The 57,671-nt window shown below is 40.5% G+C and carries 46 protein-coding genes (2 of these 46 only partly in view); 19 read left to right on the top strand and 27 right to left on the bottom strand.

Annotated features, from left to right (window positions below; all coding sequences use genetic code 11):
* Positions 1 to 271, top strand: partial view of an SDR family oxidoreductase gene (locus OQ267_RS08435; protein WP_265835548.1) — the 3' end only. Its footprint begins 797 nt before the window's first position; the window shows 271 of its 1,068 coding nt (coding positions 798–1,068); its start codon lies beyond the left edge, outside the window; it ends in the stop codon at positions 269 to 271.
* A 100-nt stretch (positions 272 to 371) separates the two neighbouring features.
* Here the strand turns inward: OQ267_RS08435 and OQ267_RS08430 are convergent, their stop codons facing one another.
* The 11 genes from OQ267_RS08430 to OQ267_RS08380 all read right to left on the bottom strand — a co-directional run bounded on the left by OQ267_RS08430 (position 372) and on the right by OQ267_RS08380 (position 14,932).
* The gene (locus OQ267_RS08430; protein WP_265835547.1) at positions 372 to 1,364 is read right to left on the bottom strand and encodes a hypothetical protein; all 993 of its coding nucleotides are present in this window, start codon (positions 1,362 to 1,364) and stop codon (positions 372 to 374) included.
* 3 nt (positions 1,365 to 1,367) lie between these two features.
* Positions 1,368 to 2,765 (bottom strand): immunoglobulin domain-containing protein, encoded by a 1,398-nt coding sequence (locus OQ267_RS08425; RefSeq protein WP_265835546.1) that lies wholly within the window; start codon positions 2,763 to 2,765, stop codon positions 1,368 to 1,370.
* Between the two features lie 378 nt (positions 2,766 to 3,143).
* Entirely contained in the window at positions 3,144 to 3,920 is a 777-nt protein-coding gene (locus OQ267_RS08420) for a hypothetical protein (RefSeq protein ID WP_265835545.1), read from the bottom strand.
* Between the two features lie 8 nt (positions 3,921 to 3,928).
* Entirely contained in the window at positions 3,929 to 5,428 is a 1,500-nt protein-coding gene (locus OQ267_RS08415; RefSeq protein WP_265835544.1) for a hypothetical protein, read from the bottom strand.
* A gap of 6 nt (positions 5,429 to 5,434) precedes the next feature.
* The gene (locus OQ267_RS08410; protein ID WP_265835543.1) at positions 5,435 to 6,190 is read right to left on the bottom strand and encodes a hypothetical protein; all 756 of its coding nucleotides are present in this window, start codon (positions 6,188 to 6,190) and stop codon (positions 5,435 to 5,437) included.
* A 3-nt stretch (positions 6,191 to 6,193) separates the two neighbouring features.
* Positions 6,194 to 9,832 carry a hypothetical protein gene (locus tag OQ267_RS08405; protein ID WP_265835542.1) on the bottom strand — a complete coding sequence of 1,213 codons (3,639 nt, stop codon included), beginning with the start codon at positions 9,830 to 9,832 and terminating at the stop codon, positions 6,194 to 6,196.
* Positions 9,833 to 9,838: 6 nt separating this feature from the next.
* The gene (locus OQ267_RS08400; RefSeq protein WP_265835540.1) at positions 9,839 to 11,368 is read right to left on the bottom strand and encodes a tubulin-like doman-containing protein; all 1,530 of its coding nucleotides are present in this window, start codon (positions 11,366 to 11,368) and stop codon (positions 9,839 to 9,841) included.
* 9 nt (positions 11,369 to 11,377) lie between these two features.
* The gene (locus OQ267_RS08395) at positions 11,378 to 11,761 is read right to left on the bottom strand and encodes a hypothetical protein (protein WP_265835539.1); all 384 of its coding nucleotides are present in this window, start codon (positions 11,759 to 11,761) and stop codon (positions 11,378 to 11,380) included.
* Between the two features lie 5 nt (positions 11,762 to 11,766).
* Positions 11,767 to 13,116 carry a hypothetical protein gene (locus OQ267_RS08390; protein WP_265835538.1) on the bottom strand — a complete coding sequence of 450 codons (1,350 nt, stop codon included), beginning with the start codon at positions 13,114 to 13,116 and terminating at the stop codon, positions 11,767 to 11,769.
* 199 nt (positions 13,117 to 13,315) lie between these two features.
* Positions 13,316 to 14,380, bottom strand: coding sequence for a type I restriction endonuclease (locus tag OQ267_RS08385; RefSeq protein WP_088302117.1), 1,065 nt, complete (start codon positions 14,378 to 14,380; stop codon positions 13,316 to 13,318).
* A gap of 276 nt (positions 14,381 to 14,656) precedes the next feature.
* Complete coding sequence (locus tag OQ267_RS08380) at positions 14,657 to 14,932, bottom strand: hypothetical protein (protein WP_265835537.1); 276 nt, start codon at positions 14,930 to 14,932, stop codon at positions 14,657 to 14,659.
* A 238-nt stretch (positions 14,933 to 15,170) separates the two neighbouring features.
* Here OQ267_RS08380 and OQ267_RS08375 point away from each other — a divergent pair, with 238 nt between their 5' ends.
* Positions 15,171 to 15,527, top strand: a complete 357-nt coding sequence (locus OQ267_RS08375) for a response regulator transcription factor (RefSeq protein WP_088302116.1) — start codon at positions 15,171 to 15,173, stop codon at positions 15,525 to 15,527.
* A 173-nt stretch (positions 15,528 to 15,700) separates the two neighbouring features.
* Positions 15,701 to 16,810: an ATP-binding protein gene (locus OQ267_RS08370; RefSeq protein ID WP_088302115.1), complete on the top strand. Its 1,110-nt coding sequence runs from the start codon at positions 15,701 to 15,703 to the stop codon at positions 16,808 to 16,810.
* A 30-nt stretch (positions 16,811 to 16,840) separates the two neighbouring features.
* On the opposite strand, the gene OQ267_RS08365 is transcribed toward OQ267_RS08370, so the two are convergent.
* Positions 16,841 to 18,025 (bottom strand): GAF domain-containing sensor histidine kinase, encoded by a 1,185-nt coding sequence (locus OQ267_RS08365; protein ID WP_265835536.1) that lies wholly within the window; start codon positions 18,023 to 18,025, stop codon positions 16,841 to 16,843.
* Between the two features lie 161 nt (positions 18,026 to 18,186).
* Here OQ267_RS08365 and OQ267_RS08360 point away from each other — a divergent pair, with 161 nt between their 5' ends.
* Together OQ267_RS08360 and OQ267_RS08355 are read left to right on the top strand one after the other, a co-directional pair.
* Complete coding sequence (locus tag OQ267_RS08360; protein WP_253249051.1) at positions 18,187 to 18,774, top strand: Crp/Fnr family transcriptional regulator; 588 nt, start codon at positions 18,187 to 18,189, stop codon at positions 18,772 to 18,774.
* 53 nt (positions 18,775 to 18,827) lie between these two features.
* Positions 18,828 to 19,286, top strand: coding sequence for a hypothetical protein (locus OQ267_RS08355; RefSeq protein ID WP_265835535.1), 459 nt, complete (start codon positions 18,828 to 18,830; stop codon positions 19,284 to 19,286).
* Between the two features lie 145 nt (positions 19,287 to 19,431).
* Here OQ267_RS08355 and OQ267_RS08350 read toward each other — a convergent pair whose 3' ends face one another.
* From OQ267_RS08350 to OQ267_RS08325, 6 genes are all read right to left on the bottom strand, one after another.
* Positions 19,432 to 21,900 (bottom strand): PAS domain S-box protein, encoded by a 2,469-nt coding sequence (locus tag OQ267_RS08350; protein ID WP_265835534.1) that lies wholly within the window; start codon positions 21,898 to 21,900, stop codon positions 19,432 to 19,434.
* Between the two features lie 131 nt (positions 21,901 to 22,031).
* Positions 22,032 to 23,366, bottom strand: coding sequence for a sensor histidine kinase (locus tag OQ267_RS08345; protein WP_265835533.1), 1,335 nt, complete (start codon positions 23,364 to 23,366; stop codon positions 22,032 to 22,034).
* Positions 23,366 to 24,046 (bottom strand): response regulator transcription factor, encoded by a 681-nt coding sequence (locus tag OQ267_RS08340; RefSeq protein ID WP_265835531.1) that lies wholly within the window; start codon positions 24,044 to 24,046, stop codon positions 23,366 to 23,368. Before OQ267_RS08340 ends, OQ267_RS08345 begins: the two co-directional genes overlap by 1 nt.
* A gap of 59 nt (positions 24,047 to 24,105) precedes the next feature.
* On the bottom strand, positions 24,106 to 24,855 hold the full coding sequence (locus OQ267_RS08335) for a hypothetical protein (RefSeq protein WP_265835530.1): 750 nt from the start codon (positions 24,853 to 24,855) through the stop codon (positions 24,106 to 24,108).
* A 243-nt stretch (positions 24,856 to 25,098) separates the two neighbouring features.
* Positions 25,099 to 26,343: an arsenic transporter gene (locus OQ267_RS08330; RefSeq protein ID WP_088302106.1), complete on the bottom strand. Its 1,245-nt coding sequence runs from the start codon at positions 26,341 to 26,343 to the stop codon at positions 25,099 to 25,101.
* 115 nt (positions 26,344 to 26,458) lie between these two features.
* Positions 26,459 to 27,676 carry an MFS transporter gene (locus tag OQ267_RS08325; protein WP_265818617.1) on the bottom strand — a complete coding sequence of 406 codons (1,218 nt, stop codon included), beginning with the start codon at positions 27,674 to 27,676 and terminating at the stop codon, positions 26,459 to 26,461.
* 345 nt (positions 27,677 to 28,021) lie between these two features.
* On the opposite strand from OQ267_RS08325, the gene OQ267_RS08320 reads away from it, so the two are divergent.
* The 6 genes from OQ267_RS08320 (at position 28,022) to OQ267_RS08295 (ending at position 36,490) form a co-directional block, all read left to right on the top strand.
* Complete coding sequence (locus OQ267_RS08320) at positions 28,022 to 29,083, top strand: efflux RND transporter periplasmic adaptor subunit (RefSeq protein ID WP_265835529.1); 1,062 nt, start codon at positions 28,022 to 28,024, stop codon at positions 29,081 to 29,083.
* A 4-nt stretch (positions 29,084 to 29,087) separates the two neighbouring features.
* Positions 29,088 to 32,204, top strand: coding sequence for an efflux RND transporter permease subunit (locus OQ267_RS08315; RefSeq protein WP_265835528.1), 3,117 nt, complete (start codon positions 29,088 to 29,090; stop codon positions 32,202 to 32,204).
* Positions 32,197 to 33,543 carry a TolC family protein gene (locus OQ267_RS08310; protein WP_265835526.1) on the top strand — a complete coding sequence of 449 codons (1,347 nt, stop codon included), beginning with the start codon at positions 32,197 to 32,199 and terminating at the stop codon, positions 33,541 to 33,543. Before OQ267_RS08315 ends, OQ267_RS08310 begins: the two co-directional genes overlap by 8 nt.
* Before the next feature lie 40 nt (positions 33,544 to 33,583).
* Positions 33,584 to 34,630 (top strand): sensor histidine kinase, encoded by a 1,047-nt coding sequence (locus OQ267_RS08305; RefSeq protein WP_265835525.1) that lies wholly within the window; start codon positions 33,584 to 33,586, stop codon positions 34,628 to 34,630.
* Between the two features lie 10 nt (positions 34,631 to 34,640).
* Positions 34,641 to 35,414, top strand: coding sequence for a LytR/AlgR family response regulator transcription factor (locus OQ267_RS08300; RefSeq protein WP_265835524.1), 774 nt, complete (start codon positions 34,641 to 34,643; stop codon positions 35,412 to 35,414).
* 437 nt (positions 35,415 to 35,851) lie between these two features.
* Complete coding sequence (locus tag OQ267_RS08295) at positions 35,852 to 36,490, top strand: outer membrane beta-barrel protein (protein ID WP_265835523.1); 639 nt, start codon at positions 35,852 to 35,854, stop codon at positions 36,488 to 36,490.
* 138 nt (positions 36,491 to 36,628) lie between these two features.
* On the opposite strand, the gene OQ267_RS08290 is transcribed toward OQ267_RS08295, so the two are convergent.
* Both OQ267_RS08290 and OQ267_RS08285 read right to left on the bottom strand, forming a co-directional pair.
* Positions 36,629 to 39,001, bottom strand: coding sequence for a glycoside hydrolase family 3 N-terminal domain-containing protein (locus OQ267_RS08290; RefSeq protein ID WP_265835522.1), 2,373 nt, complete (start codon positions 38,999 to 39,001; stop codon positions 36,629 to 36,631).
* A 582-nt stretch (positions 39,002 to 39,583) separates the two neighbouring features.
* Positions 39,584 to 40,933, bottom strand: coding sequence for a glycoside hydrolase family 43 protein (locus OQ267_RS08285; RefSeq protein WP_265835521.1), 1,350 nt, complete (start codon positions 40,931 to 40,933; stop codon positions 39,584 to 39,586).
* A gap of 820 nt (positions 40,934 to 41,753) precedes the next feature.
* On the opposite strand from OQ267_RS08285, the gene OQ267_RS08280 reads away from it, so the two are divergent.
* Positions 41,754 to 42,773, top strand: coding sequence for a hypothetical protein (locus tag OQ267_RS08280; RefSeq protein WP_265835520.1), 1,020 nt, complete (start codon positions 41,754 to 41,756; stop codon positions 42,771 to 42,773).
* A gap of 272 nt (positions 42,774 to 43,045) precedes the next feature.
* Here the strand turns inward: OQ267_RS08280 and OQ267_RS08275 are convergent, their stop codons facing one another.
* Entirely contained in the window at positions 43,046 to 44,344 is a 1,299-nt protein-coding gene (locus OQ267_RS08275) for an esterase-like activity of phytase family protein (protein WP_088302095.1), read from the bottom strand.
* A gap of 165 nt (positions 44,345 to 44,509) precedes the next feature.
* Between OQ267_RS08275 and OQ267_RS08270 the strand changes: the two genes are divergently transcribed.
* The 4 genes from OQ267_RS08270 to OQ267_RS08255 all read left to right on the top strand — a co-directional run bounded on the left by OQ267_RS08270 (position 44,510) and on the right by OQ267_RS08255 (position 48,288).
* Positions 44,510 to 45,097, top strand: a complete 588-nt coding sequence (locus tag OQ267_RS08270) for a GDSL-type esterase/lipase family protein (RefSeq protein WP_265835519.1) — start codon at positions 44,510 to 44,512, stop codon at positions 45,095 to 45,097.
* A 66-nt stretch (positions 45,098 to 45,163) separates the two neighbouring features.
* The gene (locus OQ267_RS08265) at positions 45,164 to 45,892 is read left to right on the top strand and encodes an esterase family protein (RefSeq protein ID WP_265835518.1); all 729 of its coding nucleotides are present in this window, start codon (positions 45,164 to 45,166) and stop codon (positions 45,890 to 45,892) included.
* A 131-nt stretch (positions 45,893 to 46,023) separates the two neighbouring features.
* On the top strand, positions 46,024 to 47,442 hold the full coding sequence (locus tag OQ267_RS08260) for an inorganic phosphate transporter (protein WP_265818630.1): 1,419 nt from the start codon (positions 46,024 to 46,026) through the stop codon (positions 47,440 to 47,442).
* Positions 47,443 to 47,466: 24 nt separating this feature from the next.
* The gene (locus OQ267_RS08255) at positions 47,467 to 48,288 is read left to right on the top strand and encodes a universal stress protein (RefSeq protein WP_088302092.1); all 822 of its coding nucleotides are present in this window, start codon (positions 47,467 to 47,469) and stop codon (positions 48,286 to 48,288) included.
* A gap of 72 nt (positions 48,289 to 48,360) precedes the next feature.
* On the opposite strand, the gene OQ267_RS08250 is transcribed toward OQ267_RS08255, so the two are convergent.
* Together OQ267_RS08250 and OQ267_RS08245 are read right to left on the bottom strand one after the other, a co-directional pair.
* Complete coding sequence (locus tag OQ267_RS08250; protein WP_265835517.1) at positions 48,361 to 49,098, bottom strand: SDR family oxidoreductase; 738 nt, start codon at positions 49,096 to 49,098, stop codon at positions 48,361 to 48,363.
* A gap of 77 nt (positions 49,099 to 49,175) precedes the next feature.
* Complete coding sequence (locus OQ267_RS08245) at positions 49,176 to 49,745, bottom strand: Crp/Fnr family transcriptional regulator (protein ID WP_088302090.1); 570 nt, start codon at positions 49,743 to 49,745, stop codon at positions 49,176 to 49,178.
* A 169-nt stretch (positions 49,746 to 49,914) separates the two neighbouring features.
* On the opposite strand from OQ267_RS08245, the gene OQ267_RS08240 reads away from it, so the two are divergent.
* The 3 genes from OQ267_RS08240 (at position 49,915) to OQ267_RS08230 (ending at position 52,291) form a co-directional block, all read left to right on the top strand.
* Positions 49,915 to 50,517 carry a Crp/Fnr family transcriptional regulator gene (locus tag OQ267_RS08240; RefSeq protein WP_088302089.1) on the top strand — a complete coding sequence of 201 codons (603 nt, stop codon included), beginning with the start codon at positions 49,915 to 49,917 and terminating at the stop codon, positions 50,515 to 50,517.
* 90 nt (positions 50,518 to 50,607) lie between these two features.
* The gene (locus tag OQ267_RS08235; RefSeq protein WP_265835516.1) at positions 50,608 to 51,414 is read left to right on the top strand and encodes a sterol desaturase family protein; all 807 of its coding nucleotides are present in this window, start codon (positions 50,608 to 50,610) and stop codon (positions 51,412 to 51,414) included.
* Positions 51,415 to 51,607: 193 nt separating this feature from the next.
* The gene (locus OQ267_RS08230) at positions 51,608 to 52,291 is read left to right on the top strand and encodes a phosphatase PAP2 family protein (protein ID WP_265835515.1); all 684 of its coding nucleotides are present in this window, start codon (positions 51,608 to 51,610) and stop codon (positions 52,289 to 52,291) included.
* A gap of 38 nt (positions 52,292 to 52,329) precedes the next feature.
* Here the strand turns inward: OQ267_RS08230 and OQ267_RS08225 are convergent, their stop codons facing one another.
* From OQ267_RS08225 to OQ267_RS08210, 4 genes are all read right to left on the bottom strand, one after another.
* On the bottom strand, positions 52,330 to 52,764 hold the full coding sequence (locus tag OQ267_RS08225; protein WP_265818634.1) for a VOC family protein: 435 nt from the start codon (positions 52,762 to 52,764) through the stop codon (positions 52,330 to 52,332).
* A 242-nt stretch (positions 52,765 to 53,006) separates the two neighbouring features.
* Positions 53,007 to 55,451 carry a TIM-barrel domain-containing protein gene (locus tag OQ267_RS08220; RefSeq protein WP_265835514.1) on the bottom strand — a complete coding sequence of 815 codons (2,445 nt, stop codon included), beginning with the start codon at positions 55,449 to 55,451 and terminating at the stop codon, positions 53,007 to 53,009.
* 677 nt (positions 55,452 to 56,128) lie between these two features.
* Positions 56,129 to 56,632: an endonuclease V gene (locus tag OQ267_RS08215; protein ID WP_265835513.1), complete on the bottom strand. Its 504-nt coding sequence runs from the start codon at positions 56,630 to 56,632 to the stop codon at positions 56,129 to 56,131.
* Positions 56,633 to 57,595: 963 nt separating this feature from the next.
* A protein-coding gene (locus OQ267_RS08210; protein ID WP_265835512.1) for a hypothetical protein crosses the window boundary here: on the bottom strand, positions 57,596 to 57,671 show its 3' portion. It continues 461 nt past the right edge of the window; only the last 76 of its 537 coding nucleotides appear in the window; its start codon lies beyond the right edge, outside the window — the gene reads right to left on this strand; its stop codon occupies positions 57,596 to 57,598.

The raw sequence follows: 57,671 nt of genomic DNA, 5'->3' as shown, positions 1-57,671 counted from the left end.
CGGATTTAATGGCGAGATCCACCCGTTAGAGAAAGAAATGGCCAATGATAGGGAAAAATGGCAGGAAATTGCTCAAAAATACGGACTTAAAGAAGCTTTATTAAACAGATTGGCAAGTGCATGGCATACCGATCTAGACCTTGGCAGGCCAATTGAAGTGATGACCAATATGTCGAAAAGCAGAAAATTAGGGTTCAACGTATTTCAGGATACAGAAGAAACTTTTTATGAACTTTTTGACAGACTTCGTGAAGCGAGGTTAATTCCTTAATGATCAGTTACCAATTCAATATGTTTAACGTTACCAACGCTACAGGCAGATGGCTCAATAGCGTTGGTAACTTTAGCTAAATGCATAAACCTAATTGCTTTTACAAAGTTGTTCTGAATGACGTAACTGCCCCATAGGATGTGCCAGCTGAATTTACAGCATAAGCGCGAACGTAGTAAGTTGTGCTGCTAGTTAATCCGGTAAGCGTACTACCCGCAGCACCTATTCCGGAACCGTTATTGGTATAATTCGCATTTGAAACTGTAGGCACAGATGTACTTGCCGAATAGCATAAACCTTTTGATGTAATTGTACCTCCGCCATCTGCAGTTACTGATGCAGAAATACTTGCAGTATTTTTACCTATCATATTTATGGATACCACACTTACTGTAGCCAGTTTTACTGGAGTGGTGGTGATGAAAATAATTTGCTCGCCATAAGCCGTTCCAGCTTGGTTGGTGGCATATGCCCTGACATAATAGGTTGTGCCTGGATTAAGTGCGTAAATGTCTCCGGTAAATGTACCTGTTCCACTTCCAGAAGCTATTTTATTATTTGATGTGGTTGGAGAAGTACTGGTACTCCAGCATAAACCACGGGTACTCACAAATCCTCCGCCAGCTGAGATTACATTCCCACTTCCTAGCGCCCCAATTAGCGTAACATTACCAACGCTATTGGTTACAACTGTCGCCAATTGATAATTAATAGTTTTAAACTGGATATTTTCGCTATAAACAATCTCGTAACCGGTTTGAAAATAAGCCCTTAAATAATAATTTGTTCCAGGCATTAGCTCGGTAATTGTTTCAGATATTGATCCCGTTCCGCCACCAGTACTACGTTTTGTTGATGAAGTAGTTGGATTAATAATCGTTCCCCAGCAGATTCCCTTTTCGATCACCTCACCATTTTGACCGCCCTTAATATTTGTATTGATCATGACACTTACCTGTGTAACAGATGATGCAATTGGTTTAGCAACAGTGATCATACTACTTTTCCCGAGCGGTTCAACCATTCCTTTTTCACAGCCCGTTAATAAACCAATAGCGAGGGTGGTAACATAGATTATATTTTGTATTTTCATTATTTAAAGATTAAATCCAACCCCGATATTAAAATCAGTATACTTAAACTGTAAACTACTTGCTCCGCCCATCAGATTAAAAAAACCTAAACGAAGCATGAGTCCAAGCTCTAATTCTGCTCCCTTATAACTTTTGCCTGTATGTGATGCGTAGCTTTTGGCATAAGAACCATTATCGCCATATTGATATTGATTGATGCCCCATAGCAATGTTCGCATGCCATATCCACCGCCTAGGTAAGCTGAAACCTTATTTCCACCTAAAAAGATACCCGCCGTATAGGCCGATCTTTTATTAATGACTTCTCCATTGTAGCTATAATAACCGGCCACATTATAATCTGTTAAGTTGACATCATTGGTTTGAAATGCTGCAGCTGTATTAACTTTACTGCTTAGCTTTACGCTTGCAAACCAGCCTATCCGGCCTCCGCTACCAATGGTGATTTTATAGTTATCTGTTTTCCCTACATTAGAGGGTTCCGTAAAAACAACTCCTCCATTCACAATAAAACTTGTTTTCTCAGATCTATTAACTGGGTCTTGATAAGGCTTTTTGGTAACAGAGATGGTGCGGGAAATAAATTCTGTGTTATTGCAATCTCCTTCGGCCCTTACATAGAAAACCTCGTTTGCATATAATGATCCGGTTGAAAATATTGCTCCAGTACCTACTTGTTGTAATGCTGGTTTGTTGCCTTTGTACCAAACCCATTGCGCACCGGGCGCCAAGTAGCCACCTACAATTTTTAAAACACTTTCAGAACCATATCCAATGCTTTGAGTACCTTCTATACCATTAGGAATGTTAGATTTATTATTAACCACAATTTGAAAAGACTGACAAATGCTTTGATCATTGCCATTTTTGGCACGGACAAAATAAGTGGTTGTTCTTTCCGGCGAAACATTGATGGATGGTCCTTCACCAATTTTATTTCCGGTGCAACTTCCTGCATACCAAATCCATTTGGCCTGGCCAAACAGCTTGCCGCCACTTACGCTCAATGTAATATTTTGCTCGCCTTCGCATATGATGCTTCTCCCTAAAATGGCTTTTGCTGCCAGGCTTCCTTGTTTCACCCTGATCTCCGTTGAAATACAGGAGCTTGATTCAGGCGTTGATGCACGAACAAATATAGTAGTCATTCGATCAGGTGAGAGCTTAAGGCTTGTACCTTTTCCTAATAACGTTCCATCACATGCTCCCTCATACCACATCCAACTTGCCCCCGCCTCCAGGTATCCTCCTTTTAAAGTTAAAACGGTGGAGTCTCCACTTTGAATATCCTTTTTTCCATTAATCGAGATGGGCTCCATAGAGAATGCTGCCTTAGGTTGGTATGATCCGATGTCCGGTAAATCATCAGATACCCTTACATCATTAAAATAATTAGACATTTTCTTAAACGTAAAAGCATTTTCTTTTGGCGTAATAATGCCTGCTTTGGTTTTTTTGAGGATATGAAGGCTGTTAATCTGCGTTTTTAACTCATGCTCACAGTTAAAAAAGTCAAATCTCCAATTGATATAATAATCCTTTGTGGGTTTGATCCGGGTTATCCTGTACCTGAAATAAGATGAATCGTGCTGTGCCGTACAGCCATCAGGAGATAGCAGGTATTCTATTTCAATATGGATATTTTTATCAGCATATAGCGTGCCCTTTGGTTTCCATTGGTTTTAGTGTACCGGCAAATAAAACTAAAAAAAAGGTGAGCGGAATGTATTTAGACATGTATTATTGTTTATTATTTTTTCATTTTTATTTAAAGCCAATTAGTAAGTATCAATGGTAAGTGGCCCATTGCAAAGCGATCTGCTAAAAGGATCGCTGGATGATCTTGTGGCTACTGACTTAGCCTCATAATAATATTGGATTCCATTAGCCATGACCTTGCCGCCTGATCCGGAGAGGGCATATTGGCCAGGTTGTGGAATAAATATAGATTCCCAACGGCTCCATTCACCACCGTTTTCCTGGGTGGTACGGAAGAAAAGCCTCACACTATCTGATCTGACCGTAACACTAACCCCTGTTAGTTTTTCTTCACAGCTATTACGCTTTGGAAGATTTTGCTGCGCTTTCGGCAGAACTTTCTTGTTAAGCGGCTGTGATCGTTTTTTTGGTTGAGTCTGAGTTTTAGCATCAGCACTCAACTGACTTGAATCTACCAGCTGATTGTTATTTTCTTCTTTAGCTGAAAGGTCCTCTGGTCTGGGGCTCACCTGTCCATAGGGTCCGGATGCAAGTAAAAGTCCAAGAATTAAAAGCGTTAAAGGAATGCCTGCAAAAAGACTAATCTTTTTATCAAGCTTGAACTTTTTTGTAGCCACTACCGTTCCAAACACAGCGCCAATCAGCAATCCGAAAAAGCTCCATATAAATACCGGAGAATTTGCACCTAACAGACTAAAAGCATGATCGATCAATACAAAGGCATTATAAGCTACCGCACCGAAAAAATTATGGAAAATAAGTAAGAGCATACCTGCGATTATATATTTCCATGCATGTTTGTCTTTTTTACTTTCGGGTACGATAAATGGTCTCATTGGGGGTTTCATATTTGCTCTATTTTTTTAATTCTCGGCCATGCGAGTAACGGAACCAAAATGGCTATGATAAATATTAAGATGTAAACCAGGTGATTGGAGGGAACCTGCGCACTGATGTTATTCCAAACCAGCTGTGGCTTAAGCCAGCCATTTCCGCTATAAGCCCAGGAAATTAGTAACCTGATGATGCATAAAAAAATTGTTCCTAAGCCACCGTATCTTAACAGGCAAAGCATAAATGCCCGCATCGGGAATACGGTTTTAATAGCAAGCGGAATATGGATGGATTGGTAATCGGTTTGAATTTGAAGCGAAATTGTATATAAGTGATCTTTGATTAGCTTAGAAGGATCTACATTTAAATGAAAGGTAACAGACTCCTTTCCTCCCAGATCAGATAAAGTTAAATTTTTAGGAGAAATCCAGACTCCGGGAACATCCCGATCAAAGCCCACTGTTGCACGTACAAATCCTTTATTGTTCAGGCGAACTACAATTGGGTGAAAAAGTGGTTTGTTCTGAATATTAAGAAATGAGAGTTCTTCTGCAGCAACTGATAAATCCGGAATTTCCATGTCTGGTGCCAATGCTTCCAATAGTTTTTGCACCAGATTCCGGGAAAGCTCTTCACTCTTTTTTTCCGCTGCCCGAAGTTCTGTAGCGTACTTTTTAAACTTTGAAATGATTTCACCCATCCCTCTTCTTTCGAGCCAGATGGACAATAACCTATGATCAAAAGTAGCCAATAGTGGTAACCAAAAGTTAGCATCTCTTCTTGCTCTTGTTACTAAATCTCCTGGCTGTAAGAAGAGCTCGTTTTCTACATAGAAAGGATAATCCGGATCAATTGTATATACAAAATAAAGAAAATCACGAAATGATTCGCCTGCAGGTAATATATTAATGAGATCAATAAAACAACGATGGATCCAGATTTGCAGGTGCCCGGCAGCAAATTTATTGTAAATCTCACTAAAAAAGTCTTGACCTACCCAACCACGATCCAGAAGTTCTTTCACGGTAGAGAAAGACTCCTCTCCTACTTGAAATGGAAGGTTCGCATTTAACTGGTAACATATTTTAAGAAAACGTTTTTCGCTATTCTGCTCGCTGCCATGGAGTTCCATCATTTCCATGGCCAAATCAACGTTCTGATGACTAAGGTAGGTTACATTTTCTTTCAGAAACACGGCATCTTCCAGGTATTTCAGGGCTTTAACCCGGTTTTTATAGAGCACTTCACCAAGCTTTTCCAGGCTCCTTACTTCTATTCCAAAAATATGGATAGGTCTTACTACCCGGTCCTTTCCCTGCCGTTCATCCCTTAAAGCATCCCAGTTGATGCTCAAATGAATTTCCTGTAACAACGCACCAAACTGACGGTTATCTAAACCAAGTGTTTGTGCCTGTTTTTTTAAATGGCTTTGATCAGAATCAGTCAGGATGCCGATTTTTTCAACCAACAGGTTTCTGATGGTCTTTTTAAATGCGCTAAGTTCTTCCATTTTAACTTATCTGAATGAAATTCTTGCCTGTTCCTTAATTTCCCACTTTCCGCCAGATAAGGTTAATAAACCCGGTGATTCATTAATGATGTTGCCAGAGGGCAGTGTATCATAATGGCAGGTTGGTTCGAGAAAATAATCAGCATTGCTTAATGCATATTTTTGTGCTGCCGGATTGGCACTTACTTTAAAAGTGGCCTTATTGGGTGAAAGAATGGTAATCTCGAAAATGGTATCATTACCTTCCCTGGTTAATAATTCTGAAGCAGAAAAACCATCTGCCAGATCTGCATAACGGCTATAAAAGGTTTCCTGGATTTTTTGAGGTGCTTCTGGCTTATCCCAAATAAAGGTGTTGCCGGCAACTTCTTCTTCAGTTTGTTTTGATAAGGCTAAGCTCATTTCTTCTTTTAACTTATCAATTTCAAATTTGTCTTCCGCTCTCAAAGAATTGCTTTCTTTTAGCTCATTTCTCAGATTTTCAATTTCATGTCTAAGCTGATTTCTTTCTTCCCTGATGCGCTTCAAATCTTTTGAAAGTTTGCCGCTTTTTTTTTGATTATTATTGTTTTTGAATAGCATAATGATGAGTAGAAGAACGATTACAGCCAACGCTCCATAGCGCATATTTGTGCTATAAAACCATGAGCTATTGGTAGAGAGGGTTTCTGCATCGGTTGTACGCTCAGTAAGTGTGAGTGCCTGTAACTGATATACTAACATCAAGAAAAAGCCTGCAAGTAGTACTATTTTTTTACACATAAGTTAAGATGGATTGGATTGCGTGATCGATTTAGACAAACGGTAAAGGGTATCTTTAAATGCATAGAAGAACAGCGATTCAGGAAGCGGCTGCTCATGATCCAGCTTGTGCAGGTCTTTCAGCACTTTTCTATAGCTGTCATACACTAATCCTTCCCCATCAAATACACCGCCATTCCATTTCAGTTCATTATAAACTGTTTTGGCATTTGTAATCTTGAAATCGCTCAGAAAGTCTACAATCTTTTTATTGGCAAGCGTACGTTCTACAAATTCATTTACATTTTTCAACACACCAATGTTGACCATATTATCCAATTCAAGGGTATCACTGATGGTTGTAGTCATGGTATCTGCATGGCCCGTTTGCAAATCTCCGGTCAGTACAAATTCCTGGTATTTTTTACGCGGATAAGCTTCTGCTGCAGAAAAATCTGCATCTCTGGGAATTTCTACAAACTGATCCTGAAGATCAGCACCAAAGTATTCGATCGTACCATTGGCTGTAATTACCTTAGGGTCTTCGTTTACATGAACCTGAAATAAAGACGGTATGCTCTGGCTGCTGTAAGCTTCAAATAGCAATTTGGTGAAATTGTTAAGTTCTTTCTCACTTCCATTACAGAGTAATTTAAGGTATTGACTACCTTTACCCGTGAACGATAAATACTGAGGTAAAGGATATTTTTTAGTTTCAATGATCTGGCAAATGTGGTAGATAATGGCACTATAATGTAAATACAACACAATAGATAAATTCGGATTACCATTGGTGATGGATTCGCTAAAACCAAAGCTTTTATCGTACCTGAAAAGTAGGCTAATCAGATCATCAGAACTTAAATTGTTATCTCTCTGCGCATTCAGCAGATATTTATTATCCTTGGTTTCAATATTGTTTTCTTTTTGGAAGATTTGATAATTGCGGATAAACCCATTGTCCTTAAGGTTTCCTTTGTAGCCACTCCCCCAAATGTCGTTTCCGGCAAAGCGAAAAGAGCTGGCTAAATACTTATCGTATCGTTTAGCGGTAGATTCCATAAACATCATGATATCTGTTGTGCCCCCACCAATATCTACGTTCACTACATTTGCTCCGTCCTGAATGCCACTCCCATTTTTAGTTAGGAAGAAGTATGGTGCTACCGATTCCTTAATGGGCTCATCTATCGCATTAATCTTTTTCTGGTCAGCATTTGGAAATACAGATAGGTATGCTTCTTTTATAATTTTAGTAAGTTCGGTACGGGTTTTCCTGTCCATTGAAGATGGAATAGACCAAAGCACATCAAGTTGTTCGGGTTTGCAGAAATTTAGAATGGCTTTTGTTCGGATATGTAGCATAAGTTGCTTTAAAAACAGACTTACCCTGGCTTTATTGGCTATAATTTTACTTACCTCAAGGTTGTTTTCCAGAAGCCACTTTAAATTGGTGGTATATACGGCACTATTGTTTGTATTCTCTTCCCTTTCAATATTAAATCCGATATTGATGTGGCCAAAAAGCACAGCAGCTTGTTTATCCATATTATTGAATGTAGAAACTTCACAAGTGGCTGTTTTAAAAGGGAAAGAAACGGTTGAATGCCCTTTTGATTTGATCACCCTTGGCATGAACTCTCTATTCACGGTTAGTTGGAGTGCAGCAAGTTGCCCAAAGTGATCGTACCTGGTCCCTAAATCTGCCGATGCCAAAGGCTCATTAAGCATGACCATTTGTTGATCGGCCTCATCAATTTCAAAAGGTAATGGGAATGGTGAACTCTTTTCCTTGAAAGCGATGTGGGTATTGGAGGTACCAAAATCAATGGCGAAAGTGATGGCTTTATTTAGGTTCAGCTTATTAAATACTCTTCCTTCAAAGTTTGGAATGACGATCCCCGAGACTTCAAGTCCATTATCCTGGTAGCGAAGTTCCATATAATCAAAAGATTCTTTTAACTTATAAAATCTCGATTCTGTTAATGCCGCTCCATCTATATCCGCAGCGGTTGTGCGTTCAACTACAGTGGCTCTTAGGTGCTCTGGCTGACTATTATCGGCATATACCAGATGATCATAGTTGTAGAAATTTAAGGATTCGAGTTGAAGTTCATCATTTTTTTCTGCCAGCAGTATGGTAAAGTCGTTCAGGTAGTGATAGGCCGGATCTTTTTCGCTGATCTTGTAAAAAGGAAAAATCCCGATATCAGCCTTGCACATTTTGATCTGATTTCCTGAATAGGTTTTGGTAAACGTAATTTCCCGTACACCTTTTTTATTTTTTATCGGCACTTTTAAGGTAACCACTACCTGGCCCGGGCTGGCATTGATCTCCAGGTTACGTTTCAAATCTTCAAAATCGAAGAAATTAAAATATTCCTTTTTAACCGGCAGCAGGAATTTAAAATCGCCCCCAACGCCAGTAAAAAACTTATTCCGGTTAATCTTAAAAGGCATTTCCATTAAATAATCCTCCAGAAAATCACCAGTGGTTAAGAATGGATAAGTCACCGTAAGTGAATCACCTTGCGGCAATCTGCGTTCAAATAGCGGGGTATGTTGCTGCAGGAAATAATTGATTCTGGTGGTTGCATCCCAGGCGGCACGCTCTTCCATGTAATCGCCAGGAAAGTTCATGCCTTCTACCAATACCAGTGGTGCTTCTACGCGGATCTGATTTCCATCTTTATCATGTTGCAGGGCATATTTCTGATTAGAAGCCTGGATCACGAAATCACTTACATTTTTAATTTTTCTGCGTTTTACTTCCTCACTCTGGTGGTAGAAAAAAATCTCATTTACTTTGAGCAGTTTGGACCCGATTTCGGTTTTAAATGGAGAATATTCATCTCCCAGCTTTTTTGTTCCATTTGGTCCCCAATCTGCAAATTGATGTGTAAAATCAGGAAAATAACGTTCAACGGTTTTGTTAATGTATTGTCTGAGACCTGCACAATGAGCAAATCCTGTCGGATTACTCAATAGTAATTGATAAAGGTATTCTACGAAAGAACGGTCGCGTTCAAAAAGTGCACGGTGTTTATCTCCAAAAAATGGAACGCCATCACTCCCCTTTGGTACATTGGCAATTTGTTTATCGGCGATGTAACGATCCCAGTTGGGTGAAGTAAAAAACAAGGTTAGCGGAGAAGTTCCACCCATTAGCCTGTTTTCGTAATAAATGAGGTAAATGCTTTCCATTCCTGAAAAGCCCGAAGAAGTAGCTTGCGCATCAAATATCAATGAAAAGGCTTTACCTAATAGCTGGTGAGGATGATCTGCAGGTTTACTTTTTAAGCGGTTCAGGCTTTCCTGCACCCGCCATTCTTTAAACCATATTTTTTTGCCTGTGCCAATATCAGATGAATTGGTATTGAATAGTAATTGAATCATGTCCAAACAATCGGAAACCAATTGATGATACACAGAAGAGCCATCCAGCCCATTCCTTTGGCTATCTGATGAAACCATTTGAAAGGCCGTATCAAAAAGTTCCATCCTGGCCATGGGCGATGGAATTGAGGTTCCGATTTTGGATGCACCGCGTTTAGACTGTGTATCGCTTATTTCGAAATTATCTACTCTGATCAATCCTGTTGGCGACCAGCATTTAATTTCGTTGGCATTATAGCCACTGTATTTTCTAAATGTATATGGCATATCCTTTTATTCAGTCATGGTTGGTAAGGCACCTAAAACGCTAAAGCATTCTGCTGCAATCTGGTTTAGTAATTGTAAAAATCTTCGTTCTTTTTCAGGGTCAGGGATGGTTTTTCTAAGCTCATCCTCCATTTTGCCCATTTTTTCGCTAATGAATGCCTGACTTAAGCCTGCATCACGCACAATACCCAAAATCTTTTTAATTGGAATGGGCTTCCCGGTTATAAATCCATTCAATGTTTCATCAAGTTGAACAGGTTGAAAACTGCGTTCGTTTAAGGCCATTTCTTTCAGCCATCCTTTAAAATGCGTACCAAAAAAGGAAGAAAGGGTTTGATAAAACAGGTCGGTATCGATATGGTCTTTCAACAGGTCTTTATAGAATACTTCGCCTTGCAGCTGAGGAATACTATCCAGATAAATTTTCATGGCATAAGCAAAATGCGCCAAAGGCTTCATGACCTGTTGGCCAGACCAATTGTAGAAATGCCTGAAATCAACATTGGCACTATCCTGAATAATACCATAATCGAAATATTTGGTTACACCGTTCAGGGCAAGTATTTCATCTGGTTTGTTAATAAAATCGATAATAGCCGTTGCCCCGATCATCTCTACCAAATGTGCCGGATCTAGCTGTTGATCTCCACCTGCGTGATATTCATATTGCTTGGTTGGCTTATCCCATACATGGTATAGTGCATTAAGTTGCCCGGCCATATGCTTGGCATAGTAACTTAAGGCAGCCTCTGTTTTGGCATCAAAGCTTTCTGAACTGATTTTTCCATCACCGCCTGCCTTTTTCTTCGCTTCTATTTTATAATAAGGCATTACGGTTAAGGCACCCAGTTTAATATTCCGAAGCCGGTCATCACCTTTAATTAGCTTGATCAGTTGAGGAAAACCAGAAGATCCAGTACCTCCAAAGATAGAGCTGACGATAAAAATACGATCCTGGGGATTGATGCTTTTCGCCACAAACTGATATTCTTTAAGTGAAGATAAACCATTGAAAACCACACAGCCAATATTTGGATTTCCTTTAAAGCCTTCATCAAGGCGAAGGTTTAGTTCTGTATTTTCGTAACGTGGATGATCGGATGGGGTATCATCATAAAGTGCCCGCAGCATATCCATGGTCACATCGCTCACCAGTTCTTCATGAGGATCAACATATTTAATGAACGAAGTTTCCAGGTTATCAAATTTCAGCTGAAAGGAATCATCAATTTTTTCCGCCCCTTCGGTTTGTAATGAACTTAACGTGTTTAAATTGGTATTGAAAAAGCCATTAGAAAGGTCTGATCCATCTGCACTGCGTTGTGGTGAATAAGCTGTTTTACGGATCAACTTATAAGCTTCCAGTGCTTTCAGCGTTCTGGTGGTATCTGCATTTTTAGCATCTACATCAATAATCACCGGGATGACCTTGTTCGTATTGTTGAGCTTGGAACCTGCTGCCAAAAGCATGGTGAGTGCCCGTACTACCCTTGCACCAGTACCACCTATTCCGAATATAAATGTGTTTCTTATCATATCTAAAAATTAAAAGGGGGTTCTTTTGGAAAAAACAGACATTGGCTTAATGACTATAGATAGCATGATGAATACAATTGCAGCAAATACGGCGTTCATTAGGCAGAAGCGATACATGTAACTGTCTATTTCGCCTATAATATCTTTAGCAGAAATAAAGGCGATGGCAAAGGCTGCACACATAGTTAGGATTAAGGTAAATATCCAGTGCCCGAGTTTGTGAAAAATAGGTTTCCATCTGCCTAAGCATAAATAAAAGATGAGCACCACGGCTGAAACGACTATCAAAGTAATCTGCCCAACGGTTTGGTACACCTCATCATCATATTCTGGAACTGCAGGATTGGCACCTGCAATGAGCTCATAAAGCCCTGAGAAAATAGTTAAAATCATCGCTATTATTGGTTAATTTGAAATTTTAGATCAACAAGGTTTTTACCTTCGTTATGGTATGCCTCCATTACACCATTAACCAGGTGTTCGAAGGCAAATGTTTTTTTGGCTAATTTTTTAACGCCCTTATCGTTCATGGTTGACCAGGCCTGGTACCAGGAATCATATGTTAAGGGTACACGGAGATTAAGCGTTGCCTGATCCAGGCGAAGCTGTGTGATATTCACTTTGATCACATGAGTTGCCCTTTCATAGTAAGCAATTTGATTTTTGCTTTTTAAGGTAACAGAAGGCAAACGCTCTGAAAGATCAACATTGGCGCTACAGCCACTGGCTTCAACAATTAAATGCTCACGGAGGTAACTTAACTTTTTAGCATATGGTGGCAGGGAATTTAGATCTACCACGGCAGAAAATTCGATGGATTGATTTTTTTCCACTTCTACGTTTTCTATTCCCGCGTCACTCACTTTTCCGGCCTTGATTAATTTATAATCACCCTTCATGCCCAGCTGCGTTAGGATATGATAGTTATTGATTTTTTGATCCAGCAATCCAAAATGAATTTCCTGCTCAGGTTTAAAATTTGGAATTTTGGCTAGTTTTGCATCAAACACTGGCAGAATGTTATTTTTAGCTATTACCCATACATAGAAAGGCCTTACTGTACCTTTGAGTGGAACTTTAACATTCTGATAGTCATAATATTTCCCAAAAAATGCGGAGCTAAAGGCATATAAACTGGCTGCTTGTTTTCTGCCTTTTAAATCAATGAATGTAGCATAAATATTATTTTTTAGTGTGCCAGACGCCGCTTGTCTATTGATTTCAGCATTCGCTTTTACCGCTGCATTTGGAAAGGACAAAATACAGTCAGAAACGAAGATGGAGATATCGCCATCTTTTGTCGCTTTTGCAATATCATTAAAAACATGGTGCAACTCTGAACTATTACTGAGTGCAATTTTAGTGGTTGCAATATCGCTGCTAAATCTGGTGGCTTCATATGGATAATCCCTGATACTATCGGTGATGAAATGGATCTTTACAGGAGAGATTTCCTTATCAATTTTTACTGCGAGATCAGAAACAATTTGCTTAAATTCTGCAGATCCGGCAAAATATCCACCCATACTGGCAGAGGTTTCGAGATAGAGGTTAACCTGGCCAATTTTAGCCGGCAACGGGCAACCTCCGGGCTTAGGGCCTTTTACCTCTTTACATTTGTCTTTTTGATCGGGCACGCCATCTCCATCCGAATCCTTATTGCTATTGCAGCCGGTAAAGAAAGTAAGGGATAACAAGGCTATGAGCAATGCTCCAATAGCCCAAAACTGAGAACCTTTTGTTTTCATTTTCTTAATAAATGTGTTCCATAGTTTAAAGAATATGTTGTTGTTAATTGATGATGCCTTTCACAGGTGATTTAATCATCTTCTTGAAATAAATTTTATCGGATGCTATACGCCATTAGCGGTTTGGAAGTTGAAAACCATACGCAAAGCGAACAGATTCACCTTTATCGCCTGGATGCATTTTACCGGTTTTAAACCATTATTGATACTGATCCAGCGTTTGGTGTAGTTGCCCCCTGTACTGGTAAATTTCATCAGGAGAATCAATCAGAACTTTTTCTCCGGCATCTTTACCTTTGGCAAAGGTTTCCAGGTATTTGTTAGCTGTGTTAAAGTGAAACCTGCATATGGGCTTCCTGTTATTATCATCCAGCAATACACCAAAGTAAGATTGGGTATCACGGGCGGCAATTCTTGAAGATGGAATGCGCTCACGAAGAATGGCTTTTACAATTTGAAATGCTTCTATCTCTTCTTCTGTGGTTATAATTTTGTTTTCAGATGGTTCATTAATCGGCACTACCTTGTTTTCTTCGGTTTTTTCTATCGTTTCATTAATGCTCAACGCAGATTTTAACCTGGAACTGATTGACTCATTGATGGAAAGTACAAGTGCTTTTTTGGCATACTCCTTAAAAGTGACCATTCTGTTCGCTGTGAGGGGCTTATCAAAGAATCTGTTGACCAATAATTTTACAAATTCATCAGAGGGATGTTCAATCTCGTTTTCAAATTCTTTACGGATGGATTTAATATATTTAAGACTTTCTGCTGAATCCAAAATACTTTCCAGACTGTATTCCGTTTTGGTAAAACCTTCTAAAATTTTAATGGAACTGTCTTTCAGGTCTTCAATATCAATCGTAAAAAAAGGTTTCTCATCCATAATATTGGGTTTCTCCAGATCCATATAAAAATTATAGATGGTACCATTGGTTAACACGCCAAACCTGGCTTTAGAAACATGGTAGTAACGGTGGAGTTGTGAATTATGGGCATCGGCCTTTTCTTTCCAATGCTTGCATTCAAAAATGAGGATAGGCTCTCCGTTTTTCTTAATGACGTAATCAATTTTCTCACCTTTCTTGGTCCCGATATCACAGATATGCTCTGGGATCACTTCAGTTGGATTGAAAATATCGTAACCCAAAATCTGAATAAAAGGCATGACAAACGCATTCTTGGTCGCTTCTTCAGTGTTGATCTGGTCTTTTAATCCATTCACACGCTGGTGTAATTGTTCGAGCTTTAATTTCAGTTCCATTCTATAGGATAAGTTTGTTTTAACTAATGGTGATTATCCAAAAGTAAACAGCTAACTCAGCCTTTTCTTACGGGAAACCGTAAAGCAACTGCAATGTTTAATTTACATTACAGGCCATGAAAACTATACAATCAATACGTCATTTCCTATAGAAATAAAAAACCAAACCTTGTGGGTTTGGTCGATTTTAATAGCAAATACATCTATATTTTACTGGTAGATTTAATAAGATGATGAGCTAAAGTATTAGACTATTCATCTGCAGTTTACAAGCAGTTAATCGGATGGAGCATCATTATTAGCCGTGTTGGGCATATTACCTGCATGTCCCGGATTACCTTTTTCAGGATCTGCACGGGCTTCTTCTGATCCAAAATCACCCTCACCTACCTCACGACTTAAAAACTCCGCATCACTTTGTACTTCATTTACTTTACTATGCTCATTACTGCGGTGACGCGGCACCTGGTTATCAGGCATATTGGAACGATCTGCCGATTGATCTGACTTCGGGTCTTTTAAGTTTTCATTATTTCTTTCCTGGTTTTCCATATTCATAAGTATATAACCTTACAACATATTAATTTGCCGGAGGTTTTACTTAAATGCGTAGTCGTTAAGAAAGTAACCAAACACATGAAAAGAAAATTGAGGTTTTGGAAAGCCACGGCAGTTCAATTGGTTTACAGCGGCGCACCTATGCAGAAGCGTAATAAAATAATACTTGGAATAATTTATCATATTTCTAAACTAATCCTTATTATAGCTGTTATAATACTTTAATATACATATGGCTAAAATATTTGTCCTGGAAGATGACAGGGATATAAGGGAAGTAGTGGAGTGGATTTTAATGTCAGAGGACTATGAAGTCGTTTTATTTGAAAATGTGAATGATTTTATGGGGAGAGATCTGGAAGAATCACCTGATCTTTTTCTCCTTGATGTAATGTTGCCTGACGGATCAGGACTGGAAGTATGTAACCACCTGCGATCAGAAAGTTTACAGGGCAACGTTCCTATCATCATCATGAGTGCACATGCCAGCCTGGAGCAGGTAAGTAGTGGCTGTAAGGCAGATGCATTTATACAAAAGCCTTTTGAACTTGATTTTTTCCTGAATAAAATCCGCTCATATATTCATTAACGGACCTATTCCAGCTGTATATTTTACTAACCGTCCTGCCATAAACTGTCAGTTTTAAATCTGCTGAACATTTTATCTTATGTAATAAATCAGATAGAATAGTATAGCCAAATGGATATAAAATACATTTTTTATTATCTTGTAGCTACTATATTTACTTTAATTCTCGCTCCATGCCCAGTAAAACCCAGCAGATTAATACACTCATTGAACTGAATGATGAATTGGAAAATTACTTTCGCAATACGATTATTCCGCAGCTGTTTGTAGATGCCAATCTGATTTTACGAAAATTTACACCTCCTGCCATGAAACAATTTAAGCTTCATCAGGAGGATATCGGAGCATCTATTCATAACGTGAAGGATAATTTCCGTTTTCCAACCATCATCGAAAACATCGAACATGTCATCAGTACAGGATCACTTTTGGAAAAGGAGATTCAAACTACTGATATGCGCTGGTACCAGATGAATATATTGCCTTATCTGGTTCAGAAAGAAAATAAAAATAATGGTGTAATCATCACATTTGTAGATATCACTTTGAGGATCCGTGACCTTAAGGAACAGGAAAAACTGATCATGGAGCACGAACTTTTACTGGATACCATATCGCATGATATTAAAACACCATTAACCAGTTTAACCCTTACCATTGAAATGCTGAAAAAAGCCCCGGAAAAGAGTACAATTAAATTTCCGGTTTTGCTTGAAAAAATAGAAAACGGTCTTCTAAAAATAAAAGGTATTGTGATCGACCTGACAGATTCCAGAAGATCAGACCAGCAGTACAAAACTGCTGAGGAATTGCTGGATATAGAACAAATACTGGAAGATGTACGACTAACTTTGGCGCCGCAGATTTTAGAATCAAAAGCGACCATACATTGGGAAATAGCGCAATCCGAAATTTTATTTGTCCGCCGGAAACTTAGAAGCATGCTCTACAACCTGATTAATAATTCAATCAATTACAGGGATAAGCAGCGTCTTCCTGAAATATATATTAAAACCTTTTTAGAGGATAACTATTTTGTAATCTCAGTTGCGGATAATGGTGTGGGCATTAAAAAGGAGGATCAGGATAAAATATTTACAAAATATGAAAGACTTTCAAAAGATGTGGAAGGCACCGGGGTTGGCCTTCACCTGGTCAGGGAAATCGTTATGCTCTCCGGTGGAAAAACGGTAGTGGACAGTGAACCGGGAAAGGGAACTACTTTCAAAATTTACCTTAAGCAGCAACAGAACCATTCTGCTGATCAGTCACCAGCTTCATAAAATGCAACAAAAAACACTTATCCCCTTTTGTTAACTGGGTAGCGAAATGATAAAGGAAGTGGCATCCACATCAGATTCTACACGGATGCTGCCACCATGGGCCAATGCAATTTCCTTTGCAATATAAAGACCGAGGCCTAACCCCTCCTGTCCGGATTTTACCTTTCCCCTCGAAAATGGTTTAAAGAGATGAGGCAGGATATTCGCCGGGATTGGTGTACCTGAATTGGAAACAACCAATATTTTCTCGTGCTCAGATTCGCTCATCCTTACCCATATTGGTTTACCTGCTTCTCCGTGTGTAATGGCATTTCCCAATATATTTGAAAGTAATTGTGCAATTCGCTTATAGTCTGCCCTCGGTTCAGAAGATAAAGTAACATTTTTTATAATTTCAATTTCCGGCCATGCCATGCGCAGCTCTACAATTACCTGGTCAATGGTTTCATTCAGGCTTAATTGATTTTCATAATTGAGTTTAATGCCGCCACCCAGTCTGCCACTTGCAAAATCAAGAATATTATCGATCAGTCCTTTAGTGCGTGTGGTTGCATCATGAATAATGGCGGCCAAACGCTTATTGCGCTCGTCGAGTTCACTTCTTAGCTGCAACTGTACGGCATTGGAGATCGCATTTACCGGATTCCGGAGATCATGCCCAAGCATCGCAATAAACTGCTCACGGGTTTCCGCATTGCGCTTTTCAACCTTCAGTACACGCTTACTTTCCGCCAGTTCATCCTGCGAATCCAAATGAAACCCGATCAGTTCCGAGAAGAGACTGAAGGTCTTAATCACTTTAGAGTTATTTACCTCCTTTGGTGTACGGTCAATGGCGCAAAGGGTACCAAAAAACTCACCGTTTCTTAAAATAATAGGAACCGAGATATAACTTTGCAAGCCGTATACTTTAGGGGTATGGTGATCCTTATATGCCGGATCTTCATTAAAATCATCAACGGCAACCACCTGATGATGATACATAATCTCATTACAAATGGTGGTTTCAAGGTCAAGGGATCCGCCTGCTTCCAAACCAAATCCAATCATATCCCTGGTGGCACAGGCCACCCAGAATTTTTCACTTACACGTGCAATAGCAGCAAAACCCATTCCGGTAATTTCACAGGCTACCTCCAATATGTTTGCTACAGAGGGGATGCGCGAAACCCGCTCTATATCTAATCCAATGCTTGATTTTTCTTTTTTACTCATTCACGATCTTTAAAAGGAGACTACTCTTTCTCCAAAAAAGTGTAGTAAAGTTAAAAAAATCCTATAAATTTTAAAGCATTTTACCAGATGCAGTTTACTGGCAGAAGAAGATTTACGTAAATTGCAATGCAAATCAGGACACTAAAAATTTAAATCATCCTGTGAAACATGAGCGCGAATTGATGGAACAAATCAGAAGATACTTTGAAAGGAATTTAAAAATGACTGATCAGGACTGGAAGGCCTTTTCTTCCAGACTAAAACGTGATGAATATTCCAAAAAGCATCTCCTGTTAAAAGCCGGACAAATTGAAAAACACCTTTCTTTTGTGGAAAAAGGTATTATCCGTTTCTATGTTCCGAAAACAGAAAATGACCTGACCTTTACTTTTGTTTTTGATGATGGTTTCGTGAGTGCCTATGATTCTTTTCTCACACAACAGCCTTCCGGTTATAACATTCAAACCCTTGAGCCCACCATTCTTTGGCGAATCTCTTTTGATGATCTTCAAACCATTTACAGCGAAACAGAAGCAGGAAATATGATTGGCAGAAAAGCCAGTGAAGATTTATTTCTGAAAAAATCAAAACGGGAGCTTTCTTTGCTAAATGATACGCCTGAGCAGCGATACCTCAAATTATTTTCAGAACAGCCACAGCTTATTAAACAAATACCATTAAAATATATTGCCTCCTATATTGGCATTACCCCACAAGCACTTAGCAGAATCCGCAAACGGATTTCTTAACCTGGGTTCATTGTTTAAGGGGGTGAATACACCGACCTTTACATAAAAAAACAATGAAACCTTTACTCGTTTTACTCAGTGTATTTCTGCTATCTGCAGCTATTAATAAGATCTTCCGTGGAAATGATGAACTTGCCTTTTCTGGCAAAATGGCCATGTCTGTAATGCTCTTGTTTACTGCATCGGCACACTTTGCCTTTAATGACGGGATGGCCATGATGCTGCCGGAATTTGTGCCTTACAAACCCCAGGTGGTTTACCTTACCGGCATTATTGAAATTGTTGCAGCTATCGGCCTTTTTATTCCTGCTTTCAGTATTCTGACCGCCTGGCTGTTAATCGCCTTTTTTATCATCATTCTTCCTGCAAATGTATATGCTGCAATTAAGCACATTGACTATCAAAAAGCTACTTTTAACGGAAGCGGATTGAATTATTTATGGTTTAGGGTACCTTTACAAATGTTATTTATAGCCTGGGTCTATTTATCCGCAATCAAAAACTGGCATTGATCAATTTGCATCGATAGCAAGAAGCAGCATTTGCAAAGGCCTTTGCTGTTCGTTTAATAGCACAAATGTTCTAACGGTTGGGAAGTTGGGACTTCCCAACCGTTCTTTTTTATCATGACGATAGCTGATCGTGACTTACATTATATCAGTCCATCCAATCCGCAATCGGGGCATATGGAATGCTGAAATAAAAGGCTGAACCAATGCCGACCTCACTTTCCACCCATATTTTCCCGCCGTGCCTTTCTATGATTTCTGCTGAGAGGTATAAACCAATTCCGAAACCGGCAATGGTACTGGTTTTCTCATTTTGAACCCTGTAATACCTTTCAAACAGTTTGGGTATGTCTTGTGGCTGGATACCGTTACCGGTATCTTTCACACACAGTACCACCTGCTCATCAATCAACTTACAGCTAATATATATTTCAGAGTTAAAGGCAGAATATTTTACCGCATTACTAAGCAGGTTATTAATGACATGGGCAATTTTATCTTCATCGGCAGCTACCCACATTCCACTTCTGGGGGTACAGATAAAACGATGTGTCGAAACGAAGGCGGCATATTCTTCTTCCAGGTTACTCACCAGAACAGAGAGATCAAACCTTGATCGGTTCAGCTGAATCTTTCCCGATTCCAGTCGGGATATATTGAGGAAACCATTGATCATGGTGGTCATTTTTTTGAGTTGTGTCTGAATTTTATCAACAAACAGGTTAATATCAAACGCATCTCTATTGCGGGCTTTTAACTGAAGCAGCTGCACATAACCATTCACCGAAGTCAGTGGTGTTTTAAGTTCATGGCTAACCATCGCAATAAAATCATTTTTGCGCTGCTCATCTTCTTTTTGTGCGGTAACATCCATCACAATGGCATAAATCCGCTCATTGGATCCATCAGCTCCCTGGTAAACTTTCCCAACTACGCGCATCCATTTTCGCACGCCAGTCACCAAATGACGGATCGCATAGGTGCTGTCTACCGGACTTCCGTATTTTGCGGCATTCTCTAGTACGGTTTTCACCTCGTCTAAAAATTCTGGTTCAACGGCCTCCAGCACCATTTCCCAGGAAATTTCGCCCTTTAGCGGAAGTCCGAAATGATGCCGATACTGTTCAGACATTTCAGCTACATTGTTCCTGAGGTTCAGACTGCAGCTTCCCAGCTCACCCGCATTAAAAGCCGTGAGTAAATTTTCCTCGCTTTCCAGCAGCCTGATATTGGTATCACGAAGTTGCTGATTAGACCGGATAAGGGCTTTATTGACGTTTTCGATTTCCTGCAATCTTTGTTTTTCACGGGTAATATCAGATCCTGAACAAATGTACCCCACAAATAACTGATCGCTGTTTAACCTTGGCATACCCTTAATTTTCAGCCAACGGTATTCGCCTTGCTTATTCAGCAGACGAAATTCATTGGAGAAAGGTTCATGGGCTTTCAAGCTGTTTTTTATATTTTTTTCTACCAATGCCAGGTCTGAAGGATGAATATATTCCTCCCAGTTAAAGTCATGGAGATTTTCCTGTTGCCAGCCTGTCAGGTTTACCCAGGCTGTATTCAAGTATTCCAGTTTTCCTTTCTCATTCATTAGTGAAATCAGTATTTCACTTCCTTCTGCCATCGTTCGGAAACGGGCTTCACTTTCTTTAATAGATTGCTGTGCTAAAATCTGTGGGGTGACTTCTATAGCAATGCCAAGTACGCCGGTAATTTTTCCATCATTATGCAAGGCCCGGTAAAGGACATCATAATAACCAACCTCTTTTAATCCGTTGCGTTCTAAAATTACTTTTTCCGCATAAATTTCCAATGATTCTCCCGTACGGTATACCTTATAAAGGGCTTCTACAATGGGTTGACCAACAATTTCAGGTACACCTACAAATAAGGGTTTGTCGATAATGTCTGCCGTTTTACCTAAAAAACGCAGCATGGATGCATTGACAATTTCGAAAGTCATGTCTTCTCCCCTGAAAACCTGCATAGCTATCGGGCTGTATTCAATCAAATTGCGGTATTTACTTTCACTTTGCTGAAGTTCCTTGGTACGGTTCAGCACTTCATTTTCAAGCGAAATATTCAGGTTTCGCAAGTTATCATAAGCGGTAAACAAATCCTGGTGCAGCGCATCTACCTGCTTCAGGCTTTCGCGTCTTTCCTCCTGACTTTTTAAGGCCTCTTCTTTGCTTAAAAATTCACTGGTTACGTTTCTAACTGATTGTATGATGTAAGAAATTGATCCGTTCTGATCCAGAATGGGTGAATGTAAAGGCTCCCAATATCTGATAATGAATTTTCCGGGAGCTGATTTATCCGGAACATCATAACGCTGTACCGGCATGATATGCGCCTGCTTATTTTTGATCACAAACTGAAGCGAGGCCATAATGTTGTTCACGCCATCAGGATCAGGCAGGTTGGGATTATCCGGAAAGGCATCAAAAATGTACTTCCCTTTAATATCTTCCCGTAGAGATTCTGTTGCCTGCAGAAAAAGGTCGCTGGCGGTAAGAATATACAATTCGGGAGATAGTACCAGAAATATAGCTGGTGCAGTCTCAAGGGCACGGAGGGTATCAGCAGAGCATGAGTTTTGTAATAGCATCAAAAATTGGAATAATTTAATCCATTTTGGATAAAGATAAAGAGTTAATTCATATAAAATAATGCTTTCACAACCACAGATTGTAAGCTGGCTATCCTTTTATTATAGACATCGTTTTTATCATATCTTTCCTACACTTCCAGATCTAATTTCAGCCATACTGTAGCCTTAAAAATATAATTACCACTTTCCAATTTAAGTATTCCACCATGGGCTTCCACAATTTCCTTACAAAGCCAAAGCCCCAAACCTGAACCTGAGGTGATGGTTCTGCCCTTGGTAAATGGCGTACCCAATGCCGATACATTTACCTTTTCCTGAACCGTCTTGTTTTGAAAACTCACCATTAAATTTTGATTGTCCTGCGCTATTGAACACAACAGTGCACCCGGTGACATATATTTCAGGGCATTTTGCAACAGGTTTTGCCACACCATTTCTATTTTTTCAGCATCTGCACTGATCTCGAAAGATTTGATGTCCTCGCTGAACCGTATATCATATTGTATGTTGCGCATCCGGGCCTGATGGTTGTTCCGGGCAAAAACCCTGAAGAGCTGATCGGAGATGTCGGTTTTACTTTTCCTCAGCAACAAGCCATTCTGACTGAACTCGCTGATCAGCAGAAACTGCTCCACTATAGACTGCAAACGGCTGATCTCTGAAAGCTGACTACCCAACAGGTCCAAATCGGTTTTTAACTTTCTGTTTCCCAGTTCAAGTTCGGTTTGTGCACGAAGGTTGGCCAGCGGTGTACGCAGTTCATGTGAGGCGGCTGCAAAGAAGTTATTCCGGGTTTGTTGTTCATGCTCTATCCGCCCGATCATTTCATTAATGGTTTTGGCCAGTTGTTCCAGTTCATCGTGGGTTTCTGTAATGCGGATGCGCTGCCCCAAACGTTCGGTATTGATTTCTGATGCCTGCATGGCAATAGACCGGATGGGTCTGATTAACCATCCTGAAGCAAAATAGGCAGAAACCGCACTGGCCAGTAAACTGATTCCGGTGAGTGCAATCATTAATAAAGTAAACTGATTGATTTTATGCTTTAAAGAATAATCTGAAACGGTGAGCAAAAGTTCAACGGGCCGCCCATCGTAATTTTCCTTTTTCAGGTAAACCCCATATTGACCAAGACTATCAATCAAAACAGCCTGACCAGGTACCCGCAAGCGGGAAATGATTCCGGGAGACTGGAATACGAGAACTGGCTGATGCGCATTATTGTGGTAAAAAATCCGGATAGATTCGCCTGAATCAGGCAGCGCAATGACATCAGGGTTAATTTCAGTTTTGTCCAGTATGGTCTGTGCACGGGTATAAAGGTATTTATTGTAATTTTCTACATAACCATTTTTAAAATACTGAAAAATAAACCTGCTGAATACCAGATTGATCACAATAAAAACAATGCTGAACAACAGGGTCATCCTGAAACGGAGTCCACGGTAAAAATAGCGCTTCATTATGCTGATTTTGAAGTTTTTAGGATATATCCCCTGTTAATTACCGTTTGAATATGCTGATGTTCAAAGCCTTCATTAATTTTTTTTCTTACCTGATACAGGTGAACTTCAATCACGTTACTGCCGGGATCAAAGCTCATATTCCAGACCTTATCCAGGATCTGTGCTTTGGTTATAATTTTATCCGGGTTGACCATCAGCATTTCGAGCAATAGAAATTCACGGTTGCTTAAAGCAATCGTTTTTTCACCGCGTTTAACCACTCTGCTCAGCAAATCAATTTCCAGATCTTCTACTTTTAATTTTGATAAACTCTTTGGCGTATGTTGACGCTGCAATACACGTACCCTGGCCAGTAATTCTTCCATTTCAAAAGGCTTTTTAAGGTAATCATTTGCACCGGCATCAAGCCCTTTAATCACCTGCTCGGTAGTACCCAGGGCACTGATGATGATCACGGGAACATAATTATTAAAACTGCGCAGGTTAGACAGGATATCAAAGCCATTCTGTGAAGGAAGCATGAGATCCAGCAGGATCAGGTCATATTGATTCACCATGGCAGTTTGAAGGCCAATTGTGCCATCCGGTTCATGATCAACTACATAACCGGCCTGCTCAAGTGCCATTTTGATATAGCCTGCAAGCTTAATTTCATCTTCTATCAGCAATATCTTCATCGTAAATCTTTATTTAAAAACAGATGCCACAAATAATTATTAAATGTGGCATCATCTCATTATCTCACCAGGAAGGTTTGTCCGTTAATATTTAATGTCCTGGCCCTCACCAGCGTTGTTTTTTGGCTGTACAATACGCCCGGGCGCTTAGGTTCTACAAAACCGGTTACCACGACTTTCTCACCTGATTTTAACTGAGCGGAAAGCTGCTGTGCAATATGTGGCGCTATACTTACCCTTTCTCCGGAAGTTAGGGTAAATCCATTCACATTTTTTTCCAATCCATAGTTTAGCTGCTTAATACTGGCATTAAAACTTCTTTCATCCTGACTTTCGTTGAGCAATGGTGCAACCGGAGGTGTATCACTAATCAGTTTGCCATTCACTTCTATGCTATTTAAACGAAATATCTTAAGCCCTTCCGGATTAGTATCTTCATTACCGGTTATGGTTACACTGGCACCTTTTTTTGCAGCTGAGATTATTTTTTCTCCCAAATGCGGGGGGAACATTACATTAACATTTCCATTGCTGGTTTTGACCACAAGGCCATTGTATTCAAATTCCTCATTGGCTACCGGATTAACAACAGTACCTTTAATGGTGGTAAGTGTAATAAGCGGCATGTCTTCCAATGGTCTTGGGGGTTCAGCCGGTGCACCTATTGGCGGACGAGGCAGGCCACTGGCCATTGGATTGGGCGAGCCCACCGGAGGTTGAGGTGGTTTTGGAAGTTCCTGTGCCTGTAGGGCAAATGTTCCGGCTAACAACACGGCTGTTAACCAGATTCTGCTATTGTTTTTTTTCATGTCTTTAATAATTTATACTCCAAAAGTATAATTGACAAATATGCCTGGAATGAACATGAAATTAATTTTTCTTCATCTTTGAGCATGCTGATAACAGTTAAATGCCTGTTTGGTTTTTGCTGCCTACCGCAATAAAACTGCTTTAGATCTTTTTCTTTGCTTTTTCGCTCTATACCACTGAGCATCAAAATTTTGAGGCATCAAGTAAATAAGGTTATTTTTTAGAAAGACATCCTGCAGCTCTTAAATCCATAAGGAAGCTAACGTTGCGATCAATGCCAAAGTCATGACCAGGGCACCAAGCTTTAAAAATTTCCAGGCGCTTACTTCCAGCCCTTCCCGGCGCAGTGCCACCAGCCATAAAATAGTGGCTAACGATCCGGTAATGGATAAATTAGGTCCCAGATCAATCCCAATCAGCACGGCACTTTTAACCATTTCAGGAGCATGTCCGTGGTTCATTACATCACCTGCAATCAATCCCGCAGGGAGGTTATTCATCAGGTTACAGGCAAATGCCGTAAATATTCCACTCAACCACACTGCTCCTGCTGCCGATTCAGCGATACTGCTGTTAAGGAGTTCCGTGAGACTATGGATGATTCCTGTTTTATTCAAGGCCTCTACAATGACAAATAAGCCGGCCACCAGTGGAAGTACCGACCATGAAACACCTTTTATAACAGCTAACGGACTTTTTTTAATATTGATCATCACCACTAATGTGGTCATGATTCCGGTTACCGCCGTGGGTAAACCCAGGTCCATGTTCAATCCTGAAGCTAACAACAATACAATGGCGGTGATGCCAATCCCAAAAAGTGCGGTACGGCCACCTCTGGATAATTCAGGCAGTTGGATATCGGTTCTGATTTGATGACTGAAAGCACGGCGCTGGGTAAAATACAACACCAGGTAAGTAACCGTAATGGCACAAACAGATGGAATGAGATAAGTAGAGAGCCATTGATACAGCGGGGGCATATGGCTACCATAAATCACCAGGTTAGCCGGATTGGAGATGGGCAACACAAAAGAGGCGGCATTGGCAATAAATGCACAGATAAATAAATATGGAAGTGGTTTTTCTACCCTGGCCGCACTTACCGCGGCGGCTACTGCAGGTGTTAATACTACAGCTGTGGCATCGTTAGACAGGAAAGTGGTAACAGCAATGCCCACCAGGTAAATCAGCAAAAACAACCTTGACGGAGAACCCTTAGCCATCAGTGTGGCATGTGCGGCAAGCCACTCAAACAGTTTTTCTGCACGTGCGGTTTCTGCCAGGAGCATCATTCCCGTTAGAAACAGGTAAACGTCTATCCCTTTAGCCATACCGGCTACTGCCTCATGGTAATTGATCTGACGAAGAAGCAATAATAAAATTGCACCGGTTACAGCATATACAGCTTCGGTAACTTTAAAAGGCCGGATAATTACACCTGCAATGGCCAGAAATGAAATGATCCAGGTTGAAAGATAAATCATGTGATACTGCTATAGTTAACCGGGTTTGGCATACGGACTAAACACCAGCGTGTTCAAAAATAATGTTTTTGTATGAGGTAAATATGAAGTTGTAATATTACTGGTGAATTCACTCTTAATTAACCGATTTAATTGTCCTGGCAAAAATTAACCATAGCAGGATCGAACCCGCAGCGAAGCTACCCAGAATTATAAATGCCGGATTATACCCCATTCCCTCTGCTATCCAACCCCCAATGGCCGGACTTAAAGAAGCACCCAGCCCCTGAACAGTCATCACTGCGCCCTGACCAATATTCACGCGCCCTGTGCCATTTAGTATATGTGCCACCAAACCTGGAACAGCTACACTTTGTAAACCCGCACCAATTCCATCCAATACCTGTACCGGGTAAATACCGATGTGGCTATGGAGATAAGCAGCAATAAAACCACGTATAGGCAGAGAAATAAAGGAAATTAACAACACCAGCCAAAAACCACTTTTTTCAGCCATTCGCATGGCGATTAATGAGGTTCCAATCATGACAAGTTGCGCAATGATAATGGTCATCGCCACAAACATAGAAGCATTTTCCTGATCTTTTGAAGCGGCGGCAAGCCCATAGAGCGGTAACATGGCACCATTGCCCAAATGAAATAAAGCCAGGGCAGCGGCAAGAATTAATAAAGGCTTGCATTTAAAGAGCACCTTAAATCCACTAGCCTGCTCATCTGAATTCCCCTCTTTCATCCCCCTCGCGGCATTGTCGTCAATGGCCTTTGCCGGAATCATTAGCACTGCTATTACTGATAGTATACCAAAAAGTGCTGCCAGTAAAAAAATGGCAGGCATACCGAATTTATAACCCAGATAGCCGGAAAGTGCAGAACCCACTACATTACCCGCATGGTTAAAAGCCTGGTTATGTCCATTCTGCCTGTTAAATCCTTTTTGCTTCGCAATCCCCAGGGTAATGGCAATAATAGCCGGAGCAATAACAGAACCTGCAATAGCCGTAGCTACCTGTGAGATGCTCACCAACCAGAATTCTTGCGTAAATAATACGATGCAGGAAGCCAGGATGGTGAAAACTGCAGAGAGCACAACGTAAAACCGTTTTCTTTTAGTGGCATCAATTAAGGCACCTGCAGGTATCGTCATAATCATGCCAGCCACCCCGCCAATAGTCATCACAGAACCAATGAGTCCGCTTTTCCAGCCATGCGCCAGGAGAAAGATACCCAGGAACGGCCCTACACCTGCTTGTAGGTCTGCCATAAAAAAATTGAGGGATTGTAGCGGCCAGATAATCTTTTTATCTACCGGGGCAGTGGTTTGTAGTTCGCTCATACGGCATGATGAACAGATTACCAGGTTAAATTGTTCATCAATGTTTTTTATCAAACACAACAAACAACTGAAATTCAGTTACTTAACATTATTTATCAAGCATTAATTTTTCTTCATATGGAATTGAATTGCATTTATACAACCGGAAGTGCTAAAAGGCATTTCAGAAATGTAAAAAACCATTGTTAAAATGGCAGCCAGATTTCATCAATGCCTGGCTAAGCAAAGCGATATAAACAGGTAAGGTAGAGATCGTGCAACTTCAGTTATCATTTTTGTCAGTTCAGTCAGTATAGCGCCTAAATCAAAAGGCTGTCTATCATCTTTGTGATAAATACAGGCAAAATGAAACTTATTAGCAACATAAAAAAGGCTGGAAGAAATGTGCTGACCATTTCTATGGTCTCCCTTCTTCTGGTGGCATGTGGTAATCAGGAAGAAAAATCTAAGCACTTATCCGAACAAGCGACCAGGGTTAAAACCGAAAAACTGGTAACCACTAAAACAGAGCAGGATCTTGTACTTAGCGGAAATATTGAAGGAAACGCTACTGTTAAACTCGGATTCATGGTACCAGGTAAAATCAATCAGATCAACTTTTTACCCGGGCAAGCCGTTTCAAAGGGAAGTTTGATCGCCAGCCTCGAACCAACCAACTATATACTAAACAAGCAAATGGCTGATGTGGAATTAAGTGAAGCTCAGGATCAGTTTAACCGTTTAAAAATCATGCATGCTAAATCCAGCATCAGTGAACTTGACTTTACCAAAGGAAACTTTGCTTTGCAAAAAGCCGGCACACAGCAAAAAATAGCGGTTAAGAACCTTCAGGATGCCCGGCTTTATGCATCGATTTCCGGCATTTTACTGCGCAAAGATGCAGAAGCAGGGGAAATTATCACTGCTGGTACACCATTTTTTGTATTGGCAGACATTAAAAAAGTAAAGGTATCTGCCTCAGTGCCTGAAGGAGAATTGAAAGGCTTGAAAAAAGGCCAGTCGGCAGATGTAGAGATTGAAGCATTGGGCAGGCACTTTAAAGGAACAATAGTAGAAGTTGGTGCACTGGCTGATGCGACTACAAGGGCTTTTACTTTGAAAATTGAAATCAACAATCACGATCTCACCATCAAGCCTGGCATGATTGCCCAAACCAGAATCTCTTCCGGACATTTTAAAAACGGCATTAACATCGTTCCGGAATGTATTGTAAATGAACCAGGCAATCAAAGCTATGTGTATGTGGCAGACCTCAAAAGCCACCGGGCCTTTAAACGAAAAATAAGCCTCGGAAAAATGTCTGCAAATCGCGTAGAAATCCTTTCCGGTTTATCAGCAGGTGAAACCATAGTGATTTCAGGGCAAACTGCTTTAAATGATGGTTCCCCTATTAAAACAGATCAGTAATCATATGAATTTTATAGAAGCTGCACTTAAATATAAGCACCTCACGCTGGCGGTTTTGCTTGCGCTATTTGCTGTAGGCATCAACTCGTTGGTTAATATGCCCCGCCGGGAAGATCCAAAAATTACCATCCGGCAGGGACTTGTTCTAGCCGGATTTCCCGGAGCTTCATCTGCACAGGTGGAGGAGCAACTAACCAAGAAACTGGAACAGCAACTTTTCCAATATGATGAAGTAGATAAAACAAAAACATATTCCACCTCTAAAGATGGCATGGTCGTGATTAATGTTGAACTTACGGAATCAGTAAAACAGCCTGACATTTTTTGGAGCAAACTCCGCCACCAGTTGCTGGTAACCAAAGCTTCAGAACTGCCGCAAGGTATTCAGGGCCCGATCGTTGATTCTGATTTTGGCGATACGGAAGCAGTGGTGATTGCCCTGGAAAGCAACCAGGCAAGTTATACAGAATTAAGTGGATATGCCCAAAAGGTAGAAGACCTGATTCGTACGCTAAAGCAAACTTCAAAAGTGAAGCGCATTGGAGATCAGAAAGAGGAAATAGTGGTTTCTTCCACCTCCGGTAAACTGGCGCAGTATGGTCTCAACTTCAGGCAGGTAGAACAGGTATTACAATCACAGAATACCATTGCGGCCACCGGAGAAATAAAAACTTTAGCCAGCAAGACTCCGCTTTATACCAATGGCTATTTCCATACGGAAACAGACCTGGCCAACCAGGTTTTAGGGCTTTCTCCTGCCGGTATCCCGGTAAAACTGGGCGACATCGCCAGTTTGAAAAGAACAGATGCCGAGCCTGAAAGTATCATCAGTGTAAATGGAAATAAAGCCATACTGTTATCCATTCAAATGCATGAGGGTAACAATATCGTCGCCTTCGGAAAATTAGCAGACAGTATGATTGCCTTGGCGAAGCAACGTATACCGAGCAATATAAAGGTGACCACATTAATCTCTCAACCTAATTTGGTAGACGATCATATCTCCCATTTTATAAAAGAGTTTTTTCTGGCCATACTTTCGGTAATTGTGGTGGTTATTCTGCTGTTACCTTTCCGGATTGCATCCGTTGCTGCTTTGGCTATTCCAATGACGGTGGCGCTAACATTCGCCATTCTGAATGCATTGGGAATTGAACTGCACCAGGTATCACTTGCCGGATTGATACTGGTTCTGGGCATGGTGGTAGATGATGCAATTGTGATCGCAGACAATTATGTTGAACTTTTAGATGAAGGTATTAACCGCTGGACAGCAGCCTGGCGCAGCGCACACGATTTGCTGATCCCGGTTCTGGCAGCCACCATCACCATCATCGCTTCCTTTTTACCCATGGTGCTGATTAAGGGTTCTACCGGAGAATTTATTTTTACCCTTCCCATTACAGTAGCTGTGGCACTAATTGCCTCCTATTTTGTAGCACTGTTCCTCACCCCTTTGCTGTGTTATACCTTTATCAAGAAAGGATTAAACCATTCTTCTGTGCCTGATGAACAGCAAGACGACCAGAAAATAAAGGTTTCGGTGCTCATGAGCATGCAAAATACCTATAATAAAGCGCTTGATTGGTGTATCAAACATCCCAAACTGACCATATTAACCAGTATTATTTTTGTACTGCTTACCGGAATCGTAATGAAGCTTGGTGTGCGTGAGTTATTCTTTCCGCCTGCAGAACGCAACCAGTTTATAGTAGAACTCTGGATGCCTACGGGTACTAAACTTGAGAAAACACATGCGGCAATAAATCAGGCAGCAAATCTGATTAAAAAAGATAAACGCGTTATTTCCTATGCGGCATTTTCCGGAACATCGGCACCCAGGTTTTATTACAACTTTGCTCCTGAAGTTCCGACAAGCAATTACGGGTTAATATTGATTACCACAACCAATAATGAAACCACGGAACAAATGGCTGAAGAACTTACCACAAAAGTGAAAGCCCTTATACCTGACGGAACTTTTTACGTGAAACAGATGCAGCAGGGTAACGACCTAAAAGCACCTGTAGAAGTAAGGATTATTGGAGACGATATCAATACCTTAAAGGAATACGGTACACAGGTGGCAAATATCATCAAAAAGGCCAAGGGCAGCAGGCTGGTGCGTAATGATTTTGCATCAGATTACTATGGCATACAGATTACACCAAATGAGGATGCCGGACAACTTGGCTTTACCACAGGTGATATCGCCAGTGCAGTTTTTACAGGTTTTAGCGGTGCCCCCATCTCTACCATTTATGAAGGAAACAACCCGGTGGATATCCGGTTGCGGTTAGATCAGCGGGTGCGAAGAAATACAGATGACCTGGAAAACACCTACCTCTCTTCCCCTCTAAATAATGCACAAATACCACTCAGGCAAATTGCAACCTTAACACCGCAGTGGCAAAGCGGAAACATCATGCACCGAAATGGCATCCGTACGCTTACGGTTCAAAGCGAAACGGAGGCACATATACTGCCAGCCGAACTGCTTGAACAGATCAAACCGGCAATAAACACACTAAAGCTTCCGGCAGGATACCATATTGAATACGGCGGTGAAGAAGGTGGAAAGGAAGAAGTGGAAGCAGATATGTACACTGCGCTTGGAACCAGTCTGGTACTCATTTTTTTCATCCTGATGTTCCAGTTTAAAAATTTTAAAGAGGTGCTGATCATTATGGCAACCATCCCGTTAAGTCTGTTCGGTGCCATACTGGGGCTGGCCATTACGGGAAATAATTTCAGCTTTACCGCATTTATCGGCTTAATTGCCCTTTCAGGGATTGTGGTTCGCAATGCCATCATTCTGGTTGATTATACCAATATCCTGATTCAGCATGGTTTGGATATCCGAACCGCGGCGATTGAGTCTGCCAAAAGGAGACTACGCCCGATTTTCCTCACGGCCATGGCGGCAGCGGTTGGTGTAATGCCGATGATCATATCAGGTTCGCCCATGTGGGCACCCCTTGCGAGTGTACTTGCTTTCGGCGTCATCTGGAGCATGATGATGGCCTTACTTACCGTACCAGTGATGTACATCGGCTGGATAAACCCTGGCGACAAACAAGAAATCCGTAGTCAACATCAAAATACAATTCAACATGATTAATAAAATCAAGAACAGTTGGCGGGTGATACTATTGTGCTTCATCTGTTACTATAGCAAGGCACAAACGGCATATTCAGTTGATCAGCTGATCCATGCGGCAAAAAAAAACAGCCATCAGCTTAACATCAGGCAATACCACATGTTAGAAAAAACCAGCAAACTGCATGAAGATGGAATTAAAAGATATCCTTCCCTTACAATAGATGGAAGCTATCAATATAGTTTCAAGTTGCCAGACATTTCTATTCCGGCCGGCACGATAGGTATGATTAATACCGGAAACGGTGCGGCACAACTTTTACCTGCACAGGATACAAGGTTTAAAATCGGCGAAAAAGGCAATTATAATGTGGGCTTTAACCTTTATCAACCCATCACGCAACAAGCCAAACTGGCTACCGCAATGGCCATTGATCAGACTGACATTCAGATTGGCAGGCAGGAAAGTATACAAACGGCGCTGCAACTGACACTACAGGTAGAACAACTTTTTTATAGTGCCTTAATTTTGCGTAAAACATCCGAATCAGGAAAGCTCCGCATTGAACTGGCAAAAGCAAAACTTACTGACGGAGAAACATCCCGCATGGCAGGTACCGTTACCGCTGCCAGCCTGGCCGGGCTTCGGGCTGATATCGCCAATGAGGAACAGGCTTTGATGAAAACCGACCTGCAGCTTCAGGACTATCTTGCTGAGATGAGTAGTCTGACAGGCATTGATCTTCAAAAACTAAACCTACAGGAACCAGTATGGAATGAAAAAGGTATAGTAATCAGTGATTACCGCAGCAATGCCATGCTTAATCCCGATTTGGAAATAGCCAGATTGAATAAGGAAAAGGCCATATTAGGGATAAAAGCAATTAAACAGGCCAACCTGCCTGATTTCGGCATTGTGGCTGGATATTACAGGCAACAAGGAAGCCCAATACTACCGGTAAGCAGTCCATATGTTGGCATCAGCCTGAAATGGAATCTTCAGGATCTTTTTGCAAACTGTGAAGTAAAAAATCAGCGGCAGGCACAGTTAAAACAAGCGGAAGAAAATATGGCATACACCCAGCAGCAAATCGGTTTAACGGTTGACCGGTTATCCAGGAAAGTGGTGCAATGCAATGCCTTAATTACCGCAGCAGGCAAAGCGGTATCCTTTCGTCAGGATGAATTAAAAGAACAGCAGGACCGTTTAACTGCCGGATTTGAAATCAAGACTGCGCTATTGGAAACAAAAGTGAAGCTTGCACAAGCAGAGGCTGACCTGTACACGGCAAAACTGCAACAGGCCATAACCATTGCTGAGCTGGAAAACATATCCGGAAAGAACAAATTTGAGAATTGACTCATTTTCTGATAAAAGAGATTTAACTTTACTGTAAAAGATGTACAAACAGAATTATAACATATTCCGGCGCTATGGTTACCCAGGATTCGGGATGCTGTTGTATCTCGTCATTTTTTTAATTAATCCATATGAGCCAGAACACTCCGGTTTGCAATATTTCTTCAGTATGGATTTTGTACTGGAGCTTGTACTGGCCATGGCTTATGCTGCTGCATTATTTGAAACCGGGATTCAGCTTACCAGTTTTATCAATCGATTTTATAGCTGGGAAGGGCATATTGCCATGAGGTTTCTGATCCAGTTCCTGCTGCACATCGGTGTGATCTACCTCATTTTGAATTTGTTTTTTATCATCAGGCTACCGGTTCGCTTTATTTATGATGAACTGATGTTCAGGCAGGCACTCATCGTAGGTACCATTTTTTCTCTGCTTACCACTGTTGTATTTGCCGCAGCCTATTTTTTTCATCGATGGAATGATGCCAGTTTAAAATCTCTTGAGCTACAGCAACATACCACACAGGCACAGCTGGAAGCACTAAAGCTTCAGCTTGATCCCCATTTTCTTTTTAATAACCTGAGTATTGTTACTGCACTTATTGAGGATGAACCACAAACCGCAACAGCTTATCTGGCCAATCTTTCTTCCATCTACCGGTATATGCTGGCAAACAGGTTAAAAGACCTTATTTCCTTAAGAGAAGAACTGGAATTTATAGCGGCCTACCTGTATCTTTATCAAATCCGTTATGGTGATGGGATCATTGTTGAAATCGCCGGACACGAAGATATTGATACACTTGGTTTACCCCCTCTTACACTCCAGTTGCTGATAGAAAATGCCATTAAACACAACGTTTTTAGTACCAGGTTACCCTTAAAAATAAACATCTATTTCACTGCAGATCGCCATCTCATCGTCGAAAACAATAAAATGCTCAAAAATAAGAATACCTACAGCAGCGAGATCGGTTTAAAGAATATTAATGAGCGATACCGCCTGATGGAACAAGAACAACTATTGGTGACCGAAACCCAGGAAACCTTCACCGTTTCTATACCATTGATTACGTTACAACCTTAACCACCATTGTATGCCAAGTGTTTTGATCATTGAAGATGAGTTGCCAAATGTGTTGAGGCTCGAAAAAATGCTCCGTCAGCTGGATAGCAGCATGATGGTGGTAGATCGCTTACAAACTGTTCAGGACAGTATCATTTGGTTTCAGGGCCACGCACAACCAGACCTTATTTTTATGGATATCAGGCTTACAGATGGGTTAAGCTTTGAAATATTTAATCATGTTGAAATTACCGCACCAGTGGTTTTCATTACCGCTTATGATGAATATGCCTTAAAAGCATTCGAGGTAAATGGAATTGATTACCTGTTAAAACCTCTTGATGCAGATAAACTTTCTAAAAGTTTAAAAAAGGCGGCACCAAAAGACCGGCATACCAATGATTTATTGTTGCAAACCTTAAGGGAGCTGCAAACCAGAGAAATATCTTACCGCAACAGGTTTCTGGTTTTTTATCGGGATACCTATGTACTGGTGATGACCAGTGAAATTGCCTATTTTTCATCTGAAAATAAAACTACTTTTCTGCATACTTTCGACAATAAGCGCTATGTGATCGAGCAAACGTTAGAAAACCTGGAAAAGGAGCTTGATCCCGATGTATTTTTCAGGGCAAGCAGACAATATATCATCTCATTAAAATCGATACATAAAATACACCTTTTCTTTAATAGTCAGCTCAAGATTGAGTTATCGCCAGCTGAGGGTGAAGCAATTACGCTTAGCAGGGAAAAATCTTCCCAGTTAAAAAAATGGCTGAACCAGTTCCCCTCAAATAAGCTTTAGCCTTACATATATCGTTGCGAGGCACGAAGCAATCTACCTTGTGAAATCTATAAAGGAGATTGCTTCAGCAAATGAAGAATTTGCTGAAGCAATGACGGATTTTCAAGGGATTTTTGAGTGGACTCCTCCACCCACCCGTCATGCTGACCTGTAGCGCAGCGGAAAGCTACGAAGTAAATTTAGCTCAGCACCTTTCTTGATAACCTCCTGAATCAAGTTCAGGAGGACGGTCCCTTAAGCAGTATCGTCATACGAGAAGGTACAAAAGCCTGTCCCGAACTTTTGGGAAAGCAATCTATTATGTAGAATTTTCAACAGTGCGCTCAGACTATCCGTTCTGTAAGGTGAGTGCCGGATTTTGTCACTTCAGTAACTATCATCAAAACACCTCACCTATTGTGTCACATCTTTGACATACAGCAGTAATATAAAACACGATGAATTTCAGCATTTTTAAAAAAGTAACACTTATCGCTCTGGTTTTTTCGGGCATTTATTATACGGTAAAAGCGCAGGTTTCAGATCCGGCAAAGGAACGCAAATGGCGGATAGATTTTGGCGGGGCAATTGGTTTGTTTGCCCCATTTGATCAGGTTGCTGGTGAACCCATGCTCCTGGGTACTACTTCTCAAACCACCGTCCAGTTCAATTACAAGAAACAATTTTTCGGGCGGGTACAATTGGGTGAAACCAGTGTGGGCTACAAAAGTGGCACTACATTGAATGGAATAAATTCTATGATAGATGCCAATTCCAATAGCATCAACCTGGGTTTGGGCTTTGGTTATCACAGGGGCCTGGGTAATTGGGTACCTTTTATTGTAGCAGGTTTAGGTCCGTCTTTGGTTCGTCACCCACAAGCTGATATTGATGCGATAAGCAACACCGTCAATTATTCTAATGATTCCAAATTATACCTGTATGGTAATGTCGGATTGGGCGTGAACTACAATTTATCAAAATCCATTATGCTTTTACTTGAATGCCAGGCCACTAAAATAGCCAACCTCCCCAAAACACCGAGCACCCATCTGAGTGGAATCAGCGCATTGATTAATGTGAAGTTTGCTTTATAAAATTGCATTTTTTCTACAGGTTGGTGCCTCACCGATCAGCCATGAAATGAAGAAGTAAATAGTAACGATTGATTAACCGTCCCGTCTTGCAGCCCCCCCGGTGGAGGGGAATGGCAAAACGCCAAAAACTTCGAAAAACTACTTTTCTATTTTAAACTTTCCTTCCAACCTCACCTGATCTGAAGAGGAGGAAACCATTACCGAGTATTCTCCAGCTTCAACCGCCCATTTCATTTGGGCATTATAAATTTCCAGGTCATCCTTATTCAATACAAAAGTTAAATTCTTTTGTTCGCCAGCTTTTAAGGCAATTCTTTTAAACTGCTTTAACTGTTTAGCTGGTAACACGACAGAAGCCGTTTTCATTTTCAAATACAGTTGAACCACCTCTTCCCCATCTACACTTCCGGTATTTTTTAAATCAAAATTGACTGTAGCCGATCCGTTCTCATATTTAACTTTAAGGTTTTGATAATCGAAAGTGGTATAACTTAAGCCATAACCGAAACTGTACAAGGGTTTTGCATCCATTTCAATATAATCGTGTTTCTCCGGGTAGCGGGCATTGTAGTAAACAGGTAACTGTCCGACAGATTTAGGAACAGAAATTGGCAAACGTCCGGCAGGATTATAATCGCCAAAAAGCACATCAGCAATGGCATTCCCCCCTTCCTGACCAGGATACCAGGCATCCAGAATAGCAGGAACGTACTCGGCAGCCCAGTTTAAATTTAAAGGCCGGCCTTTAATCAGCACCAGCACCACTGGTTTGCCCGTGTTAACGACAGCTTTTAATAGCTTAAGCTGGTCGCCGAGTAAATCTAAAGTAGCCCTGTCGTAACCTTCTCCACTTTCCATGTCGCTAAGCTGATTGCCGCCTGCCTGGATTTTTGCGGCTCCGGTTTCAATGTACTCCGTTTTAAAATCCCTGGCACTGGATCCACCCAAAACAATGACCACCGCATCAGCTTTTTTTGCAGCACTTACCGCTTCTTCAATATTGCTGGAAGAAGTATCGCGGATGGCGCAACCTTTCATATAGGTAATTTTGGTATGGTTGCCCAGTTTATTTTTGATTCCCTGCAAAACCGTCACTACATTTCCCTCGCTTTGTGGCGCAGAATAATCACCAATCTGGTTATAAAGCTGATCAGCATTAGGGCCAATTACAGCAATGCTTTGAAGTGATTTACTTAGTGGAAGCAGCTTATCCTGATTTTTTAACAGAATGATGGATTCACGCGCAACCTGCCTGGCCAAAGCTACCATTTCTGCACTTCTTACCTGCTGTTTTGCCCGCTCAGGTTTAACATAAGGGTTTTCAAAAAGTCCCATATTAAATTTGATACGCAATACCCGGCTCACGGCAGTATCTAAAACCTCGGAAGTAACTTTTCCAGATTTAATGGCGGCCAGCAAAGCTTTACCATAGCCAAAGCCACTCAAATCGGCATCCAGGCCAGCATTAATAGACATTTCAGCTGCTTCAGCCGCATTTTCAGCAATGTGGTGGTTGGCTTTTAATCCGGAAATGCTGTTCAAATCAGAAACCACAAATCCTTTAAAGCCCCAGTCTTTTCTTAATATATCCTTCAGCAGCATTTCATTGGAAGAACACGGAATGCCGTCAATAGAATTGTAGGCCGTCATTACAGACAAAGCACCTGCTTTTACAGCTGCTTTAAAAGGTGGCAAATAAAACTGATGTAAGCTACGCAAGCCCACATTAATGCTGCTCCCGTTATGGCCACCTTCGGGTGCACCATAAGCAGCAAAATGTTTTAAAGTAGCGATAACATTTACACCACTGCTGATATTGTTTCCCTGGAAACCTTTAACCATGGCCTCACCCATCCGGCTGTTGAGTACCTGATCTTCGCCATAAGTTTCTTCCACTCTTGACCACCGCGGTTCACGGGCCAAATCCAATACCGGACCATAACCCACATGGCCACCCTGTAAGCGGGTTTCTTCGGCAATTGCAGCAGCCATTTTCTGAATCAGTTCCGGATCAAAGGTACTGCCCTGCCCGATTGATGTTGGAAAAACCGTTGTACCAATCGCCATATGGCCATGCGGTGCTTCTTCGGAAAGCAAAACCGGAATACCTAACCGGGTATTTTCTATTGCATATTTTTGAATGGCATTGGTGGCTTTGGCAGCCAGCTCAGGATTTAAACCATTGGCTAATGTCTTTTTTGTCCAGGGATCAGCGCGAAGGGTTGCCCAAAGCATACCTGTATATTCTTCTTTCAATGATTTTTTGAAGGCTTCACTTACTTCCACCTCATTGCCTTTTTTGATGTACATGGGCCAGCCCAGTGGCATGGAAATCTGCCCGACTTTTTCTTCAACAGTCATCCTGGAAAGTAAATCATTAATCCTGCGTTCTACAGGTACTTTCGCATTTTTATACAAGGGAAGCTTTGCTGCGTTTTGCGCAAAAGCAGTACTATTCATCATGACAAAACCCAGGATAAGGCTCCGGGTCCATCGTGTATCTATCTTCATATCCATTAAAATTATGCCCATACTTTCATCAGGAAATGCAACCAGTTGCCATGCATCAGGTTCCGGGCACCAGTATCATTAATCATTTCTTTTATTCAGGAACTTTTTATAATCGGCAATGATTTCCAGATTCTACGGAAATTGCTTTCTTTCAAAATCACGATCCAGATCAGAACCAATACATACCACATCTTTGATTTGATCCATTCTCAGAAAAGTTGATCGCCGTAGCTGTTCCACGATTTGAAATATGTACTATAAACGCGGCGAAAAGCTTCATGGCTCCCACTGTAAAGGGATTCCATTCGATATAACAGGGTTTATCAAGAAGGCTTTTTCCAGCACGCATAGCAATATTTCGTTCTACTAACATAATAAAAATATGCTAGTAAAACGTATTACCAAATCATTTTAATCAATCAGCCCCCTAAAAAATTAAACAGGCAAATGTTAACACATTATAATAGCAGGAAAAGACATTGAGGATCATGTTATTGAATCTATTCAGCAGATTTACTCCAGTACCCCAGCGGGTAAATCACAAACACATTAATAAAACGCAACATTTAGAGGATATATTTTTTAATTTGCTTTCATCTTCCACCAATCCAGGTTGAAGCGACCTCCTTTGAAAACCAGATAAAGATCGTGCTTGCCTTTGACGGTTTTGATACTGCTGGAAATAGTTTCCCATTTTGGAGATTTAACATTCAGCGTACCCAATAAAGTACCTGCCTTGTCATCAATTCTAATTTCAAGACTTCCGGCAGTTATAGCGGCCACACAAGCTTCAATTTTTCTAGCGCCTTTTCCAAAATCAACACCCCGTACCTTGATATATGCTCCGGTATTTTTATTACACACAAAAAATTGGCCGGTTTTAATATCTTTTGCCGTAGTCATACCTTCTGCCCAATTGATCGTTTCAGCTTCTGTACGTTTAAAAGGATTAAGATTTCCGATCTGCTCAACCCCGGTTTCAGACCACCAGGGCAGCTCCGGAATGGTACCATCCGGGTTATATTTAAATTCTTCCACACAAACCGAACGCCGTTCATGGTGTTGCTCCGTAAGCATAAAATTCAACCTGTAATTAAAACCAAATACATACGACTTCCCCTTATAATCAATAATTCCGGGATGGTTACCGGATGATTTTGCGTTTGGCTTCATAATATAGCCCTTATATTCCCAGGGCCCGGTGGCACTATTGCTCATGGCATACCCAATCCCCTCCGGACAACAGGTAGAGGCATAAGCCATATAATAATGACCATTGCGCTTGTATGCCCAGGGGCCTTCCTGATAGTGATAGGTATCTTCCGTAGTCTGTCCCTTCTCTTTACCTACATTTGGTATTTTCGTGACCTCGCCAGCATGTGAAATCATATCTTCATTCAGCTTAACATACCAAAGGCTTGGATTGCCCCAATACAAATAGGCTTGTCCGTTATCATCAATAAATACTGAAGGATCTATATCATTCCATTTGTGGTCAGTATCCACCAGGCTTTTACCAATAGGATCTTTAAATGGCCCGTAAGGACTGTCTGCTACCAGTACACCAATTCCGCTTCCCTGTACAGCACAATAGAGGTAAAACTTTCCGTTTCGTTCAATGCACTGGTGTGCCCATGCACCGTTATCCTGCCTTCCCCATACAAAATCTTTTAATGATGCCACCACACCATGATCTGTCCAGTTCACCATGTCAGTTGAGGTATAAAGCAACCATTCTTTCATCAGGAATTTTCCCATGCCCGGACCTGCGGTATTCTCATCGTGAGTGGTATATAAATATACGGTATCTTTATAAACGAGCGGCGCCGGATCAGCGGTGAACCGGGTTTGAATAACTGGATTTTGAGCAATGGATCTCAAAGCGATCACGCCCACAAAAAAGAGAATAAGTACGCTAAATTTCTTTATCATTTTTATCAATATGTTAACCTTATGATATCTTTTTGCATCTACTCAATCAGGAGATAATTTTACAACATGTGCCTGCAGTCTGGTAAAAGTACATTCAGGTGTTTTACATTATTTGGTTTGGGCAATTCAAAAAAACAGGCATTAAAACCGCGTCGCAATGTATCAAAAAACAAGTTTCTATCCTGCTGATTAAACATATGTGCCAGCATTACATCAAAAATTATAAATCCTGATGATGCTTTGTATCTCAGCCTGCCAATTAAATTGCAAACCATCTCCTGCTTCTCCAAAATTATTTGGCTTTTCTCTCGTAGCTATATAATTTGATCATGTTATCATTAAAAGAAAACATCATTTTTATTTCAGCTGCTCAATAAAAATTTACCATACGCCAGGGATTTTTGCGCTAAAAAATGGTCTGGATTTCAATATACCTGAGATCTAAAACCTGCTAAAACTTCCGTTTACAACCCTAAGAACATCAACAATAATAAATATATACACTTACATACCAACAGCTTACACCATAAAACCCATCTTTTAAAGCTTTATCCATACGTTAATTTTCAGAAACTGGTTTTTTAAAAAGACAAAACCAAAGGTTGTAACATTTACGATACAAAAAACAAACATTTTATTGACGTTCCCGTTCTCTATCGAAACAAAATAATCAGTATGAAAATAAAAATTACAAAATCAAACAGGGATGAATGCATGGATTCATCAATCAAAAGCATCAGTTTTGAAACATTGTTTTTGTAGGTAATAAAAATAGTACGGCTTATTAAAAATCAATTTTATCAACCTAAAAAAACAAAAAATGTCACAAACAATTCACACAGTAAGGGATAAATCTGCTATTGGATTTATCAGCCGCTTATCATGGAGCGCAATTATTTCAGGTGTTTTTATCGCCATCGCCATTCAACTTTTACTTAGTTTACTGGGATTAAGCATTGGTATGGGCAGTATAGATCCCCTTGAAGAAGCAAAACCCTTTAGCGGTCTTGGAACCGGAGCATTAATCTGGTGGATAGTAACCATGCTGATATCTTTATTCACAGGTGGCTGGGTAGCAGGCTGGTTTTCCAATCATGTTCAAAAAACAGATTTGGTACTACATGGCTTATTGACCTGGTGTTTATTAACCTTTTTAAACCTATACCTGATCACTTCATCAGTGGGTAAAGTGGTAGGCGGCGTTGGTTCTGTTATTACAAAAGGCTTTTCTATGGCTGGAGAAGGCATTAAGGCTGCCGCTCCTGAAGCCGGAAATATGATTAAAGATCAGCTAGGCGTAGATGAAAACACTTTTGGTAAAATGAAACAGGAGGCTGAGCTGTTGTTAAAACAATCTGGTAAAAAAGAATTACAACCAGGTGCCTTAAAAGAAAAAGCCAATGAGGCTACCGGAGCAGGTGAATCAACAGGAAAAGATATTTTGGAAAATCCTCAGGATGCACAGCAAAAACTGGATGCACTTTTTTCTAAATTGTTTTCAGCGAGCGACTCTACCTTTAATGCGGTAGATCAGGAAGCCCTGGTTAATATTGTTCAGAAAAGAACCGGCAAAAGCCGTGTAGAATCTCAACAGATTGTAGAGAACTGGGTAAGCACCTTAAATACAGCTAAAGTAAAATTAAAAGAAGTGAAGGCAGAAGCAGAACAGAAAGCCAGAAAAGTTGGTGATGAAATGGCTTCAGCAATTTCTAAATTCGCCATTTTCTCCTTCATCGGAATGATTTTAGGTGCCTTTAGTGCCAGTATGGGAGCCATTTTTGCCTCACGCAAAAGGGTCACTGTTGTAGCTCATGCTGATGTTGCGGAAGATACTTTGTAAAAGTTAACATTCATTTCAGGCATGATTAAAATGCCAATACAATAAAGCGGGGAAATCTTAAAATCTTGGTTAATTAATTATTTACTGTTTACACCCTGGCCTTCTACCACCCTCCGATACATCGGAGGGTGACCAAAGGGCGAAATGGTTAAAAATAAAATACGCTATATTTAACCAAACTCAAGTTTAAAATATTTCCTCGCTTTAATATTTACATCCTGTGCAAATACTTACATCAGCCTGATACGATAACATACAGGTAGTAGCACGGATTAAAGTTTAACCTTTACAAAGTATAAACGGTTCCGATCTACGGTTTTAGTTAAGGGTAAAATCTTTTGGGCAAAGCCACTGGCTCCATTATCTACCACACCAAAATCGTCATCATTAGAAATCACAAGGATGTTTCCGGGCAAAAGCGCAAGTCCTTCTGCCTTATCATGCGGGTAAATTGATGGCAAATCTTTTAACAGATCCAAGACCAGTGTTTTTGATACTGGCGTAATCCCCGCAGCAGTAAGCCCTGCCTGATTATTTAGTTCTTCTACCGTTTTTCCACCGTAAAGTTTTCCTGTTGAGCCATCAGCTGGATCAGAAATATCTGTAGCATTGCTGATATCAATCTTAAATACCTTTTTAAAGGCGGCAGGATTAGTGGTATCACCACCAAACAGGCCATCTCTTTCTATGGTTAAAAAGGTAGTCGCATTTACAGCTACAATATCGCTCACGCCGGTAAGCGTGGTATTATCCATTAAATAAGCGTATTGTTTGGTTGCGCCAGTTGCAATATCAAAGGTTAATATCCGCAGTACTGTTGAATTGGCTACCGCATTTTTTGAAGGATTGTACATTGGTGACTGCATCATACCCACCAGCGTTTTGCCATCAGGTGTAATAGCTAATCCTTCCATCCCACGGTTTGCCCTTCTTTTGGTAAAAACCGCCGGAATTTTTCGGCCTCCGGTTCCGGTACCAAATGGATTAATGCGTTCAATGGTTTTTCCATTGGCATCAAAATGAGCCAGGTGTGGCCCGTATTCATCGCTGATCCAAAAAGTTCCATCTGCTGCCCTCACCAATCCCTCTGAATCAATACCATCGGCATTCGGCGCAATCACCTGCCCGTTTAAATCATACGCTGTCTCTCCTGAAGCGCCCATACCTGCTGGATTTGGAATCCCGTTTAACTTTCCACCCGCTGCATTTTTCAGCTCAATGGTTTGCTCCAATATCAGCTTTCCATCCTTCAACCTAAACTTTCCAATTTGTGGATCGAAATCAGGTTTTCCGATAATAATGGAATTGGCCAGCTGCCCGGCCACATTTGCACCTCTATCCGTTAACATATAAAATACGGCTGCATCATTTGGATCTGCTGCAACAGCCGAACCGAAACCACCATTGTAAACCTTAACACCACTTGCCGTGGTAAATAAGATGGCCGGATCAGCAACTTCTGCCATATCAGGATAGGTAATAACATGTGGTTCATCGTTGCCTGGAGTCTTTTTACAAGATACCATCCCCAAAAATACCATCAGCCCCAATAAAATTAATTCTTTCTTCATTTCTTAATTTGAATAGTTATCCCGCAAATCAACTACCCGCATATGAATTTCATGTTAATCCAGTAACAAGTAATTTCCCTGATTTTTATTGATGCCTTATTGATGGATTAAAATTTAACATTCTGATCATACAAAATCGCTGATATATCTTTTATATTCACAGGCATGTATTGGTATGAAGATGAGGTGAAGCGCTTAGAACAGGTTTCTCCGGAGAAAAGAAAAAATTATTCCACCATATTTTATGGAAGTTCATCCATTCGTCTCTGGCAGCGTCTCGAAGATGATTTTCCTGCAAAAAGAGTTATCAATCTTGGGTTTGGAGGTTCAACACTAGCAGCATGTGCCTGGTTCTTTGATCGGATTATGACTGACTATCGGCCAGATGAGCTGATCTTTTATGCGGGCGACAATGATCTGGGTGATGGCAGAAACCCCGAAGAGATATTCTTATTTTTTCTTCAGCTGATGGCAAAGGCCGATGAATACTTCGGCGCTATCCCTTGTTATTTCATCTCGCTAAAACCAAGCCTTTCCAGGTGGCATATGGCCGATCAGTTTAAGTATACCAATAACCTGATTGAGCATGAGCTAATTAAAAGGAATGGAAACTGGCAATTCATAGATGTTTTTAAACGAATGCTGGATAAGGATGGAAATCCAAATCCGGGTTATTATGATCATGACGGACTTCATTTAAGCAAAGAAGGGTATGATTTGTGGAAAATGATTATTCATGAAAAATTAGGATAATATGATCATTTGTTAATGTTGAAATAATACCGCTGATGTAATTTCCACAAACAATAACAATCAGACATGCATAGGGAATATCATAAATGGTACAGTAAACACCTGGAACGCAACATGGAACTTTTGGTTTTTGGGCATTCGGGAAGGGCGGTATTAATGTTCCCAACCAGAATGGCCAGGTTTTACGATTACGAAAACTGGGGAATTGTACACGCCTTATCCGGCAAGATTGAAAAAGGTGAATTACAGCTTTTTTGTATGGATAGTGTAGATGCAGAAAGTTTTTATAATCAGTCGGTTTTCCCATCGGTACGTATGGCAAGGCACCTGCAATATGAAAGATACCTGCTGGATGAAGTAATTCCATTAATGTACCAAAAGGGCACCCCTAACGGAATTGAAACTGTTGGCTTTAGCATGGGGGCCTATCATGCCATCAACCTTTCCTTAAAATATCCGCAGCTTTTTAAAAAGACCGTTGGCATTAGTGGCAGGTATGATCTTACCCAGGCACTGAATCCTTTTATCGATCTGATGGGTGGCTTTCGTGATGAACTTGTATACTTTAATATGCCAGAGCAATACCTGTCAAACCTTCAGGATAGCAATCTCATCGCCAGTTTAAAATCTATGGAAATCATCCTGGCCGTTGGAGAAACCGATCCCTTTTATGAGAGCAATAACAGGCTAAGCCAGCTGCTTTGGGAAAGGGACATTACCCATCAGCTATATACCTGGGACAATGATGCGCACCGCCCGCATTACTGGCGGCGGATGGCGCCACTTTATATCTAATCACTTACATGGTAGCGGCTTAACGCTAACATAGCGCAATAAGACAATTATTTAACATAGAAGATATATACACATCACTTCTATTGTGGTACTTTGATGGCGTTGCCTACCCTTAATCTTTACTTTATTCTATGTCTTCTTTAAGCGTTATACTTCCCTTTGTGGGCGATACCCATTTAAGCACTCCCCTTTTATTGATATTCCTGTTATGCCTGCTGGCGGTTGTGGCCTTTGAATTTGTTAACGGATTTCACGATACCGCCAATGCAGTGGCTACCGTAATTTATACCAAAGCACTAAAACCGGTTGTCGCCATCCCATGGTCGGGATTCTGGAATTTTATGGGCGTTTTTACCGGAGGGATTGCGGTTGCCATGGGGATTCTCAAACTCGTTCCGCTTGATGCACTCATGAACTTGCCCATTGGTGTGGGTGCCTGTATGGTGCTGTCTGTACTCCTGGCCTCTATTGCCTGGAATTTAGGTACCTGGTATCTGGGCATTCCCTGTTCCAGTTCGCATACTATGATTGGTGCCATGATTGGTGCCGGATTAGGTTTTACCTGGTATTATGGCGGAGCAGGCGTAAACTGGGGAAAAGCAGAGGAGATTGGTTTATCACTGATCTTATCACCCGTTATCGGTTTTGGTCTGGCCATATTGCTCATGTATTTTCTTAAACATGTGATTAAGTACCATGCGCTCTTTCATATCCCTCAGGGTGAAAATGACAGACCGCCGCTGTTAATAAGGGGTTTGCTGATTATGACCTGCACCTTAGTGAGTTTCTTTCACGGCAGCAATGATGGCCAAAAAGGAGTTGGCCTTTTAATGCTGATCCTCATTGCCTTTTTACCTGCTAAATTTGCAGTGAACCATCATATTGCCAAAGAAAAAGTGCTTACCGAACTCAACGGCAGTGAAGTATTGCTGAAAAAGATCGCTGTATTAAACCACAACGAAGGAATCAATATGGCGGAATTTATCATGCGAACCCGTCAAACCAAAATTCACCTGGCTAAAAAAAATGAAACTGATAAGGAAAACACCTATCAGTTCAGGAAGCAGATTGAAGGCATCATTGCGATGATGGGTAAGGTGGAAGCCGATCAGCATTTACAGATAAGCGTTTCAGACAAGCAACAACTCTCAGAATTAAAGCACGAACTTTCCAAACTGGTTGACTTTGCGCCACTTTGGGTAATTTTAACCATCTCCATTTCCTTAGGACTCGGAACCATGATTGGCTGGAAACGGATTGTAGTGACTATAGGGGAGAAAATTGGCAATGAACACCTTAACTATGCACAAGGTGCTACTTCTGAAATTGTTGCCGCCTCCACTATTGGTTTAAGCACTGCATTTGGCCTCCCGGTAAGCACCACGCATGTATTATCCAGCGGTATTGCCGGTGCCATGGTGGCTTCAGGTGGTAAGGATAACTTAAATAATAATACATTAAAGAGCATTGGTTTGGCCTGGGTACTGACCTTGCCAGTGTCGATCATTCTGGCGATATTGCTTTTTATGCTGTTCCACTTATTCGTATAGCCTCAAACTTTAAATTATCTCAACATGAAACAGATACTGGTTGCTACAGATTTTTCAAAAAGTGCTGCCAATGCATTTGCTTATGCATTGGCAATGGCAAAGGTGTTGCAAATGGAAGTAGCCGCAATTCACGCCATTCATCCTACAGAAGGGATTAACAACAGCACCTATAATGCCATTTTCATTGAATCTTATTATCAGAATAAAAAAACGGCACTTGAGCAATGGGCAAATCACATTCGTGAAGAGCAAAAGTTGGAAAACATCAAGATTTCCACAGTCTGTGATGTTGGTTTCTTAAGGACAGTCATTAACAAATATACCAAGACCCATCCAATTGAACTGTTGATTATGGGCATTACCGGGGCAACCGGAATAAGCGGCATTGTGGGTAGCAATGCGAGTATGGTGGTTACCAAGATGCGGATTCCAACTTTAATTGTTCCGCTGGAGAGTAATTTTCCTGCAAGTCCGATTATTACGCTGGCTACAGATTATGAAACCAAACTTTCTCAAAAAGATGTATTGGCATTGGTAGAGATGCTGAAGGCTTCTGGCTCACAAAAAATGCAGGTATTATATGTGGCAGAAAACTCAGACCAACAGCATATTGAAACTGGTGAAAAAAGCATCAGGGAACTTTTGCCAGGTACACAAATCGAATTTAATTATATTAAACACAATAGCGCACCGAACGGGATCATGGATTTTATTGAACAAAACCATACCGATATTCTGTGCCTGGTTAAACATCACCATAACATTATTTACCGCCTGTTTACCAGCAGTACCGTGAATCAGGTGATTAATAAAACAGTAAAGGCTATTTTGGTGCTCCATGAATAAATTGGTAGCCGGATAAATATAGTCTTAAAACAATATTCATCCGGCACCCAGAAATTTATTGCTCACAGATCATTACCACGGACTAATGCCTGTTTCATCTTCGATATCATGACTATAGAACTGTCCTGAAGGCGCATCGTCATCAGTTAAGGTATGTTTGATGATAAACGAGGCTGCACTTTCTACCGTACCCGGGCCACTGTGCTGGTTAAAATCAGTTGCCGTATAACCCGGATCAATCACATTCACTTTAAAGGGAAGGTCTTTCAATTCATAGGCCAGTACAATGGTATATGCGTTTAGCGCAGCTTTTGATGTTCCATACGCAGCCGTTTTAACCTGGTAATATTTCCATGATGGATCACTGTGAAGTGTTAAAGATCCAAGTCCGGATGTGATGTTGCTGATTCTGGGACGATCAGATCTTTTAAGCAAATCAAGAAAGGCCTGTGTTACACTGATCACCCCGAAAAAATTGGTATCAAACACTTCCTGAATGTGAGGTACAGGCGTATCAACAGCCATTTGCGGACTATTACCAAGAATACCGGCATTATTAATCAGGATATCAAGTTTCCCTTGCTCTCTTTCGATGCGATCTTTAGCTGCAGATATCGATTCGGGATGCGTTACATCAATTTCAATCGCTTTAATATGCCCAAATCCCTGTTTCAAAAGCTCAGCCACAACGGCTTCTCCTTTTTCCAGGTTACGGCTTCCTAAATATACGAACAATCCTTTTTCAGACAGCTGTTTTGCAACTTCCAGGCCAATGCTTCTGTTGGCTCCTGTTATGAGTACTGATTTCATTTTCTTTTGGTTTTAATTGATGTTGTAAAGTTGCATCAACAGATCGGTGAATCATTTGCCATTTGGCAAAAAACATTTTACCTGATATTTTTTCTGATCCTGCTTAATGAAGATTGTGTAACACCCAAATAGGAAGCAATATAAGACAATGGAATCCGGTTGACCACCGTAGGGTAAATTTCCAGAAATTTCAGGTATCGGGTAGTGGCATCTTCTGTTACCAGCGGACTTCTTCGCGCTACTTTTTGCATCAGTGCCCTTGAAATGATTTTATGCACCATGGTTTCAAAGCCAACAATAGTTTGTAACAGCTCCTGCCAGTCTTTTTTAGAGAATACAATTAAGGTACAATCGGTAACGGCTTGCACATAGGCACTTGAGCAGATTTCCAGATCGAAGCTTTCCAGGTCGACCACCAGATTATTTTCTTCAATAAAATATTTGGTAATTTCTTCGCCTTTATTGCTGTAATAGCATACCCGCACGATTCCTTCTACCACGAAACCTACCTGCCGGGCAATTTTTCCAGCTTCTGAAAAGTATGCCAGGTGAGGAAGCTGCATTTTAACAGCTTTGCCGGATATGAAATCCATTTGCTGCTGATTGAGGTTCCCAAACCTCAGCATAAATTCGAATAATTCTTTCATAAGTGCAAGTTAGGCAAAGTAAGCCTGAGCACATTTGCCATTTGGCAAAAATTATCATCCCAAAAAGCATATACTTACTGCATTAATATTTATGGCAGCCCATAATTTTGCAGGCTTGCCAGGATATTTCTAATTTAGCAATTGCTCATGGGCATTTTTTCTTTTTAATATGGCAACTTCAATAGATACCTTACAGGAATTATTGTTTGATTTAGCGGGCGTACTGCCTGCCGATACCACACCATTATTTGCCATGACGACCCCGGTATTGCTGGAAACCAATGAAACCTACATCCGTGAAGGAGAAAACAGCCGTCGACTGGCTTTTATTGAACAAGGCGTAATCCGGGCATATACCATTAAGGAAAATGGAGATGAAGCGACATTGCTCCTCCGCTGGGAGGGCCAATTTATTGCCTCACACGATACCATTATTAACCGCCAACCTTCCCGGTTTATTTACCGTGCGCTTGAACCGGTAAAGTTGCTGCAGATCGATTATGATGTGCTGGAGGAGATCCTGAAGACCCACCCAGAGTATGAACCACTCCGTAATTTTTTCCTGATGAAAATGCTGGCGGAATCTTTAAAAATGCTGGAATCTTTTGTCACGCAATCACCTGAAGAGCGTTATCGCGAACTCCTGTCCGAACGTTTCGACCTGGTAAACCGTGTGCCTGACAAATACATTGCTTCCATGCTTGGTATAACCCCCGTATCCCTGAGCAGAATCCGCAAAAGGATGCATACAAAAGGAAAAACAGCAACATAAATTATCCTTTGTTAAGCTGCTAAATTATCTTTTGTTAACGAGGCAAAATCTATCTGCTTTATACTTTTGGTATATAAAAATGAGATAGATATGGAAAAGATAATAGAAGCCACCATTCGTATTTTTAGTGTTTCGGCTATCCGGTATTTTTTACTTGCCGGAATTCCTTTTACACTGTTTTATCTGCTGATGCCTGCTAAGCTGGGTAAATTCAAGATTCAGCAAAAACTAGCCACCAGAAAAGACTTCATCCGTGAGGTATGGCATTCCATGCAGAGTACACTGGTATTTTCAATCATCGCAGTTGGATTGGTTTTCACGCCTCTGCGTCAATACACCCGAATTTATGAAAACATTCATGATTTCCCGATATGGTATATGGGTGTTGCGCTGGTACTCAGCCTGATTATACATGATACCTATTTTTATTGGATGCACCGATTATTACACCATAAAAAATTGTTCAAACTTACCCATCTGGTTCACCATAAAAGCACCAATCCCTCGCCATGGACATCCTATAGTTTTCATATATTGGAAGCCATCACCGAAGGACTTGTTTTAGTGCCCATTGTACTGCTGCTGCCGATGCATCCCTTAACGATATTACTCTTTACCGTAACGGGCTTCATCATCAATGTGTACGGACACCTGGGCTATGAAATTATGCCTAAATGGTTCCGGTTTACCTGGGCATTTGAAATCCTGAATACTTCGGTACACCATAACCTGCACCATAGCAAATTCAAGGGAAATTATGGCTTGTATTTCAGAATCTGGGACCGGGTAATGGGCACGGAACATCCGGATTATGTAAAGGAATATGATCGCTTGCAAGATCAGCGTTTTAATCAAATCGCTCCGGAAGAAAAAAATCAAGAGGTACAGGCCGTATAAAAATACGATCATTACCCCTTCTTGAAAAAAGAAGGGGGCCTGCTCTGCTGGGCAGTGGTGGTTAATACCAGTTCACAATTATTTATTAATCAAAAAAGAAAAAACAGTCACAGGTCTGTTACAGAAAGCATGACCTAAGCTTAACGTTCAGGTTATTTCAGGTTGATAATTTCGACAAGAAATTTCCAGACACATGATCAAACGACTACAAAAATTACCCTGTTATTTTCTTACCCTTTTCATTCTGCTAATCGCAACAGTAATTTTTGTTAGCCTGTTTCCGAAAATGCAAGGATTTTTATGGCTAAATCAATATCATACCAACTCGCTTGATTTTACTTTTAAAGTCATGACCAATCTAGGCGATGGCTTTTTCATCATTTTCGCAGCCATATTACTATTATCCATTAAAAAAAAGAAGAAGGCTATAGCCGTTTTACTGGCCTATGCCTATTCCGGCGTGTTCGTACAACTATCTAAAAGATTGTACAATCAACCCAGGCCAAAATTACTGATGCAGCAACTCCACATTCCTTACACACATTTTGTTGAAGGCTTAAATGTGCACAACCATTCTTCCTTCCCATCAGGTCATACGGCATCGGCTTTTGCACTATCAACAATTATGGTACTGGTTTTTAAAAAGAAAAAAATATCATGGCCATGTATCATATTTGCTGTAGCTGTAGGTTATTCGAGAATTTACCTCGCACAACATTTCCCTATTGATGTTCTTTTTGGCGCTTTGGCCGGTGTGCTATGTGGCTGTTTAAGTTACCACCAAACTTATACCCTTAAATTATTCAGACCAGTAAAAGTGGCAAAACGACTGAAACGTTTGAGAATGGCTAACGCTCAACTAATTACTAATGGCTGATTGAAGGTATAACATACCAATGATTTACCTCCCTAACGCTACAAATTCGGATCAAATTCTACCGTCCATTGAACGCCAAACTGATCCACAAGCATCCCGAAGTAAGAACCCCATGGACTATCTGCAATAGGCATTTCTATTTTTCCACCAGCTGAAAGTCCTTTAAATAAATACGCTGCTTCTTCTTTATTTTCAGCACTAATGGCAATGTGAAAATTATCTCCGAAAGTAAATTTCCGCCCTTCCATTTCCAGCATCGCATCAGAACCCATCAGCATATTATTTTTCCCGAGAGGCAAAGCGATGTACATGATTTTATCCAGGTAGGTTTCAGGTATTGCATATTCAGCAGTGGGTGTCAAATCTTTATAACGAACCAACTTCGTAAATTCCCCACCAAGCACAGATTGATAAAAGTTAAATGCTTCTTCGGTATTACCGGTGAAATGTAAATAAGGATTAAATAGTGCCATAATTTTAATTTTAGCATATTAGGGATTTAGCGCAGCCTGATTTTCGTATCGATTATGGTTAGTTGGGGACTGGCAAAACGACTGTATCTCAAATATAAGCACAAATTTATAACTTTCAGCTGTTGTTCCACCTCGCGCCTGATGTGATGTGATCCAACCAAAGCGCAAATAAAAATAGCAGCAGATCTCAAATCAGATTTCTGCTGCTATCAAGCATAAAGTCAATAAATCAACCTATTGAATTAAAATTTCACTTCCAGTTTTTTACCCGTATAAGTCACATTTTTATTTGCTCCTGAAGGCAATACAATGGTAAACTTTCTATTTTGAAGCATCCCTTTATAACTCCCTTTCCGATTGGCAACAGTTAGTTTTCTGGCGGCATCGTTCCAGTTAAATTCGATTTCAGTATAGGCACCTTTTTCATAATTGTAGTTATCCAGCTCATCTTCATACAGTACAAAAGAGCCATTTGCTCCAGGATATACTTTTACTTCAAGATTATCCCATTTTTGTTGCGTGGCATATTGCACTTTTGGCCCCATTGGTAAAATTGAACCAGCCTTAATATAAAGGGGAATCATATCAATAGTTGTTTTTTTGATCAGCTCCTGTCCGCCTTTCAACTGCTCATTGGTCCAGAAATCGTACCATAGCGTACCAGCCGGAAGATATACGGGTGATGATTTTTCAGCAGTAAAATCAATTGCAGCTTTCTGATCATTCTCTTTACCCTCTTTTTTATTCCAGCCACTGTTTTCATTCACCTTCACAATCGTTTCAGGTGTGTATTGCGCTTTAACAACGGGTGCCACCAGGATCGATTGCCCAAACATGTATTCATTGTTAATGTCCCAAACTCTTTTATCGTCTACAAAATCCATGAAAAGGGCACGCATAAAGCTGGATTGCTTTGCGGTAACTGCCCATGAGGTAGAATAGATATAAGGTAAAAGAGTGTAACGGAGGTTGATAAATTTATCTATGGCATCATAGATGGGTTCGCCTTTTTTTCCAAACTGATAGATTTCTCTGGGCACATCCGTTCCATGCGAACGCATCATGGGATTAAACGTACCAAACTGGAGCCACCTCACGTACAGTTCCTGGTATAATGGGTTTTTACTTCCCGAGCCACCGTTCGAAGATTTGTTATATGCACCAGCGAAAAAACCACCGATATCTGAATTCCAGTGGGGGATGCCGGTAAGCGAAAAATTTAATCCGGCAGGGATCTGCTTGCGGAAAGTATCCCAGCTGGAACCCGTATCTCCAGACCAGGTATTGGCACCGTAACGTTGCTGCCCGGCAAAGGCCGACCTTGTTAAAATAAAGACTCTTTTATCTGACGTGGTTTTACGCTGATGATCATATACTCCTCCTACAGCCATTAGCGGATAGGCATTGCGCACTTTACGGAATGATCCTAAATATGTTTTGGTATCATAATCAGCTGGTTTAATCTGCAGGTGGTCAGGTTCAGTAGAATCCATCCACCAGCCATCAATCCCTTTAGCTAACAAGCCATTACTGGCATATTTCCAGTAAATATCGCGGGCTTCAGGATTGTAGGCATCATACACCCTTACACCAGAGGGATAATCCAGATTAGGAGGCCATTTCTCTGAACCTGATTCCGGCCAGGTTGTAATGTTGTAGAGCATCCCTTTTTTATCCAATTCCTGGTATGGCTTGGTTTGCGGACCAAAAGAAGACCAGATGGAAATAATCAGGTGTGCATGTTGGGCATGTACATCATCAGCCATTTTTTTCCCGTCAGGAAAATCTACATTCAGGAAATCCATGGCATTCCACAGGTAGTTATTCCCCCAATATTGCCAATCCTGAATAATGCCATCAAGGGGTACATTCAGTTCGCGGTATGTCTTTACCACATTCAATAATTCCTGCTGGCTTTTATAACGCTCCTTACTTTGCCAGAAGCCATATGTCCATAAAGGGAACATGGGCACCTTACCTGTAAGCGTGCGCATGTTGGCGATAACGCCATCGGCATTGCCCCCATACATAAAATAATAATCTACACCATCACCTACCTGCGATTTAAAAGAGGTTTCATTCGCATCATCCTGAAATTCGGTTGGAGAATAATTATCCCAAAACAGGCCATAACCTTTTACAGATTGGAAGAAAGGGACAGCATCTTCTACATTGCCCTGCTCAAGATGATATTGCTGATTTCTTTGATTAAGCTCTCCACGCTGATGTTGGCCAAGGCCGTAAATAGGTTCTTCCTTCTCTAAGGCAAAAGCCTGATAAACATGATAACTATCTGCACCTGTATCATTGAACGATGTAAACCTGGTACCTTTATTTTTTTCTTTCAATAATGCTTTCCCGGAGGCTGAAGAAAATTCAACATTGCCGGTGGTCAGATCTAACCTGGCATTTATTTTTTCTGATTTTAACCATACAACCTTGCCGGTTTGCTGTGCCTGGAAAATGGTTTTTCCAGGTGATAAGGTTACCGAAAGACTTTGCTTAACAAATGATTTGCCTGCAGGTATTTTAATTACCCGTACAATGGATGGTGTGTAAAACTGTATTTCTACCTGATTACCGTTGGCTATGGCTTTTATCCCCAGATTAGTTTTTTCAAAAGATTGTGCAAATGCATTTAAAACAGATAAGAAGAGCACTAGCATTAAACAGGTTCGTTTCATCATTGGTTTATACTGGTTATAATTAAAAAATTAGCAGCAATTTTAAATAAACTGCTCTTTTCAGTGCGCTAAAAATAATTAAAATTTCCGGAGATAGTGCTGGCGCATTACTAGACATTAATTAACTCACGGCGCGCATAGTGCCACGCGTGCCGCGTGTGCACTTTATATCATCTTTGCAATATCCATCTAAATCTATCACTCATTTGTCTCCGCTGTAATTTATTGTGCTATCGTGTTGTTAAAACCAAACTTTATTTCAAAGCTTACAACAATAAAATTATGACTCAAACAACATGAAAAAAGCATTGGTCTTTTAACTAAAAAAGGTTGTAACTAAAGGCTACGACCTAATATTTTACATTGCTGGCTTTATTTTGCACACGCGACACGCGTGCGCCAGCGAGGAGCACTTTATATCATCTTTGCAATATCCATCTAAATCTATCACTCATTTGTCTCCGCTGTAATTTATTGTGCTATCGTGTTGTTAAAACCAAACTTTATTTCAAAGTCTGCAACAATAAAATTATGACTCAAACAACATGAAAAAAGCATTAGTCTTTTAACTAAAAAAGGTTGTAACTAAAGGCTACAACCTAATATTAAATGGCTGGCTTTATATTTCACACGCGGCACGCGTGCGCCAGCGAGGAGCTGTTGGTTACTTGGATAAGGAATTATTTTTCCTTTGTTATAGTATCTAGTTGTTTTAATAAATCAGGTATCCTAAATTCGCCTGGCATGTGTATAATAAAGTGTGATGCTATATCTAATTCAAGCCCAATTGATGAAATGTATAAAGATTTTTTACTTTTACCCCGATATATTTGTTTAACTGTTTCGGTATTACCATAATAAAAGCTCTTCGCTACTCCTATTATCGGAATCTGTTTATTTAACGCTTGCCATAGATGTCCGCCTAAACCAAATCTTTTATCATTATCAATGTATACGTATCCATCAATCACAATAGCTTCCAGATCATTTATATTTACCTTTTCGATAATTTTTAATAAACATGGAAGTTCTCTTCTGTAAAACTCACCAGGAATATATTCATCTGTTTCTCTAACATATTCTATCAAAATCTCTTTTGGCTGAACATCATTCCAATTAAATAAAATCCCAACTGATTTAGCTGAAGCATCATCTTTGTAATGCACATCAAGGGTAAGAACCATTCTAAAGAATTGTTCTTACCCAATTTCCAAACTGGTCGTTTTCTTGATGGCTTATTAAAACCCCTTGCTCATTCCATCTTTTAAAAGAGCCAACATGGTAATCGTATTTCTGAAAATATTCTTCTTTTAAATTTCCATTTGGCCAATAAGTGGCTTGCCGACCATCAAAAATCCCCTTGCTAGCGCACGCGTGCCGCGTGTGCACTTTATATCATCTTTGCAATATCCATCTAAATCTATCACTCATTTGTCTCCGCTGTAATTTATTGCGCTATCGTGTTGTTAAAACCAAACTTTATTCCAAAGCTTACAACAATAAAATTATGACTCAAACAACATGAAAAAAGCATTGGTCTTTTAAATAAAAAAGGTTGTAACTAAAGGCTACGACCTAATATTAAATGGCTGGCTTCATATTTCACACGCGGCACGCGTGCGCCAGCGAGGTATTCTATTCGCAGCATAATTATTAAAGAGGTCTTATAAAAGTTATCAAATCTAAAATATAAAAACAATCAACACAAGTATGCTGAATCACTTTCTCCTGATCCAGACCGTATCGAATGTTTCTGTTATATCCCTTGCTAGCGCACGCGTGCCGCGTGTGCACTTTATATCATCTTCAATATCCATCTAAATCTATCACTCAGTTTTCTCCGCTGTAATTTATTGCGCTATCGTGTTGTTAAAACCAAACTTTATTCCAAAGCTTACAACAATAAAATTATGACTCAAACAACATGAAAAAAGCATTGGTCTTTTAACTAAAAAAGGTTGTAACTAAAGGCTACGACCTAATATTAAATGGCTGGCTTTATATTTCACACGCGGCACGCATGCGCCAGCGAGGAATGACGACCTTTCAAAATATTATTCTGCCAAAAATCTCTAAAATCATTTCTGATACAGCCTCGTTTTCCCTTATAGCTGTATAAGTTAAATGGCCAATTAAAATTTGAAAGGTTATAGCGTAGCTGCTAAACCGATAGTTGCATGATATTCGTAACCTTCAGCAGCATTACACCAGGCATCGCAGTCT

Source organism: Pedobacter sp. MR22-3, assembly GCF_026240075.1.
GTDB lineage: Bacteria > Bacteroidota > Bacteroidia > Sphingobacteriales > Sphingobacteriaceae > Pedobacter.
Note: the sequence above shows the minus strand (reverse complement) of the source record. Positions and strands in the feature narration are given on the sequence as shown.

Coding starts and splice junctions, on each gene's coding strand:
- OQ267_RS08430 (WP_265835547.1), bottom strand. CDS start 1,364: ATGAAAATACAAAATATAATCTATGTTACCACCCTCGCTATTGGTTTA.
- OQ267_RS08425 (WP_265835546.1), bottom strand. CDS start 2,765: ATGTCTAATTATTTTAATGATGTAAGGGTATCTGATGATTTACCGGAC.
- OQ267_RS08420 (WP_265835545.1), bottom strand. CDS start 3,920: ATGAGACCATTTATCGTACCCGAAAGTAAAAAAGACAAACATGCATGG.
- OQ267_RS08415 (WP_265835544.1), bottom strand. CDS start 5,428: ATGGAAGAACTTAGCGCATTTAAAAAGACCATCAGAAACCTGTTGGTT.
- OQ267_RS08410 (WP_265835543.1), bottom strand. CDS start 6,190: ATGTGTAAAAAAATAGTACTACTTGCAGGCTTTTTCTTGATGTTAGTA.
- OQ267_RS08405 (WP_265835542.1), bottom strand. CDS start 9,832: ATGCCATATACATTTAGAAAATACAGTGGCTATAATGCCAACGAAATT.
- OQ267_RS08400 (WP_265835540.1), bottom strand. CDS start 11,368: ATGATAAGAAACACATTTATATTCGGAATAGGTGGTACTGGTGCAAGG.
- OQ267_RS08395 (WP_265835539.1), bottom strand. CDS start 11,761: ATGATTTTAACTATTTTCTCAGGGCTTTATGAGCTCATTGCAGGTGCC.
- OQ267_RS08390 (WP_265835538.1), bottom strand. CDS start 13,116: ATGAAAACAAAAGGTTCTCAGTTTTGGGCTATTGGAGCATTGCTCATA.
- OQ267_RS08385 (WP_088302117.1), bottom strand. CDS start 14,380: ATGGAACTGAAATTAAAGCTCGAACAATTACACCAGCGTGTGAATGGA.
- OQ267_RS08380 (WP_265835537.1), bottom strand. CDS start 14,932: ATGGAAAACCAGGAAAGAAATAATGAAAACTTAAAAGACCCGAAGTCA.
- OQ267_RS08375 (WP_088302116.1), top strand. CDS start 15,171: ATGGCTAAAATATTTGTCCTGGAAGATGACAGGGATATAAGGGAAGTA.
- OQ267_RS08370 (WP_088302115.1), top strand. CDS start 15,701: ATGCCCAGTAAAACCCAGCAGATTAATACACTCATTGAACTGAATGAT.
- OQ267_RS08365 (WP_265835536.1), bottom strand. CDS start 18,025: ATGAGTAAAAAAGAAAAATCAAGCATTGGATTAGATATAGAGCGGGTT.
- OQ267_RS08355 (WP_265835535.1), top strand. CDS start 18,828: ATGAAACCTTTACTCGTTTTACTCAGTGTATTTCTGCTATCTGCAGCT.
- OQ267_RS08350 (WP_265835534.1), bottom strand. CDS start 21,900: ATGCTATTACAAAACTCATGCTCTGCTGATACCCTCCGTGCCCTTGAG.
- OQ267_RS08345 (WP_265835533.1), bottom strand. CDS start 23,366: ATGAAGCGCTATTTTTACCGTGGACTCCGTTTCAGGATGACCCTGTTG.
- OQ267_RS08340 (WP_265835531.1), bottom strand. CDS start 24,046: ATGAAGATATTGCTGATAGAAGATGAAATTAAGCTTGCAGGCTATATC.
- OQ267_RS08335 (WP_265835530.1), bottom strand. CDS start 24,855: ATGAAAAAAAACAATAGCAGAATCTGGTTAACAGCCGTGTTGTTAGCC.
- OQ267_RS08330 (WP_088302106.1), bottom strand. CDS start 26,343: ATGATTTATCTTTCAACCTGGATCATTTCATTTCTGGCCATTGCAGGT.
- OQ267_RS08325 (WP_265818617.1), bottom strand. CDS start 27,676: ATGAGCGAACTACAAACCACTGCCCCGGTAGATAAAAAGATTATCTGG.
- OQ267_RS08320 (WP_265835529.1), top strand. CDS start 28,022: ATGAAACTTATTAGCAACATAAAAAAGGCTGGAAGAAATGTGCTGACC.
- OQ267_RS08315 (WP_265835528.1), top strand. CDS start 29,088: ATGAATTTTATAGAAGCTGCACTTAAATATAAGCACCTCACGCTGGCG.
- OQ267_RS08310 (WP_265835526.1), top strand. CDS start 32,197: ATGATTAATAAAATCAAGAACAGTTGGCGGGTGATACTATTGTGCTTC.
- OQ267_RS08305 (WP_265835525.1), top strand. CDS start 33,584: ATGTACAAACAGAATTATAACATATTCCGGCGCTATGGTTACCCAGGA.
- OQ267_RS08300 (WP_265835524.1), top strand. CDS start 34,641: ATGCCAAGTGTTTTGATCATTGAAGATGAGTTGCCAAATGTGTTGAGG.
- OQ267_RS08295 (WP_265835523.1), top strand. CDS start 35,852: ATGAATTTCAGCATTTTTAAAAAAGTAACACTTATCGCTCTGGTTTTT.
- OQ267_RS08290 (WP_265835522.1), bottom strand. CDS start 39,001: ATGAAGATAGATACACGATGGACCCGGAGCCTTATCCTGGGTTTTGTC.
- OQ267_RS08285 (WP_265835521.1), bottom strand. CDS start 40,933: ATGATAAAGAAATTTAGCGTACTTATTCTCTTTTTTGTGGGCGTGATC.
- OQ267_RS08280 (WP_265835520.1), top strand. CDS start 41,754: ATGTCACAAACAATTCACACAGTAAGGGATAAATCTGCTATTGGATTT.
- OQ267_RS08275 (WP_088302095.1), bottom strand. CDS start 44,344: ATGAAGAAAGAATTAATTTTATTGGGGCTGATGGTATTTTTGGGGATG.
- OQ267_RS08270 (WP_265835519.1), top strand. CDS start 44,510: ATGTATTGGTATGAAGATGAGGTGAAGCGCTTAGAACAGGTTTCTCCG.
- OQ267_RS08265 (WP_265835518.1), top strand. CDS start 45,164: ATGCATAGGGAATATCATAAATGGTACAGTAAACACCTGGAACGCAAC.
- OQ267_RS08260 (WP_265818630.1), top strand. CDS start 46,024: ATGTCTTCTTTAAGCGTTATACTTCCCTTTGTGGGCGATACCCATTTA.
- OQ267_RS08255 (WP_088302092.1), top strand. CDS start 47,467: ATGAAACAGATACTGGTTGCTACAGATTTTTCAAAAAGTGCTGCCAAT.
- OQ267_RS08250 (WP_265835517.1), bottom strand. CDS start 49,098: ATGAAATCAGTACTCATAACAGGAGCCAACAGAAGCATTGGCCTGGAA.
- OQ267_RS08245 (WP_088302090.1), bottom strand. CDS start 49,745: ATGAAAGAATTATTCGAATTTATGCTGAGGTTTGGGAACCTCAATCAG.
- OQ267_RS08240 (WP_088302089.1), top strand. CDS start 49,915: ATGGCAACTTCAATAGATACCTTACAGGAATTATTGTTTGATTTAGCG.
- OQ267_RS08235 (WP_265835516.1), top strand. CDS start 50,608: ATGGAAAAGATAATAGAAGCCACCATTCGTATTTTTAGTGTTTCGGCT.
- OQ267_RS08230 (WP_265835515.1), top strand. CDS start 51,608: ATGATCAAACGACTACAAAAATTACCCTGTTATTTTCTTACCCTTTTC.
- OQ267_RS08225 (WP_265818634.1), bottom strand. CDS start 52,764: ATGGCACTATTTAATCCTTATTTACATTTCACCGGTAATACCGAAGAA.
- OQ267_RS08220 (WP_265835514.1), bottom strand. CDS start 55,451: ATGATGAAACGAACCTGTTTAATGCTAGTGCTCTTCTTATCTGTTTTA.
- OQ267_RS08215 (WP_265835513.1), bottom strand. CDS start 56,632: ATGGTTCTTACCCTTGATGTGCATTACAAAGATGATGCTTCAGCTAAA.